Annotated in this window: 50 protein-coding genes, 3 tRNA genes, 1 pseudogene and 1 riboswitch (1 of these 55 running past the window's edge); of the genes and pseudogenes, 44 read left to right on the top strand and 10 right to left on the bottom strand. The window is 70.6% G+C overall.

Annotated elements, in window-relative coordinates:
• Positions 1–627: 627 nt before the first annotated feature.
• A complete protein-coding gene (locus BKD30_RS07760) occupies positions 628–1,149 on the top strand; it encodes a ribose-5-phosphate isomerase (protein ID WP_076703765.1) in 522 nt (173 codons plus the stop codon).
• 61 nt (positions 1,150–1,210) lie between these two features.
• A complete protein-coding gene (locus BKD30_RS07765) occupies positions 1,211–2,245 on the top strand; it encodes an Fpg/Nei family DNA glycosylase (protein ID WP_076703767.1) in 1,035 nt (344 codons plus the stop codon).
• Between the two features lie 69 nt (positions 2,246–2,314).
• Here the strand turns inward: BKD30_RS07765 and BKD30_RS07770 are convergent.
• Positions 2,315–2,385 (bottom strand) — tRNA-Gly (locus BKD30_RS07770).
• A gap of 162 nt (positions 2,386–2,547) precedes the next feature.
• On the opposite strand from BKD30_RS07770, the gene BKD30_RS07775 reads away from it, so the two are divergent.
• From BKD30_RS07775 to BKD30_RS07800, 6 genes are all read left to right on the top strand, one after another.
• Positions 2,548–2,620 (top strand) — tRNA-Pro (locus tag BKD30_RS07775).
• Positions 2,621–2,694: 74 nt separating this feature from the next.
• Positions 2,695–4,272, top strand: coding sequence for a trigger factor (tig, locus tag BKD30_RS07780; protein WP_076703768.1), 1,578 nt, complete (start codon positions 2,695–2,697; stop codon positions 4,270–4,272).
• 251 nt (positions 4,273–4,523) lie between these two features.
• Positions 4,524–5,147, top strand: coding sequence for an ATP-dependent Clp protease proteolytic subunit (locus tag BKD30_RS07785; protein WP_076703832.1), 624 nt, complete (start codon positions 4,524–4,526; stop codon positions 5,145–5,147).
• Positions 5,148–5,198: 51 nt separating this feature from the next.
• A complete protein-coding gene (locus tag BKD30_RS07790; RefSeq protein WP_076703782.1) occupies positions 5,199–5,858 on the top strand; it encodes an ATP-dependent Clp protease proteolytic subunit in 660 nt (219 codons plus the stop codon).
• 199 nt (positions 5,859–6,057) lie between these two features.
• A complete protein-coding gene (gene clpX, locus BKD30_RS07795; protein ID WP_076703784.1) occupies positions 6,058–7,326 on the top strand; it encodes an ATP-dependent Clp protease ATP-binding subunit ClpX in 1,269 nt (422 codons plus the stop codon).
• 56 nt (positions 7,327–7,382) lie between these two features.
• Positions 7,383–8,141: an RDD family protein gene (locus BKD30_RS07800; protein WP_076703786.1), complete on the top strand. Its 759-nt coding sequence runs from the start codon at positions 7,383–7,385 to the stop codon at positions 8,139–8,141.
• A 39-nt stretch (positions 8,142–8,180) separates the two neighbouring features.
• Here BKD30_RS07800 and BKD30_RS07805 read toward each other — a convergent pair whose 3' ends face one another.
• Complete coding sequence (locus BKD30_RS07805; protein ID WP_076703787.1) at positions 8,181–8,849, bottom strand: response regulator; 669 nt, start codon at positions 8,847–8,849, stop codon at positions 8,181–8,183.
• Positions 8,842–10,512, bottom strand: a complete 1,671-nt coding sequence (locus tag BKD30_RS07810; protein ID WP_076703789.1) for a sensor histidine kinase — start codon at positions 10,510–10,512, stop codon at positions 8,842–8,844. Before BKD30_RS07810 ends, BKD30_RS07805 begins: the two co-directional genes overlap by 8 nt.
• 156 nt (positions 10,513–10,668) lie before the next feature.
• On the opposite strand from BKD30_RS07810, the gene BKD30_RS07815 reads away from it, so the two are divergent.
• The 4 genes from BKD30_RS07815 to BKD30_RS07830 all read left to right on the top strand — a co-directional run bounded on the left by BKD30_RS07815 (position 10,669) and on the right by BKD30_RS07830 (position 14,481).
• Positions 10,669–11,679: a Bug family tripartite tricarboxylate transporter substrate binding protein gene (locus tag BKD30_RS07815; RefSeq protein ID WP_076703791.1), complete on the top strand. Its 1,011-nt coding sequence runs from the start codon at positions 10,669–10,671 to the stop codon at positions 11,677–11,679.
• Positions 11,676–12,182 (top strand): tripartite tricarboxylate transporter TctB family protein, encoded by a 507-nt coding sequence (locus tag BKD30_RS07820; RefSeq protein ID WP_076703793.1) that lies wholly within the window; start codon positions 11,676–11,678, stop codon positions 12,180–12,182. Before BKD30_RS07815 ends, BKD30_RS07820 begins: the two co-directional genes overlap by 4 nt.
• A 1-nt stretch (position 12,183) precedes the next feature.
• On the top strand, positions 12,184–13,797 hold the full coding sequence (locus BKD30_RS07825) for a tripartite tricarboxylate transporter permease (protein ID WP_083956127.1): 1,614 nt from the start codon (positions 12,184–12,186) through the stop codon (positions 13,795–13,797).
• 63 nt (positions 13,798–13,860) lie between these two features.
• Complete coding sequence (locus tag BKD30_RS07830) at positions 13,861–14,481, top strand: mycothiol-dependent nitroreductase Rv2466c family protein (RefSeq protein WP_076703794.1); 621 nt, start codon at positions 13,861–13,863, stop codon at positions 14,479–14,481.
• A 147-nt stretch (positions 14,482–14,628) separates the two neighbouring features.
• On the opposite strand, the gene valS is transcribed toward BKD30_RS07830, so the two are convergent.
• The gene (gene valS / locus BKD30_RS07835) at positions 14,629–17,256 is read right to left on the bottom strand and encodes a valine--tRNA ligase (RefSeq protein ID WP_076703796.1); all 2,628 of its coding nucleotides are present in this window, start codon (positions 17,254–17,256) and stop codon (positions 14,629–14,631) included.
• A 482-nt stretch (positions 17,257–17,738) separates the two neighbouring features.
• Here valS and BKD30_RS07840 point away from each other — a divergent pair, with 482 nt between their 5' ends.
• The 9 genes from BKD30_RS07840 (at position 17,739) to BKD30_RS07880 (ending at position 28,173) form a co-directional block, all read left to right on the top strand.
• Entirely contained in the window at positions 17,739–18,542 is an 804-nt protein-coding gene (locus tag BKD30_RS07840) for a type IV toxin-antitoxin system AbiEi family antitoxin domain-containing protein (RefSeq protein WP_268874373.1), read from the top strand.
• 171 nt (positions 18,543–18,713) lie between these two features.
• Complete coding sequence (locus BKD30_RS16490; RefSeq protein ID WP_218189279.1) at positions 18,714–18,881, top strand: hypothetical protein; 168 nt, start codon at positions 18,714–18,716, stop codon at positions 18,879–18,881.
• A complete protein-coding gene (locus tag BKD30_RS07850) occupies positions 18,878–19,369 on the top strand; it encodes a GNAT family N-acetyltransferase (protein ID WP_076703800.1) in 492 nt (163 codons plus the stop codon). The genes BKD30_RS16490 and BKD30_RS07850 overlap by 4 nt, the downstream gene beginning before the upstream one ends.
• Positions 19,366–19,965 carry a GNAT family N-acetyltransferase gene (locus tag BKD30_RS07855; protein WP_218189280.1) on the top strand — a complete coding sequence of 200 codons (600 nt, stop codon included), beginning with the start codon at positions 19,366–19,368 and terminating at the stop codon, positions 19,963–19,965. Before BKD30_RS07850 ends, BKD30_RS07855 begins: the two co-directional genes overlap by 4 nt.
• Positions 19,962–20,390, top strand: coding sequence for a DUF6314 family protein (locus tag BKD30_RS07860; RefSeq protein ID WP_083956128.1), 429 nt, complete (start codon positions 19,962–19,964; stop codon positions 20,388–20,390). The genes BKD30_RS07855 and BKD30_RS07860 overlap by 4 nt, the downstream gene beginning before the upstream one ends.
• 349 nt (positions 20,391–20,739) lie before the next feature.
• Positions 20,740–22,422, top strand: coding sequence for an APC family permease (locus tag BKD30_RS07865; protein ID WP_076703802.1), 1,683 nt, complete (start codon positions 20,740–20,742; stop codon positions 22,420–22,422).
• A gap of 269 nt (positions 22,423–22,691) precedes the next feature.
• Complete coding sequence (ileS, locus tag BKD30_RS07870; RefSeq protein ID WP_143588114.1) at positions 22,692–26,168, top strand: isoleucine--tRNA ligase; 3,477 nt, start codon at positions 22,692–22,694, stop codon at positions 26,166–26,168.
• On the top strand, positions 26,165–27,736 hold the full coding sequence (locus BKD30_RS07875) for a bifunctional folylpolyglutamate synthase/dihydrofolate synthase (RefSeq protein WP_162841966.1): 1,572 nt from the start codon (positions 26,165–26,167) through the stop codon (positions 27,734–27,736). The genes ileS and BKD30_RS07875 overlap by 4 nt, the downstream gene beginning before the upstream one ends.
• A complete protein-coding gene (locus tag BKD30_RS07880) occupies positions 27,733–28,173 on the top strand; it encodes a DUF4233 domain-containing protein (RefSeq protein ID WP_076703805.1) in 441 nt (146 codons plus the stop codon). Before BKD30_RS07875 ends, BKD30_RS07880 begins: the two co-directional genes overlap by 4 nt.
• Positions 28,174–28,213: 40 nt before the next feature.
• Here BKD30_RS07880 and BKD30_RS07885 read toward each other — a convergent pair whose 3' ends face one another.
• Entirely contained in the window at positions 28,214–29,740 is a 1,527-nt protein-coding gene (locus BKD30_RS07885) for an aromatic amino acid ammonia-lyase (protein ID WP_076703806.1), read from the bottom strand.
• A 69-nt stretch (positions 29,741–29,809) separates the two neighbouring features.
• Between BKD30_RS07885 and BKD30_RS17070 the strand changes: the two genes are divergently transcribed.
• The 3 genes from BKD30_RS17070 (at position 29,810) to ndk (ending at position 30,700) form a co-directional block, all read left to right on the top strand.
• Positions 29,810–30,076 (top strand): FitA-like ribbon-helix-helix domain-containing protein, encoded by a 267-nt coding sequence (locus BKD30_RS17070; protein ID WP_408033368.1) that lies wholly within the window; start codon positions 29,810–29,812, stop codon positions 30,074–30,076.
• Positions 30,057–30,185 carry a hypothetical protein gene (locus BKD30_RS16865; protein ID WP_268874372.1) on the top strand — a complete coding sequence of 43 codons (129 nt, stop codon included), beginning with the start codon at positions 30,057–30,059 and terminating at the stop codon, positions 30,183–30,185. The genes BKD30_RS17070 and BKD30_RS16865 overlap by 20 nt, the downstream gene beginning before the upstream one ends.
• Positions 30,186–30,283: 98 nt before the next feature.
• Positions 30,284–30,700, top strand: a complete 417-nt coding sequence (gene ndk / locus BKD30_RS07895) for a nucleoside-diphosphate kinase (protein ID WP_076703808.1) — start codon at positions 30,284–30,286, stop codon at positions 30,698–30,700.
• Positions 30,701–30,806: 106 nt separating this feature from the next.
• Here ndk and BKD30_RS07900 read toward each other — a convergent pair whose 3' ends face one another.
• Complete coding sequence (locus BKD30_RS07900) at positions 30,807–31,490, bottom strand: vitamin K epoxide reductase family protein (protein WP_235861562.1); 684 nt, start codon at positions 31,488–31,490, stop codon at positions 30,807–30,809.
• 493 nt (positions 31,491–31,983) lie between these two features.
• Between BKD30_RS07900 and BKD30_RS07905 the strand changes: the two genes are divergently transcribed.
• The 4 genes and pseudogenes from BKD30_RS07905 to BKD30_RS07920 form a co-directional block, all read left to right on the top strand.
• On the top strand, positions 31,984–35,877 hold the full coding sequence (locus BKD30_RS07905; protein WP_235861563.1) for an Rne/Rng family ribonuclease: 3,894 nt from the start codon (positions 31,984–31,986) through the stop codon (positions 35,875–35,877).
• Positions 35,878–35,897: 20 nt separating this feature from the next.
• A riboswitch (TPP riboswitch) is annotated at positions 35,898–35,990 on the top strand.
• The gene (gene thiM, locus BKD30_RS07910) at positions 35,981–37,021 is read left to right on the top strand and encodes a hydroxyethylthiazole kinase (protein ID WP_076703811.1); all 1,041 of its coding nucleotides are present in this window, start codon (positions 35,981–35,983) and stop codon (positions 37,019–37,021) included. Its footprint overlaps the riboswitch before it by 10 nt.
• The gene (gene thiE / locus BKD30_RS07915) at positions 37,018–37,746 is read left to right on the top strand and encodes a thiamine phosphate synthase (protein ID WP_076703812.1); all 729 of its coding nucleotides are present in this window, start codon (positions 37,018–37,020) and stop codon (positions 37,744–37,746) included. The genes thiM and thiE overlap by 4 nt, the downstream gene beginning before the upstream one ends.
• Positions 37,743–38,633: pseudogene (locus BKD30_RS07920) on the top strand (bifunctional hydroxymethylpyrimidine kinase/phosphomethylpyrimidine kinase); the annotation flags it as partial. The gene thiE and the pseudogene BKD30_RS07920, both read left to right, overlap by 4 nt.
• 55 nt (positions 38,634–38,688) lie before the next feature.
• On the opposite strand, the gene BKD30_RS07925 reads toward BKD30_RS07920, so the two are convergent.
• Positions 38,689–39,171, bottom strand: coding sequence for a DUF4870 domain-containing protein (locus tag BKD30_RS07925; RefSeq protein ID WP_083956130.1), 483 nt, complete (start codon positions 39,169–39,171; stop codon positions 38,689–38,691).
• A gap of 311 nt (positions 39,172–39,482) precedes the next feature.
• Here BKD30_RS07925 and rplU point away from each other — a divergent pair, with 311 nt between their 5' ends.
• The 5 genes from rplU (at position 39,483) to BKD30_RS07950 (ending at position 44,198) form a co-directional block, all read left to right on the top strand.
• Entirely contained in the window at positions 39,483–39,791 is a 309-nt protein-coding gene (gene rplU / locus BKD30_RS07930; RefSeq protein WP_076703815.1) for a 50S ribosomal protein L21, read from the top strand.
• Between the two features lie 30 nt (positions 39,792–39,821).
• Positions 39,822–40,088, top strand: coding sequence for a 50S ribosomal protein L27 (rpmA, locus tag BKD30_RS07935; RefSeq protein WP_076703817.1), 267 nt, complete (start codon positions 39,822–39,824; stop codon positions 40,086–40,088).
• Between the two features lie 124 nt (positions 40,089–40,212).
• Positions 40,213–41,880, top strand: coding sequence for a GTPase ObgE (obgE, locus tag BKD30_RS07940; RefSeq protein ID WP_083956131.1), 1,668 nt, complete (start codon positions 40,213–40,215; stop codon positions 41,878–41,880).
• Complete coding sequence (gene proB, locus BKD30_RS07945; RefSeq protein WP_076703818.1) at positions 41,877–43,016, top strand: glutamate 5-kinase; 1,140 nt, start codon at positions 41,877–41,879, stop codon at positions 43,014–43,016. Before obgE ends, proB begins: the two co-directional genes overlap by 4 nt.
• Positions 43,017–43,307: 291 nt before the next feature.
• Positions 43,308–44,198: an SMP-30/gluconolactonase/LRE family protein gene (locus BKD30_RS07950; RefSeq protein WP_076703820.1), complete on the top strand. Its 891-nt coding sequence runs from the start codon at positions 43,308–43,310 to the stop codon at positions 44,196–44,198.
• 311 nt (positions 44,199–44,509) lie between these two features.
• Here BKD30_RS07950 and BKD30_RS07955 read toward each other — a convergent pair whose 3' ends face one another.
• A complete protein-coding gene (locus BKD30_RS07955; RefSeq protein WP_076703821.1) occupies positions 44,510–44,884 on the bottom strand; it encodes a P-loop NTPase family protein in 375 nt (124 codons plus the stop codon).
• A 224-nt stretch (positions 44,885–45,108) separates the two neighbouring features.
• Here BKD30_RS07955 and BKD30_RS07960 point away from each other — a divergent pair, with 224 nt between their 5' ends.
• From BKD30_RS07960 to BKD30_RS07970, 3 genes are read left to right on the top strand one after another with little or no spacing between them, the layout of a single operon-like run.
• A complete protein-coding gene (locus BKD30_RS07960) occupies positions 45,109–46,269 on the top strand; it encodes an iron-containing alcohol dehydrogenase (RefSeq protein ID WP_076703823.1) in 1,161 nt (386 codons plus the stop codon).
• 23 nt (positions 46,270–46,292) lie between these two features.
• The gene (locus BKD30_RS07965; RefSeq protein WP_083956132.1) at positions 46,293–47,696 is read left to right on the top strand and encodes a glutamate-5-semialdehyde dehydrogenase; all 1,404 of its coding nucleotides are present in this window, start codon (positions 46,293–46,295) and stop codon (positions 47,694–47,696) included.
• A 25-nt stretch (positions 47,697–47,721) separates the two neighbouring features.
• Positions 47,722–49,002 carry a CynX/NimT family MFS transporter gene (locus BKD30_RS07970; protein WP_083956133.1) on the top strand — a complete coding sequence of 427 codons (1,281 nt, stop codon included), beginning with the start codon at positions 47,722–47,724 and terminating at the stop codon, positions 49,000–49,002.
• A gap of 393 nt (positions 49,003–49,395) precedes the next feature.
• On the opposite strand, the gene BKD30_RS16710 is transcribed toward BKD30_RS07970, so the two are convergent.
• Together BKD30_RS16710 and BKD30_RS16495 are read right to left on the bottom strand one after the other, a co-directional pair.
• Positions 49,396–49,896, bottom strand: coding sequence for an ATP-binding protein (locus tag BKD30_RS16710; protein WP_235861564.1), 501 nt, complete (start codon positions 49,894–49,896; stop codon positions 49,396–49,398).
• Between the two features lie 20 nt (positions 49,897–49,916).
• Entirely contained in the window at positions 49,917–50,129 is a 213-nt protein-coding gene (locus BKD30_RS16495; RefSeq protein WP_143588115.1) for a hypothetical protein, read from the bottom strand.
• A 126-nt stretch (positions 50,130–50,255) separates the two neighbouring features.
• Between BKD30_RS16495 and BKD30_RS07980 the strand changes: the two genes are divergently transcribed.
• The 8 genes from BKD30_RS07980 to BKD30_RS08015 all read left to right on the top strand — a co-directional run.
• On the top strand, positions 50,256–50,480 hold the full coding sequence (locus BKD30_RS07980) for a hypothetical protein (RefSeq protein WP_076703824.1): 225 nt from the start codon (positions 50,256–50,258) through the stop codon (positions 50,478–50,480).
• Positions 50,481–50,541: 61 nt separating this feature from the next.
• Positions 50,542–51,186: a nicotinate-nucleotide adenylyltransferase gene (gene nadD, locus BKD30_RS07985; protein WP_076703826.1), complete on the top strand. Its 645-nt coding sequence runs from the start codon at positions 50,542–50,544 to the stop codon at positions 51,184–51,186.
• The gene (locus BKD30_RS07990) at positions 51,183–52,145 is read left to right on the top strand and encodes a hypothetical protein (RefSeq protein WP_076703827.1); all 963 of its coding nucleotides are present in this window, start codon (positions 51,183–51,185) and stop codon (positions 52,143–52,145) included. The genes nadD and BKD30_RS07990 overlap by 4 nt, the downstream gene beginning before the upstream one ends.
• 54 nt (positions 52,146–52,199) lie before the next feature.
• The gene (gene rsfS / locus BKD30_RS07995; protein WP_083956134.1) at positions 52,200–52,700 is read left to right on the top strand and encodes a ribosome silencing factor; all 501 of its coding nucleotides are present in this window, start codon (positions 52,200–52,202) and stop codon (positions 52,698–52,700) included.
• Positions 52,701–52,795: 95 nt separating this feature from the next.
• Positions 52,796–53,491: a histidine phosphatase family protein gene (locus BKD30_RS08000; protein ID WP_076703829.1), complete on the top strand. Its 696-nt coding sequence runs from the start codon at positions 52,796–52,798 to the stop codon at positions 53,489–53,491.
• 88 nt (positions 53,492–53,579) lie between these two features.
• Positions 53,580–53,652: transfer RNA gene (locus BKD30_RS08005), tRNA-Ala, on the top strand.
• A gap of 374 nt (positions 53,653–54,026) precedes the next feature.
• Positions 54,027–57,470, top strand: a complete 3,444-nt coding sequence (locus BKD30_RS08010; RefSeq protein WP_235861565.1) for a helicase-related protein — start codon at positions 54,027–54,029, stop codon at positions 57,468–57,470.
• Positions 57,467–57,671, top strand: the 5' portion of a protein-coding gene (locus BKD30_RS08015; RefSeq protein WP_235861566.1) for a DUF1156 domain-containing protein. It continues 38 nt past the right edge of the window; the window shows 205 of its 243 coding nt (coding positions 1–205); it begins with the start codon at positions 57,467–57,469; its stop codon lies beyond the right edge, outside the window. Before BKD30_RS08010 ends, BKD30_RS08015 begins: the two co-directional genes overlap by 4 nt.

The following is a 57,671-nucleotide window of genomic DNA, read 5'->3' on the forward strand; positions in this document are numbered from 1 at the left end:
CGGCACCTGACCACCAGCAATCGACCACACGAGCAAGGAACTCCAGTGGAAAAGCCGGGCAGACCGGCGGCCACCACACGCCCAAACGGCCACGAAGCCAGCTCACCCGGAGCGGTCACCGTCACGAAGCTGATCGGTGGATCGAGGCTTAGCGGTTCCCGCCCGGATGCGGTGCTCCGCGTGTCTGACTTAGCGGTTCCCGCCCGGATGCGGTGCTCTTTGAGTACGTCATTCGGGCGGAACCGGCTGACTCACGCACGGGCGGGCCGCGTGCCTCGCTCGGCCGCATCGTCGCGTGTGTGACTTAGCGGTTCCCGCCCGACAGCGGTGCTCCGCGTGTGTGACTTAGCGGTTCCCGCCCGGATGCGGTGCTCTTTGAGTACGTCATTCGGGCGGAACCGGCTGACTCACGGTTCCGCGCGGTAGCGGTTCCGCACGGCGCCGAGTTCGCCGGGTTCCGACCTCCGCCGGTGTTCTGTGGCCACGGTCGCCGGGCAGAACTGGCGGACTTCCGGAGAGGAAGCCCGGCGATAGGCTGACGTGGACCCGTCGCCCTGTCGCCGACCACCCCGACGGCGGCACCGCGACGACACGAGAACGAGCCACCAGAAGACGGAGCACACCCGCATGCGCGTCCACATCGCGACCGACCACGCCGGCATGGAGCTGAGCGCCCACCTCGTCACCCGCCTGACCGAGCTCGGTCACGACGTCGTCGACCACGGCCCCCGCGATTACGACGCCCTGGACGACTACCCCGGCTTCTGCATCCGTGCGGCGCAGGGCGTGGTCGCCGATCAGGCGGCCGGTGTCGAAGCGCTCGGCATCGTCCTCGGTGGATCGGGCAACGGCGAGCAGATCGCGGCGAACAAGGTGCTCGGCGTCCGGGCGGCACTGGTCTGGAACGAGGAGACCGCCCGCCTCGCCCGGCAGCACAATGATGCGAACGTCGTTGCCGTCGGCGGTCGGCAGCACACCGTCGACGACGCCACGCGACTGGTCGAGGTCTTCCTCGCCGAACCGTTCACCGGGGAGGAGCGGCACGTGCGCCGGATCGGTCAGATCGCCGAGTTCGAGCGCACCGGCGCCGTCGTCGGTTCCGGCGCCGCGGCGGATGCCTCGCGACTGACCAACGACGAGACCGCGTGACCGTCATCCGGATTCCGAGTGCGGCGTCGGACCGCGTGACGTCGGACCGTGCGTCGCGCTGATGCCCGAGGGCCACTCCATCCATCGGCTCGCTCGGCAGCTGACCGATGTCTTCGCCGGTCAGCGCGTTCGGGTATCGAGTCCGCAGGGCCGTTTCGCCGCCGGTGCGGCGCTGCTCGACGGGCACGTCCTGACCGGGGCCGAGGCGATCGGCAAACAGTTGCTGATCCATTTCAAGAACCACGACGGCGAGGGTCCGGGCCGCGGCGAGTACGGCGACGGCGACCGGCAGGGCCCCGACGGTGACGAGAACGGCGAACACCGCGTCCTGCGGATCCATCTGGGCCTGTACGGCGCGTTCAGCTTCGGCGGCGACGCGTCGTTCCGGGGCGCCTCGAGCATCGGCGCACCCCGCCGGATCGGCGAGACCGAGAGCGGTGCGCAACCGGGCGGGGAGTACCTCGGCCCGCCCGCCCCGGTCGGCGCCGTGCGGGTCCGACTGGTCAGCGAGCACGGCTGGGCCGACCTGCGTGGTCCCTCGGCGTGTGAGGTCCTCACGTCCGACGATGTGCGCGCCCTGCGGGCCGCGGCCGGGCCGGACCCGCTCCGCAGCGGTGCACCCGCCGCTGCCGACGACGCCGGCGGTGCACCCGCCGCTGCCGACGACGCCGGGGAGTTCAGCGGGCGGTTGCGCCGACGGCACGTGGCCTGCGGTCAGCTGCTGATGGATCAAGGCGTCATCGCCGGCATCGGCAACGTCTACCGGGCCGAACTGCTCTTCCGCGCCGGGATCGACCCGTACCGCCCCGGCAAGCGCGTGACGGAGCAGGAGGCCGTGGACCTCTGGGCCGACGCGGTGTTCCTGATGCGCGACGGCGTGCGGCTCGGCCGGATCGTCACCACCCAGCGGGACCCGGCCCACGCGGTCGCGGTACAGGACCTCACGCTCGACGTCGACGCCGCGGACATTCCCGAGGAGCACGGGCGTTTCGTGTACAAGCGCACCGGGCAGCCATGCCCCCGGTGCGGCACCCCCGTCGCGTCCGCCGTCATGGCCGGCCGCAACCTCTACTGGTGCCCCGGCTGTCAGCACTGAACAAGGCCGAGGCGCCCGACCCGGAACGTGGAACGACCCCGCCCGGGTGGTCCGGACGGGGTCGAGGTGAGGGGATGACGGGAATCGAACCCGCGTAATCAGTTTGGAAGACTGAGGCTCTACCATTGAGCTACATCCCCGCGGTGCCGCGCCGCAGAGCGGAACCAACGCGAGCGCGCTACCACTACAGCATAAGGGGAAGCAGCCGGCCAAACCGCGCACGTGGGTCGGTCCTGGACCGGTTCCGGGGGTCGCCGATGTGCGCCCCGGCCGCCCTTGCCCATAGACTGGCCGATGCCTTACGGGGCGTAGCGTAGTGGCTAGCGCGCCTGCTTTGGGAGCAGGAGATCGCAGGTTCGAGTCCTGTCGCCCCGACCCGTGACAAGGGGCCTTCGGCCGCCCGGTCACGCTTCCGTACCTGCCCCAACACGTTCAGGAGTACACGTCCAGTGAAGAGTGCCGTCGAGAAACTCGACCCGACCCGCGTCAAGCTGACCGTCGAGGTCCCCGCCGAGGAGCTCAAGCCGAGCATCGACGAGGCGTACAAGACCATCTCCGGCCAGATCCAGGTCCCGGGTTTCCGCAAGGGCAAGGTCCCGAACCGGCTGATCGACCAGCGTGTCGGCCGGGGCTACGTGATCGAGACCGCGATCAACGAGGGACTCAACGGCTGGTACCAGCAGGCCGTGCAGGAGGCCGAGCTCCGGCCGCTGAGCCGTCCCGAGGTCGAGATCACCGAGGTACCGGACCCCTCCGCCGCCGCCGGTGACCTGAAGTTCCAGGTCGAGGTCGACGTCATGCCCGAGATCGAGCTGCCCGACTACGCGGGCATCGAGGTCACCGTGGACGCGACCGAGGTCGCCGACGACGACGTCGTCGCGGCCCTGGACGAGTTGCGCGGCCGCTTCGGCACCCTCGTCACCGTGGACCGGCCCGCCGCCGACGGCGATTTCGTCACCATCGATCTGACCGCGACCGTCGACGAGGAGCAGGTCGACGCCGCGCAGGGCCTGTCCTACCAGATCGGCGCCGGCACCATGCTCGACGGCATGGACGAGGCGCTCACCGGCCTGTCCGCCGGCGAGGAGACCGTGTTCGCGACGAAGCTCGCCGGTGGGGATCACGCCGGTGAGGACGCGCAGGTCACGGTCGTGCTGACCGCCGTGAAGGACCGGGAGCTGCCCGAGGCGGACGACGAGTTCGCGCAGCTGGCGAGCGAGTTCGACACCATCGACGAGCTCAGGGCGGACCTGCGGGGCAAGGCCGGCGAGGACAAGCTGGCCGAGCAGGGCGTGCAGGCCCGCGACAAGGTCCTCGAGAAGCTGATGGAACTCGTCGAGGTGCCGGTCCCGGCCAACGTCGTGCAGGAGCAGGTCGAGCAGCACTTCTCGCAGAGCGCCGAGGCCGATCACGACACCGAGGAGCACCGGACCGAGGTCGCGAAGAACACCGAGGAGGCCTTCCGCAACGAGGTCGTCCTCGACGCGATCGCCGAGAAGGAAGAGGTCGGCGTCGAGCAGGCCGAGCTGATCGAGTACATCGTGACCACGGCCGGCCAGTACGGCATGGACCCGAACCAGTTCGCCCAGATGCTGGACCAGGGCGGCCAGGTGCCGATGATGATCGGTGAGGTTCGCCGCCGCAAGGCTCTCGCCGTCGTGCTCGAGAAGGCGAAGGTCACCGACACCAACGGGGCGGCCGTCGACCTGAGCGCGTTCGTCCGGCCGACCGGAGCGGGGGAGACCATCGACGCCGGCGACGCCGCCGACCAGGCGACCGACCCCGCGGAGGGCGCGACGGTCGAGACCGACGCTGTCGAGACCGGCGCCGTGCAGACCGACGCCACGCAGGACGACGCCGACAGCACGACCGAGACGACCGTGGGTCAGGACGCCGCAGCCGCCGACGCCGGCGCGGACGAGAAGCCGGCAGCGAAGTCGACCACCCGGAAGAAGCCCGCCGCGAAGACGGCGGCACGCAAGCCCGCCGCGAAGAAGCCGGCTGCCGAGACCGACGCCGAGAGCTGACCCCGGCGACCGGTCCGGGCATCACCCGGACCCCGCACCACGCGAGCGCACTGAGCCGCCCGGCCGTCAAGGCCGGGCGGCTCGGTACGTCGAGAGGCGCCCCGGTACCGGCGTTTCCGCCAACCTGCGCCGTCAGCGAAAAGTGCGCTCCCGCGGAAGGGCGGCCCCGGCCAACGCATTAGTGTCCTGTAGAGAAACCGACCGATCTGAGAGGTGAGGCACCCGTGAGCAGTGAGAACACCAGCCCGTCGATGGCGACCCAGGACGTCGCCTCCCGGGACGACTTCATCTACAACCGGCTCCTGCGCGAGCGGATCATCTGGCTCGGCTCCGAGGTGCGCGACGACAATGCGAATCTGATCTGCTCCCAGCTGCTGCTGCTGTCGGCGGAGGACCCGGTCAAGGACATCTTCCTCTACATCAACTCCCCGGGCGGCTCGGTGACCGCGGGCATGGCCATCTACGACACGATGAAGTTCATCCCGAACGACGTCGTCACCGTCGCGACCGGCCTGGCCGCCTCGATGGGCCAGTTCCTGCTCTCCTCCGGGACCAAGGGCAAGCGCTACGCCACCCCGCACGCGCGCATCCTGATGCACCAGCCCTCCGGCGGCATCGGCGGCACCGCCTCGGACATCAAGATCCAGGCCGAGCTGATCCTGAACATGAAGCGCACGATGGCGGAGCTGACGGCCGAGCAGACCGGGCAGACCGTCGAGCAGATCCTCATCGACAACGACCGCGACAAGTGGTTCTCCGCGCAGGAGGCCCTCGACTACGGCTTCTTCGACCACATCGCCGCGCACGCGGCCACCGTCGCCGGCGGTGGAGGCACGGACCAGAACAGCGACACGGACGACGACGAGCGCGGCTGACCCGGTACCGCCCACCACCAGCCCACCGGACGCAGACCACAGGAGAGACCCATGAGCTACACCTTCGGTTCCACGGCCGGCAGCCTGCCGACCAGCCGGTACGTGCTGCCCCAGTTCGAGGAGCGCACGCCCTACGGCTTCAAGCGCCAGGATCCGTACACCAAGCTGTTCGAGGACCGCATCATCTTCCTCGGCGTGCAGGTGGACGACGCCTCGGCCGATGACATCATGGCCCAGCTGCTCGTGCTCGAGGCCACCGACCCGGAGCGGGACATCACCCTCTACATCAACTCCCCGGGTGGATCCTTCACGGCGATGACGGCGATCTACGACACCATGCAGTTCGTCCGGCCCGAGATCCAGACCGTGTGCCTGGGCCAGGCGGCCAGCGCCGCGGCCGTGCTGCTCGCCGCGGGTACACCGGGCAAGCGGCTCGCGCTGCCCAACGCTCGCGTGCTGATCCACCAGCCGGCCCTGGCCGGAGGCGAGGGTGGGCAGGCGTCGGACCTGGAGATCCAGGCCAATGAGGTGATGCGGATGCGCACCTGGCTGGAGGACACGCTGGCGCTGCACAGCAACCGGACCTCGGAGCAGGTCAACATCGACATCGAGCGGGACAAGATTCTCACCGCCGAGCAGTCCAAGGAGTACGGCCTGGTCGACGAGGTGCTCGGCTCCCGCAAGGTGCACAAGCCGAAGATCAACACCTGATCCCTCCGTGTGACCCAGGGGCGCCCGCGTCGTCGATGACGATGCGGGCGCTACCTGTTCCACGAGTGTGGGTGCCGTGCCCTAAGCTGGAAACAGCTGCCGGCGTTCCGGTCCCCGTTCCCCGTCCGTCGCCCGGACGGGTCGGCCGTGCGTAGAAACGGCAGCAGTCCATCGCACCAGGGTGAAGGGTTCGACGCACATGGCTCGCATCGGTGAGAGCACAGACCTGTTGAAGTGTTCTTTCTGTGGCAAGAGCCAGAAGCAGGTCCGCAAGCTGATCGCGGGCCCGGGCGTCTATATCTGCGACGAGTGCATCGAGCTGTGCAACGAGATCATCGAGGAGGAGCTGGCCGAGGTCGCGGACCTGGGCAGCTTCGAACTGCCGAAGCCGAAGGAGATCTTCGACTTCCTGCAGGAGTACGTGATCGGTCAGGAGCCCGCGAAGCGCTCCCTCGCCGTCGCCGTCTACAACCACTACAAGCGGATCCAGTCCGGCAGTGCCTCCCGGTTCGGTGAGGCCCCCGAGGACGTGGTCATCGCCAAGTCCAACATCCTGCTGATCGGCCCCACCGGATGCGGCAAGACGTATCTGGCGCAGACCCTCGCGAAGCGGCTGAACGTGCCGTTCGCCGCGGCGGACGCGACGGCGCTGACCGAGGCCGGGTACGTCGGCGAGGACGTCGAGAACATCCTGCTCAAGTTGATTCAGGCCGCGGACTACGACGTCAAGAAGGCCGAGCAGGGCATCATCTACATCGACGAGATCGACAAGATCTCCCGCAAGAGTGAGAACCCCTCCATCACCCGGGACGTCTCCGGTGAGGGCGTGCAGCAGGCGCTGTTGAAGATCCTGGAGGGCACCGTCGCGTCCGTACCGCCGCAGGGCGGCCGGAAGCACCCGCACCAGGAATTCATCCAGATCGACACGACCAACGTGCTGTTCATCGTCGCCGGGGCGTTCGCCGGGCTCGAGGACATCATCGGCAATCGGTCCGGCCGCAAGGGCATCGGCTTCGGCGCCCCCCTCCAGGAGATCACCGCCAAGCCGGACGCCTTCGCCGACGTGATGCCCGAGGACCTGCTCAAGTTCGGTCTGATCCCCGAGTTCATCGGACGGCTGCCCGTCATCACGACCGTGTCCAACCTGGACAAGCCGGCGCTGATCCAGATCCTCACCGAGCCGAAGAACGCCCTGATCAAGCAGTACCAGAAGATGTTCCAGCTCGACGGCGTGGAACTGGTGGTCGACGACGGGGCGATGGATGCCATCGCGGACCTGGCCCTGGACCGGGGCACCGGGGCTCGCGGGCTCCGGGCCATCATGGAGGAGATCCTGCTGCCCGTCATGTTCGACCTGCCCAGCCGGGAGGACATCGCCAGCGCCGTCATCACCGCCGAGGTCGTGCAGAAGAAGGCCGAGCCGACGCTCGTGCCGCACGCGGCGACCAAACGGCGCAAGTCCGCCTGACCGCACGCCGGTCGCGGCGTGACCCCCCGCAGAGGGGACACCACAGAGGGGGTACCGTGAGCACGCCGACCACCGGGAACGGCAACGATCCGTGGCGCAGGTCGACCGAATCGCAGGGGCCCGGGCAGCCGGGCGGCTACCCGCCGCAGCCCGGACCCTACGGCTACCCGCCGCAGCCGGGCCCGGGTTACGGCTACCCGCAGGGCGGCTACCGTCCCCGGAACCCGTATCCGGGAGTCGAAGGCGCCGAGCCGACCAGCGCCGGTCGGCAGATCCTGGCCGCGCTCGTCGACAACCTCATCATCGGTGTGGTGTTCAGCGTTCTGGGGCTGCTGGCCTTCACCCCGTTGTTCGCCACGCTGGGCAGCCTGCCCAGCAGCGCCTACACGCCCAGCTATGACCAGTACGGGGCCCCGACGACCCGGCTCAGCCCGGATCAGGCGGGTGCGCTGGCGGGCAGCATCGCGGCATCCCTCGCCATCATGGCCGTGCTGTTCCTCATCGTCGGCATCGTCCTGTGGTGGTGGCTGGCGACCCGAGGCAAGTCCATCGGCAACGCCGTCTTCGGACTGCGGCTGGTCGGTCAGGAGACGGGACGGCCGCTGGGCTGGGGACCGACCTTCCTGCGTGGCCTGCTGATGTGGGGCGCCAACGCGCTGACCGGCGGCATCATGGGTCTGCTGTTCTGGCTCTCCCCGCTGTTCGACAGCACGAGCGGCTGGTACCAGTCGTGGCAGGAGAAGCTCTTCAAGGGCGTCGTGATCGACCACAAGCAGGGCCGCGACACGTTCGGCCCCGGCCAGAACCACCGCTGACGGCGAGGGCCCGTCGGCGGCGCCGCCAGCGGCCCGACCTCACCGGGCCGTGGGCCAGGCGTAGCGGCGTTCGGGCCGGCCCGCTCCGTATCGCAGCTGCACCGTGACGGTGCCCTGCTCGACGAGGTGCTCGAGGTAGCGGCGCGCGCTGACCCGGGAGATGCCCACCCGCTCGGCCGTGCCCATGGCGGAGAGGTCGCCGTCGGCGGCCCGCAGCGCCTCCTCCACTGCGTGCAGTGTCTCGTCGCTCAATCCCTTGCGGGGCACCGATCTCGCCGCCGGGACGTGCCCGAAGAGGCGGTCCACGACGGTCTGGTCGGCGGTACCGCCGTCGGCCGCTCCGGACTGGTCGCGGTACTGCGTAAGCCGACGGCTCAGATCCTCCCGCTGGAACGGCTTCATCAGGTAGCTCGTCACGCCACCGCGGCGTGCCCTTACCACGGTCGCCTGCTCGCGGGCCGCGGTGATGACGATGGCGTCCAGGTTCGGCTGCTCACGCCGCAGCCGGTGCAGCAGGTCCAGCCCGTTACCGTCGGGCAGATGGATGTCCAGCAGCACCAGGTCGGGGGCGTGCGCCCGGGTCAGGGCCAGCGCCTCGGCCGCCGAGTGGGCGACACCGCACACCCGGAAGCCCGGGTTCTGGGCCACGAAACCCGCGTGGATGCGAGCGACCATGAAATCGTCGTCGACCACCAGGACGTCAAACATCGACCCGGTCCTTCCCCGTGCCGGAACGCCGGTCGGACTGCCCGGGCCGGCCGGTGTCGGGCGGGAGCGGCTCACGTCGCAGCGTGGCGGTGAAGACCGCGCCGTCGACGGTGGTGACGGCCACGTCGCCACCGCGCCGCCGGCACACGTACCGGGTCAGCGTCAAACCGAAACCACGCCCTCCCGCCGCCTCCGACGTCTTGGTGCTGAAACCCTGATCGAAGATCCGGTCGGGGTCGGCGGTGGCCACCCCGGGGCCGGTGTCCTGCACCGTGATCAGGACACGGACGCCGTCGTCCTGCACGTCCACGCCGACCATGGCGTCCGGGGTGCCGGAGACGGCGTCGAGGGCGTTGTCGATCAGGTTGCCCACCACCGTGATCAGGTCGCGGGACAGACCCTCGTCCACCGGCCCGAGCCCCGCGTCGAGGTCCAGGTCCAGAGCCACGCCGCGTTCCCCCGCGACCGAGGACTTGGCGATCAGCAGGGCGGCCAGCGGGGGGTCGGCGATGCGCTCGGTCACGGCGTCGACCAGCAGGGACCGGTCGGTGCTCACCCCGTTGACGAAGCGGAGCGCGCTGTCCGTCTCCCCGAGTTGGATCAGCCCGGCGACGGTGTGCAACTGGTTGGCGAACTCGTGGGTCTGGGCCCGCAACAGTCCCGTGGCGGTGCGCGTGGCGCCGAGCTGGTCCTCCAGTTCGAACAGCTCGGTCCGGTCGCGCAGGGTGGTGACCGTGCCGATCACCCGGCCGTGGGAGGTGATGGGACGCCGGTTCGCCACGAGCAGGCGGTCCCCGACGACGATGGTCCGGTCGGCGGCGTCGTCCGGTCCGAGCAGGACGTCGACGACGGCGTCGTCGGCCGTCGTCTCCCGGGCCGGGGCGCCGAGCGGCACGGCGGCCCAGCCGAGCAGCTCACGGGCGGCGTCGTTGAGCACGGTGATCCGTTCGGCCAGGTCGACGGCGACGACGCCCTCCTTGACGCCGTGCAGCAGGGCCTCTCGGTGCTCCACCAGGGCCGCGATCTCGCCCGGTTCCATGCCCAGGGTCTGGCGCTTGAGCCGGCGGGAGAGCAGCCAGGAGCCGCTCAACCCGATCACGCCGCACACGGTCAGCGCCAGCGCGAGGTCGGGAGCGGCGGCGGACAGGCGCTCGCTCCACCCCGGGTACTCACGGGCGGCGATCGCGAGCCCGGCGCGCCGGCCGGCGTCGTCGAACACCGGCACCCGCGCCACCAGCAACTGCCGGCCCGCGACGGTGGCGGTGCCGGTCCACTGCCGCCGCGCATCGCCCCGGACGAACTCGGCCGGGGCGGGGTGGCCGCGCAGGGTCGCATCGGAGGAGGCGATCACCACCCCGGCGTCGTCGACGAGCGTGGCCTCCGTCAGACCGGAGACCGACCGCACCGACTCCAGCACCGCCGGCAGGGCCGCCCCCTCACCCGGCCGGGCCTCGGGCAACCTGCTGCGCACCAGCGGCGTCGCGGCAAGGGATTCGGCGGCGGACAGCGCCCGCCGGCCCTCGAGCGCCTCGAACGACTGCAGGGACTGGCCGATCGAGAGCCACAGCACACCGGCGAGCACGCCGAGCAGGACGAGCAGCTGCAGGACGAGCAGCTGTCCGGCCAGCGAGACGCGGCGCTGACGAGAGGCGTGGTCGGCCACGGTCAGACCTTCCGGGAGGGACGATGGGGACGGGACGACGGACGGGGGTGTCGGGGACCACAACGACCACAAGATTTCTTGCGATCGCAAGCTATGAGCCGGGTCACACCGCCGTCATGCTGGTCACGTTCATCATTCCATCTCGAAGGGGAGATCATGCGATCGTCTCGATTCGTTCGCATCGCGGCCGCGGCCGTCGGTGCCGCCCTGGCGCTCTCGGCCTGCGGTGTCACGTCCAACTCCGCGACTCAGGCCACCGGCTCGGGCAACGCCGGCTCGGCCACGGACCTGCGCATCATGGTGCCGAACACGGCCGGCGGTGGCTACGACACGACCGCCCGGGTCGCCGCCAAGGTGATGGCCTCGGAGAAGGTCACGCAGAAGCAGCCGGAGGTGTACAACCTCGCCGGTGCGGGCGGCACCGTCGGGCTGGCCCGGCTGGTCAACGAGAAGGGCAACGCCGACCTGTCGATGCTGATGGGCCTCGGCGTGGTGGGCGCCAGCTACACCAACAAGTCGCAGGCCAAGCTCACCGACACCACGCCGCTGGCCAAGCTGATCGAGGAGCCCGGCGCGATCATGGTGCCGAAGAACTCCCCGTACAAGACCATCGACGACCTGGTGAAGGCGTGGAAGGCGGACCCGGCGAAGGTGTCCGTCGGCGGCGGCTCGTCCCCGGGAGGTCCCGACCACCTGCTGCCCATGCAGCTGGCCCAGACGGTGGGCATCGACCCGACCAAGGTCAACTTCGTCTCCTACGACGGCGGTGGCGACCTGCTGCCCGCCATCCTGGGCAACAAGGTCAGCTTCGCCGCCTCCGGCACCGGTGAGTACGTGAAGCAGATCGAGTCCGGTGAGGTGCGGGTGCTGGCGACCTCCGGCGCCGAGCGACTGGCCGGGATCGACGCGCCGACCCTCAAGGAGTCCGGCATCGACCTGGAGTTCACCAACTGGCGCGGCATCGTCGCCCCACCGGGGATCGACGACGCGGCCCGGACCAAGTGGATCGACGCCCTGTCCAAGATGCGCGACTCCCAGGGCTGGAAGGACGCCTTGAAGACCAACGGCTGGACCGACGCGTTCGTCAGCGGTGACGAGTTCGGCACCTTCCTGAAGAACCAGGATCAGGCGGTGGCGGACGTGCTCAAGAAGCTGGGCCTGGCGTGAGTTCTGCGCTGACCGAACGGCTGCGTGGCCGCTCCGAGCTGGGCCTGGCGGCCCTGCTCGGGGTGGTCGGCGTCGTCGTCCTCGTCGATGCCGCCGGCCTGCGATCGCTGCAGACCACCGCGGACCCGGTGGGTCCGCGCGCCATGCCGTACGCGGTGGGGGCCCTGCTGCTCGTGTGCGCGGTCGTGCTGACTGTCCAGGTGCTCCGTGGCGGGCACGCCGAACCGGACGCGGGCGAGGACATCGACCCTGCGTCGGCCTTCGACTGGAAGACCCTGGTCCTGCTGATCGGCTTCTTCCTGCTCAACGCCGCCACCATCAACGTGCTCGGCTGGGTGATCTCCGGCGCCGTCATGTTCTGGGGCTCCTGCTGGGCCCTCGGTTCCCGGCGTTGGCTGCTGAACGTCGTCATCTCGCTGGTCCTGTCGGTGGCGTCCTTCTACGGCTTCTACCTCGGCCTGGGCATCCAGCTGCCCGCCGGCCTGCTCTCGGGAGTGCTCTGACGTGGATACCCTCAACCTGTTGATGGAGGGTTTCGGCCAGGCGCTGACCCCCGTGAATCTGCTGTTCGCCCTGGTCGGGGTGATCCTCGGCACCGCCGTCGGCGTGCTGCCCGGCATCGGGCCGGCCATGGCCGTGGCGCTGCTGCTGCCGGTCACCTCGGGTCTGGGCCCGTCGACCGCGCTGATCATGTTCGCCGGCATCTATTACGGCGGCATGTACGGCGGGTCGACGACGTCGATCCTGCTGAACACCCCGGGCGAGTCGGCCACCGTGATCACCGCCATCGAGGGCCACAAGATGGCCAAGGCCGGGCGTGCCTCCCAGGCCCTGGCCACGGCGGCCATCGGCTCGTTCGTCGCCGGTTCGATCGGCACCGCGCTGCTGGTGGCGGTCGCACCCCTGGTGGTCAGTTTCGCCGTCTCCCTCGGCGCGCCGAGTTACCTGGGCATCATGCTGCTCGCCCTGGTGGCCGTCACGGCCGTCCTGGGCAGTTCCAAGGTGCGCGGTTTCGCCTCCCTCGGGCTCGGCCTGGCCGTCGGCCTGGTCGGCGCGGACATCGTCTCCGGGCAGCGGCGGCTCACCTTCGGCCAGCCGCTGCTGGCCGACGGGATCGACATCGTCGTCGTCGCGGTCGGCATCTTCGCCGTCGGCGAGGCGCTGTGGATCGCCGCGCACCTGTCCCGGGCCCGGACGACCACCATCCCGGTGGGGCGGGCGTGGATGGGCCGGCAGGACTGGAAGCGGTCGTGGAAGCCGTGGCTGCGGGGTACGGCGCTGGGCTACCCGTTCGGTGCCCTGCCGGCCGGCGGCGCGGAGATCCCGACCTTCCTCTCCTACGTCACCGAGAAGCGCCTGTCCAAGCACAAGGAGGAGTTCGGTCACGGCGCGATCGAAGGGGTGGCCGGTCCGGAGGCGGCGAACAACGCGTCCGCCGCCGGCTCGCTGACGCCGATGCTGGCGCTCGGGCTGCCGGTGAACGCCACCGCCGCCGTCATGCTCGCGGCGCTGACCAGTTACGGGATCCAGCCGGGGCCGCTGCTGTTCGAGGAGGAGCCGCAACTGGTCTGGGGTCTGATCGCGTCCCTGTTCATCGGCAACCTGCTGCTGCTGGTGATCAACCTGCCGCTGGCGCCGCTGTGGGCCCGGCTGCTGCAGATTCCGCGACCGTACCTGTACGCCGGGATCCTGTTCTTCGCCACCCTCGGCGCGTACGCCGTGAACCTGCAGGCGTTCGACCTGATCCTGCTGCTGCTGCTCGGTCTGCTCGGGCTCGTCATGCGCCGTTACGGGCTGCCGGTGCTGCCGATGATCATCGGTGTCATCCTGGCCCCGCGGGCCGAGAAGTCCCTGCGCCAGGCGCTGCAACTCTCCGCCGGCGACCCCGCTGGCCTGGTCAGCGAGCCGGTCGCAGTGGTCTGCTACGTGCTCATCATCGCCGTGCTGTGCCTGCCGCTGGTGACCTGGTGGTGGAAGCGGCGGCACCCGGCGGACGCGGACCTCGCGTTCTCCGGGGCCGATTCGACGGTCGCCCTGGCCGAGCGGATGGAGGACCACGACGAGCAGGTCTCCGGCCACGCGTCGTCGGGCTCGTCGTCGGGCTCGGACCGCCGCTGAGCGGAACAATTCGTCGGTGCTTCCGGTTGCGCCTCACGTGATTCGGAACACCGACGTAAGGAGATGACCGTGCCTGAGGAGAACACCGCGACGAACACCGCCGACTTCTGGTTCGACCCGCTGTGCCCCTTCGCCTGGGCCACCTCGCGCTGGATCGAGGAGGTGGAGAAGGTCCGGGACGTCACCGTCGACTGGCACGTGATGAGCCTGGTGATGCTGAACGAGGAGGACGCCGGCAACCAGCACTACGGGCGCAAGGACGAGCTGGCTCCGCTGCGCGTGATCACGGCCGCCAAGCACCAGCACGGTGACCGGGCGGTCAAGGCCCTGTACGACGCGATGGGCACGGAGATCCACGTCAACGCGAACCAGGACCTGCCCGACGTCGTGGTCAAGGCGATCGCCGCGGCTGGACTGCCGGCCGACCTGGCCGCCGCGGGGGAGTCGGACGAGTACGACGACGAGATCCGAGCCAGCCACGACGCCGCCATCGAGAAGGTCGGCCAGGACGTGGGCACCCCGGTGGTCGCGTTCAACGGCGCGGCGTTCTTCGGCCCCGTGATCACCCGGATCCCGCGCGGCGAGGAGGCCGGAACACTGTGGGACGCCACGGTCGCCATCGCCGGGTTCCCGTACTTCTTCGAGCTCAAGCGCTCCCGCACGGAGGCCCCGCAGGCCTCCTGACCCCCCAACCTCCTCACCCTCTCGCCGCAGCCGGTCCCTCACCGCCAGCTCGCGGAGATTGGCTGCATCGAAGCCCGAAGCGGTTCGTGATGCAGCAGAACTCCGCGAGCTGCGGGCGGGAAACACCCCGCCGCGTTCGGGCGCGGCTCAGCCGGGGATGTTCTCGCTCGGGGCGAGGACGATGTCGTCGACGGTGAGTTCGGTGCCGTTGACGCGCTCGGCCACGGTCAGCGTCAGGTCGCTGACGTTGCCGGCGGCCTTCAGGTCGCCCAGGCCCGCGCGGAGCCGCTCGATGGCGCCCGCCGTGCCGGAGATCGAGGCGGAAAGCACCTCGGTCCGCTGTTTGACCTTGGCCTCGGACTTCGCCTTTCGCACCCCCGAGAGGGCGACGCCGAGGGCCGGCAGGATACCGGTGTCGCCGTCGAACCCGGTCACCGTAGGCCACTGCGCGCGGTGCACCGAGCCGGACCGCCACCAGGACCAGACCTCCTCGGTGGCGAACGGGATGAACGGGGCGAACAGGCGCAGCAGGGCGTCGAGGGTCGTGGCCAGCGCCACGAGCACGGACGCCTGTTCGGCCTCGCCCGCGGTGCCGTACGCCCGGTCCTTGATCAACTCGACGTAGTCGTCCGTGAACGTCCAGAAGAACGTCTCCGTGATCTGCAGGGCCCGCGCATAGTCGTACGCCTCGAACGCCTCACTGGCCTGCCCGATGACGGCGTCCAGCGACGCGAGCAGCGCCGCGTCCAGCGGTTGGCTGAGCAGGTGGGCGTTGTCGTCGTCGAGCACGGACTCCTCGGTCGCTCCGAGATTGAGCACGAACTTCGACGCGTTGAGCAGTTTGATGGCCAGGCGTCGGCCGATCTTCATCTGCCCGACGTCGTACGCGGTGTCGCCGCCCAGCCGCGCCGAGGCCGCCCAGTACCGCACCGCGTCGGACCCGAACTGCTCCAGCACGTCGGTGGGGACGACGACGTTGCCCTTGGACTTGGACATCTTCTTCCGGTCCGGGTCCAGGATCCAGCCGGACAGCGCGGCGTGCTTCCACGGGGCGGTGTCGTTGAGGGCGTCGGCCCGCACCACGGAGGAGAACAGCCAGGTCCGGATGATGTCGTGCCCCTGCGGGCGGAGGTCGAACGGGAACACCGTGGCGAACAGGTCCTCGTCCCGGCTCCAGCCGCCCACGATCTGGGGCGTCAACGACGACGTCGCCCACGTGTCCAGCACGTCCGGGTCCCCGGTGAACCCGCCGGGCGTGTCCCGCGCCGACTCCTCGTACCCGGGCGCCGGCTCCGCGGCCGGGTCCACCGGCAGGGCGGCGTCGTCGGGCAGGATGGGGTGCTCGTGATCCGGCTCACCGGACTCGTCGAGGCGGTACCAGACGGGGATCGGCACCCCGAAGTAGCGTTGCCGGGAGACCAGCCAGTCCCCGTTCAGACCGTCGATCCAGTTCTCGTAACGCGCCCGCATGAACGCCGGGTGCCAGGCCAGCTGCCGGCCGCGTTCGATCAGCCGCTCTCGCCGGTCGGCGTCCCGGCCACCGTTGCGCAGGTACCACTGTCGGCTGGTGACGACCTCGAGCGGCTTGTCGCCCTTCTCGTAGAAGTTCACCGGATGCGTGATCGTCCGCGGTTCGCCGTCCAGGTCACCGGACTCGGCCAGCTGGGCCGCGACCAGTTCCCGGGCGCTGAACGTCGTCTTGCCGGCCAGTTGCGCGTACGCCTCGGCGCCCGCCGTCTCGGTGATCCACGCCGGGGTCTCGGCGATGATCCGGCCGTCGCGGCCCACGATCGGGCGGGTCGGCAGGTCCAGCTCGCGCCACCAGGTGACGTCCGTCAGGTCGCCGAACGTGCAGATCATGGCGATGCCCGAGCCCTTGTCCGGCTTGGCCAACTCGTGCGCGACGATCGGCACCTCGACGCCGAACAGGGGAGAGGTGACCGTGGTCCCGAAGAGGGGCTGATACCGCTCGTCGTCGGGATGGGCGACGAGGGCCACGCACGCCGGGATCAGCTCCGGACGCGTCGACTCGATGTACACCGGGCCGGAGCCGTCCGTGCGGTGGAACGCGATCCGGTGGTAGGCGCCGGGCCGCTCGCGGTCCTCGAGTTCGGCCTGGGCGACGGCGGTGCGGAACGTGACGTCCCAGAGGGTCGGCGCCTCGGCCAGGTAGGCGTCGTCGTTGGCGAGGTTGCGCAGGAACGCGCGCTGCGAGACTGCGCGGGAGGCGTCATCGATGGTGCGGTACGTGCGGGTCCAGTCCACCGACAGGCCGAGCCGGGTGAACAGGTCCTCGAACACCTTCTCGTCCTCGACGGCGAGGCGCTCGCACAGTTCGATGAACGTGCGGCGGGAGACCGCGACGAAGTCCCGCTCGTTCTTCGGCGGGGTGGCCGACGGCTCGAAGCCGGGGTCATACGGCAGGCTCGGGTCGCACCGGACACCGAAGTAGTTTTGCACCCGGCGCTCGGTCGGCAGGCCGTTGTCGTCCCAGCCCATCGGGTAGAAGACGTTCTTCCCGCGCATCCGCTGATACCGGGCCAGCACGTCGGTCTGCGTGTACGAGAACATGTGGCCCACGTGCAGGGAGCCGGAGGCCGTCGGCGGCGGGGTGTCGATGGAGTACACCTGTTCCCGGGTGCTGCCCTCGGCGAACCGGTAGGTGCCGTGCCGGCGCCACCGGGCGGCGTGCTTCTCCTCGAGTCCTTCCAGGGCCGGTTTGTCGGGGACGGAAACGGTCGCGGGCGCGTCTATGCCCTCACGGAGTTCAGCCATGGTGCCGATTGTTTCACGGCCACCGGCCCCGTCCGGGCCGGGCTCCTGATCCCGGCGGTTGGCCGGGATGGCGAGGTCTCCGACGATGGCGCCACTGGGTGTGGCGGCTGGGGCTGCTGTGACGACGTCGGTGGCACACGCATCACTTCTGCAACACTCGGTGGCGCCGTTGTCGTCGCTGGAGCGCTCGAGGATGAGTCGCCGGTCTGTCTGTCGCCGGGCTCTGTTCCGTGGCGGTTGGCCGGGTTGGCGAGGTCTCCGACGATGGCGCCACTGGGTGTGGCGGCTGGGGCTGGTGTGGCGCCGTTGGTGGCACACGCATCACTTCTGCAACACTCGGTGGCGCCGCTGTCGGTGCAGCGCCCGACACGTCAGCGTCGGCTTCGTCCTCCACGGGTGCCACTCGCGCTCCAGTCATCCACAGCAGCTTCTCAACGCCTGCGTCGTCCACCGAGGAGTGAGACGGTCACACCGTGCAGGACGTGGAACGAGCGCTTCGGTGGGGTGTCTGCCGGGCGCGAGACCTTCGAGCAGCCGGCTTGTCCCCCGACGGCATCGACCGCCTCGTGCGCGAGGGGTGGCTCGTGCGGGAAGCGCGTGGTGTGTACGCCCGTCCGGACGCCGACGCGGAACTGGTGCACGCGGCGCGACGTCACATGGTGCTGACCTGCCTCTCGGCGTGCCACGCGCATGGCCTCTGGGTCTGGCACCGTCCACATCCGCCGCACGTCGCCCGGTCGGACTCGACCCGAACGCCGGGCGTCATCATTCATCGGGTTCGCTGCGTTCCGCGTCAGCCGGTTGCGCCGGTTCTCGATGCGCTCGTGACGGCCTTCCGTTGTGCGCCGCCGCGGGAGGCGATCGCTGCAGCCGAGAGCGCCGTCAAATACGGTCGCATCACACACGACGAGCTCCTCGCCGCCTTCACCGGTCAGCGCGACCGCCGCATCCGGGCGTCGATCGGCCGCATCCGCACTGGCTCGGCGTCACTACCGGAGACGCTTGCCCGGCTCGCACTGGAAGACGCCGGCTTCGAGGTGCGCATGCAGGTGGAGATCGAGGGCGTCGGCCACGTGGACGGGATGGTCGACGGGGTCGCCTATGAGGTCGACGGGCGTGCGTTCCACTCGGGGCCGGTGGAGTTCGAGGAAGACCGTCGGCGATGGAACGCGTTGATGGCGCTCGGCATCCCGTCCGTGCGCATCCCGGCGCGGTGGGTCCTGGCGAATCCGGACGCCGCAATCACTGTCGTCCGCCGGGTCCTGGACGGGTGGCGGGCGTCCTGACGTCGACGACGAAGACGACGAGCGGCCTTCGGTGCTGGACGCCGCGAACGACGCCGGGCAGACTGCAGACGAGAGTCGAGGTGAATGATGTCGCGAGCAATGACGTGGGGTAGTGGCGTCACTCCCGGACGCCGGTCCCGTCTCGCTGCCCGACAACCCGTGGTGGCTCCGGTGAGGGCCGTCCGTGGTGCCGACGCGATGCCGGGCGCCGACAACCCGTTCCGGGCCAAGAGCCCAGCCAATCGGCGCGTCGCGGCACAGGTCTACATCATCGCTCGTGAGAAGGCCGGGCGGCCGGTGTCACCGTCCGTCCGCGCCATCGCGGAGAGTCGCGCTTGATCCAGCGCGCCGGGGCGTTGCAGGTACGCCTTCGCGTCGCCGCACCGATCGACGCGCACCCGATCACCGCGGTCTTCGGCGCCCCGACCGTCGGCGCCGCAATCGACGATCCTGATCGTCTGGTGATCCTTGCCGAGGACGACAGCGGCCGTCCCATTGGCTGGGCGAAGATTCACCGCTGTCCGCACGACGACGAGCAAGCTCCCGCCGGCCATTATCTCGGCGGCCTCGGTGTGATCGGTGCATGGCGCAGACGGGGCATCGGGACCGCCCTCACCGTGCCCCGGATGGCGTGGATACGTAAGCGCACCGACGAGATCTGGTGTGTCATCAACCCCCGGAACGAGGCTTCGCTCGCGTTGCACACCGGCCTAGGGTTCCGTGAAGTGGGTCGTGGCCCGCGGTTCCACACCACGACCTTCGACGGCGGCGTCGGCGTCCTGCTGTGCGCTCGCGAGGTCCCGCCGGTCGATACGCTGACGCCGTGACTACCGACACCACTAGTGCATGGACGACCACCGACGACGCCGTCGGTTACGACGACCGTCTCCTGCGCGGAGCGGGTCTCCGCCTCCGTGCGACGACCGATGCGGATTTGCCCGTCCTCGGCGCATGGAACACGGCGGACCACGCGGCGATGCAGCAGGACCGCGTGAAGCCCCGCCCCGGCGCCTCGGTCGAGGACATGTTCCGCACCTGGAGCAGCAACAGCGCGTCGTCGACGGACACCGGGTTCAGCATCGTCACCCTCGACTCCGACGAGCTGATCGGTCACACGAACCTGTACGCCACCGCGCCGCATACGAGGTCGGCGACCTTCACCATCATGCTCGGCCCGGGTCATGTCGGGCGCGGCCATGGCGTCGAGGCGACGCGGCTGATGCTCGGCTATGCCTTCGCCGAGCTCGGGCTGCACCCCGTCGAGCTGCAGACCACGGCGTTCAACGACCGCGCCATCCGTGCGTACGAGAAGGCCGGCTTCACGGTCGAGGGCCGGCGCCGCGAGGTGGTCTTCCATGCGGGCCGCTTCCACGATCACGTGCTCATGGGCGTCCTCGCCCGAGAGTTCTCGGCTGCCCCGTGACCGAACCGCTGACCTGGTTCGCCGGCCGCTGGGCGATGGAGCGCCGGCTCGACGACCGGCGCGCCGGCCGCGCCTGCACCGTGACCGGCACGGCCGACTTCACGGCCACGGACGACGACGACGTCCTCGCCTACGCCGAGGTCGGCACCCTCACCGGGGACGGCCAGCCCTCGGCCGCCGTCGAACGCCATCTGACGTTGCACGACGACGGCGCCCCTGGCGTGCTCGTGCGTTTCGCCGACGGACGCGAGTACGTCCGGCTCGAGCTGAGCGGTGGGTACGCCGAGGGCGTCCATCATTGCGCGCCGGACACCTATCGGATCACGGTCAGGGTCGACGACGACGACGCCTGGACCGAGACGTGGCACGTGACCGGTCCCGCCAAGGACTACACCGCCGTCACGCGCTACCGTCGGCGGACCTGAGCGGCCGAACGGATCAGGCGGTCGAGCCGCCCCCGCACGCGCCGCGCCACCGGCAGGGAACAGGGGGCGACGCCCCACGCCCCGCGCCACGCCGTAACCCTCCGCGCGACGCACAGGGAACTCGTTGACTATTGAATTTTGGGGCTCTGGACCCAAGCCGGAGCCCCAAAATTCAATAGTCGACGGCGGGCGTGGGCGGGGGTCGACGGCGGGCGTGGCCCGGGGGTCAACGGCGGGCGTGGCCCGGGGGTCGACGAGGACGCCAGTGGCCGGAGCCCCTTGTCATCCGTCCGCGAGAGGAGAAAGCTGCGGAGGAGGCCCTGCACGGAGCATCTCGCGAGGAGGAACGATGTCGACCACCGACGACCAGGCCAGCCCCACAGAACACAAGCTCAAGAGACACGTCGGACCCATCGGTCTGCTGTTCGCCGGCATCGGCTCCATCATCGGCTCCGGCTGGCTGTTCGGAGCGTTCAACGCGTCGGTCATCGCCGGGCCGGCGGGCATCTTCTCCTGGCTGGTGGCCGGCCTGATGATCATGCTGATCGGTCTGTGCTACGCCGAGCTGGGACCGATGTTCCCCATCTCCGGTGGCGTGGTCCGCTACCCCCACCTCGTCTGGGGCTCCTTCGGCAGCTACTCGCTGGGCTTCATCACGTGGATCTCCTCCGCCGCGGTGCCGGCCATCGAAGTGGAGGGCGCGCTGACCTACGCCACCGCCTACGGCCCGTTCACCACCCCGCACACGGTCAACGGGGACAAGGTCTACACGCTGACCGGGGTGGGTCTGGTGGTCGCGATCATCCTGATGGCCATCTTCGTGGTCATCAACTACTACGGCGTCAGACTGTTCGCGCAGATCAACAACGTGCTGGTCTGGTGGAAGCTGGCCATCATCATCCTGGTCATCGTGGTCTTCCTGGTCACCGCCTTCGCCACCACCACCATGGGATCGCCGGCGAACTTCACCTCCCGTGGTTTCGCCCCGGCCGGTCCTGCGGCCATCTTCACGGCCATCTCGACGGCGGGGATCACCTTCTCCTACTTGGGTTTCCGGCAGGGCATCGAACTGGCCGGTGAGACGTCGAACCCGAAGCGCAACATCCCGCTGGCCATCATCGGTTCCGTCGGGATCACGGCCATCATCTACGCGCTGCTGCAGGTGGCCTTCACCATGGCCGTGCCGGAGGATCTGCTGGCCCAGTCGGGCAGCTGGGCGAACCTGAGCTTCGCCGACGACTTCGGTCCGCTGGCGGCGTTGTCCACCCTGGCAGGGTTGACCTGGTTGGCCTACCTGCTCTACGCCGACGCGATCATCTCCCCGGCGGACACGGGTCTGGTGTACACCACCATCGCCTCCCGGGTGTCCTACGCGATGGGCCGGAACGGCAACTCCCCGCGCTGGCTGGCGAAGAACAACAAGCGCGGCGTCCCGTACTGGTCGCTGGTCGTGACGTTCGTGGTGGGTCTGATCCTGTTCCTGCCCTTCCCCAGCTGGCAGCAACTGGTCGGCTTCATCACCAGCGCCACGGTCATCTCCTTCGGATCCGGCCCGCTGGTGATGGCCACCATGCGCCGCGAGATGCCCGACCGCGAACGCCCCTTCCGGCTGCCGTTCGGCGATGCCATCCCGCTGCTGGCGTTCTACAGCGCGAACATGATCGTGTACTGGGGCGGCTGGACCACCAACGCGAAGCTCTTCATCACCATCGCGCTCGGCTACATCCTGCTGGTGATCTTCCAGTTCGTCGGCGACCGGAAGCGCAAGCCGCCGCTCGATTTCCGGGCCGGCGCCATCTGGGTGATCCCGTGGTTCGCGCTGATGGCACTGGTCAGCTGGCTATTCGACCCGAAGTCCCGCCCCGACATGTTCGGCTGGATGTTCCTCATCAACGCCGTGATCAGCGTCGTCATCTTCTACCTGGCCCTCTACGCGGCGCTGCCCGTGTACAAGGTCAAGCACTACATTGCCGAGGCCGAGCACGAGTCGGAGGAGGAAGAAGAGGTGCTGGCCGGCGGCCACGTCGGTTGAGCACGGGAACGACGACGACGACGTCGACCTCGCGTAGACTGGCCGCACCAGCGACGACCCGGCCATCACCGGTGAGCTTCCGGAAGAACAGCCCGACCACGCGGGCCCAGTAGAACCGGACGGGTGCGCCCGTCACAGCGACACACGAGAGGCCGACGGCCCCGGGCCACCGGGGCGGCCGGCAAGTGAGGTGGTACCGCGCTCGCGGCACCGGCGACGAGCCGGCACGGGCGTCCTCGCACGCAGAGACGACAGACGTGCGAGCGCAGATGAGGATGTCACCCGTGTACCCCAAGGCCTCCGTCCGCGGCAACAGCGGCACCAGCGGCGAGAACGCCGGCCCCAGCTTCCCGGCCATCGAGGAGCTGGTCCTGCAGTACTGGGAGGCGGACGGCACCTTCGCCGCGTCCATCGAGAACCGGCCCGCCGGCGACGACGGGGAGAACGAGTTCGTCTTCTACGACGGGCCGCCTTTCGCCAACGGCCTGCCGCACTACGGGCACCTGCTCACCGGCTACGTCAAGGACCTGGTCGGGCGCTACCAGACGCAGCGCGGCAAGCGGGTGGAGCGCCGGTTCGGCTGGGACACCCACGGTCTGCCCGCCGAGCTGGAGGCGATGAAGCAGCTCGGCATGACGGACAAGGCCGAGATCGAGGCCATGGGCATCGACCGGTTCAACGACGCCTGCCGCGCCTCGGTGCTCAAGTACACCCGGGAGTGGCGCGACTACGTCACCCGGCAGGCCCGCTGGGTCGACTTCGACCACGACTACAAGACCCTCAACGTCGAGTACATGGAGTCGGTCCTGTGGGCGTTCAAGACGCTGCACGAGCGGGGCCTGACCTACTCCGGTTTCCGTGTGCTGCCCTACTGCTGGCATGACGAGACGCCCCTGTCCAATCACGAGCTGCGGATGGACGACGACGTCTACCAGATGCGTCAGGACCCGTCCGTCACGGTCGCGTTCCCCGTCGTCCCGTCGGGCCACGCGCTCGACGACGCGCTCGCCGGGGTGCGGCTGCTCGCCTGGACGACGACGCCGTGGACCCTGCCCACCAACTTCTCCATCGCCGTCGGGCCGCAGATCCGCTACGCCGTCGTCACCTCCCCGGAGGGGACAGCGCAGGAGGGGACAGCGCAGGAGGGGACAGCGCAGGAGGGGACAGCGCAGGCGGGGACAGCGCAGGCGAGGACGCGCAGCCTGCTGGCCGAGTCCCTCGTCGGCGCCTACGCGAAGGACCTGGGGTTCGCCGACGCCGACGCCGCGACCGCCGCGATCGAGGCCACCTTCGACGGTCCCGAGCTGGCCGGACTGCGCTACGCGCCGCTCTGGGACTACTACACCGACGTCGAGACCTGGGGCACGCAGCACGCCTGGCAGGTGCTCGTCGAGGAGTACGTGACGACGACGGACGGCACCGGGCTCGTCCACCAGGCCTCCGCCTACGGTGAAGAGGACCAGCGCTCCAGCGAGGAGGCCGGCATCCCGGTGATCCTCTCCGTCGACGAGGGCGCGAAGTTCCTGCCCATGTTCGGGGACGCGCGATATGCGGAGGGCGACGACGCCGAGGCGCCGCTGGCCGCGATCGCCGGCCTGCAGGTGTTCGAAGCGAACCGGCCGATCATCCGCAATCTGGCCGCGTCCGGCCGGCTGGTCCGCGAGGCCAGCTACGAGCACTCCTACCCGCACTGCTGGCGGTGCCGAAACCCGCTGATCTACAAGGCCGTCTCCTCCTGGTTCGTGGAGGTGACGAAGATCAAGCAGCGGATGGTCGAGCTGAACCAGCAGATCACCTGGATCCCGGAGAACGTCAAGGACGGCCAGTTCGGCACGTGGCTGGCCAACGCCCGGGACTGGTCGATCTCCCGGAACCGGTACTGGGGCAGCCCGATCCCGGTGTGGCAGTCGACCGACCCGGCGTACCCGCGCACCGACGTATACGGCTCCCTCGCCGAGCTGGAGGCCGACTTCGGCGTCCTGCCCCGCAACCACGACGGCGAGGTGGACCTGCACCGCCCGTTCATCGACGAGCTGACCCGGCCCAACCCGGACGACCCGCGCACCCCGGAGCAGGGCCAGTCGGTGATGCGGCGGGTCGAGGACGTGCTCGACGTGTGGTTCGACTCCGGGTCCATGCCGTACGCCCAGGTGCACTACCCGTTCGAGAACGAGGACTGGTTCGAGCACCACAACCCGGCCGACTTCATCGTCGAGTACATCGGGCAGACCCGCGGCTGGTTCTACACGCTGCACATCCTCGCCACCGCCCTGTTCGACCGGCCGACGTTCCGCAACGTGATCAGCCACGGCATCGTGCTCGGCTCGGACGGGCAGAAGATGTCCAAGTCGCTGCGGAACTACCCGGACGTCTCCGAGGTGCTGGACCGGGACGGCTCCGACGCGATGCGCTGGTTCCTGATGTCCTCGCCGATCCTGCGTGGCGGCAACTTGGTCGTCACCGAGCAGGGCATCCGCGACGGCGTCCGGGCCGTGCTGCTGCCGCTGTGGAACGCGTGGCACTTCTTCGCCCTGTACGCCAACGCGGCTGGAAAAGGTGCGGGCTACGACGCGGTCCGTCGCACCGAGGCCACTGACGTGCTGGACCGGTACCTGCTGGCCACCACCGGCACCCTGGTCCGGGACATGACCACGGCGCTGGACGCGTACGAGGTCTCCGACGCGTGCGACGCGCTGCGGGACTACCTGGACGTGCTGACCAACTGGTACATCCGCCGGTCCCGGGAGCGGTTCTTCGCGGAGGACACCGACGCGTTCGACGTGCTGTACACCTGCCTGGAGACGGTGACCCGGGTCGCCGCCCCGCTGCTGCCCCTGGTCGGCGAGGAGATCTGGCGCGGCCTGACCGGCGGCCGGTCCGTGCACCTGACGGACTGGCCCGACGCCGGTCAGTTCCCCGCCGACGAGGCGCTGCTCGCCGCGATGGACGCCACCCGGCGGATCTGCTCCACCGGCTCCAGCCTGCGCAAGGCCAACAACCTGCGGGTGCGGCTGCCGCTGGCGTCGATGACCGTCGTCACCCCGCACGCGGCCGCGCTGGAGGGCACCTTCGCCCGGATCATCGCCGACGAACTGAACCTCAAGGACGTGCGCCTGGTCGACGCCGGCACCGCCGACGCGGCCCAGTTCGGGGTCAGCCAGCAGCTGTCCGTCAACGCCCGCGCCGCCGGGCCGCGCCTGGGCAAGGGCGTGCAGGCGGTGATCAAGGCCGCCAAGGCCGGCGACTGGTCGGTGACCGACGCGGCCGGTGCGGGTGACGCGGCCGGTGCGGGTGACGCGGACGGAGCGGGCGACGGCGAGCCGACGGTGGTGGCCGGCGGCGTCGAACTGCGGCCCGGCGAGTACACGCTGCAGACGGTGGTGGCCGACGACGGCGACGGTGCCGGCGGCGGCAGGAGCGCCGCGGTCGCGGTGCTGCCCGGCGGCGGCTTCGTCGTCCTGGACACGGCGCTGACCCCGGAGCTGGAGGCCGAGGGCGTCGCCCGCGACACCGTCCGCACGGTCCAGCAGGCCCGCCGCGAGGCCGGCCTGGACATCAGCGACCGGATCCGCACCCGCATCACCGGCCCGGCCGCGCTGCTGGCCGCCCTGAGGGACAACGAGGAACTGGTCACGGGGGAGACGCTGATGGCGGAGCTGACGCTGGTCGAGGGCGCGGACACCGGCGTCACGGTCGAAAAGATCGACGTGGAGAAGACGGAGCAGGTTCAGGAGGCCCAGCGATGAGCGATCACGACGACCGCAACCGCGGCCGCGACGAGAACGACGCGAGCGACGACATGGGCGACGACGAGCTGACGCCCGAGGAGCGGGACGCCGGTCAGATGCGGGACCTGCTGGGATTGGAGGACGCCGACGTCGTCGGGGACCCCTTCGCCGTGGACGACTCGGACACCGGGTCGGCGCTGCCGACCGATCAGGACACCACGGCCGCGGACGAGTTCTCCGTGGCCAGCGTCTACGCCGAGCTGCTCGCCCGGGCGCCGGAGAACAAAATGGAGCCGCGGCTGGACCCGCTGCGTCGGGCCGTCGAGATCCTGGGCGACCCGCACCGCGTGGCCCCGGTCATCCACGTCACCGGCACCAACGGCAAGACGTCGACCGCCCGGATCATCGAGTCGGTGCTGCTGGCGCACGACCTGCGCACCGGCCGGTACACCAGCCCCCACCTGACCTCGGTCACCGAGCGGATCAGTATCGACGGGGCGCCCGTCTCCGATGAGACGTTCGTGCGGGTCTGGGACGAGGTGCGGCCGTACCTGCAGATCGTCGACGGGGAGCTGACCGACGCCGGCCAGCCCCGGCTGACGTACTTCGAGTGTCTGACGATCCTGGCGTTCGCGGTGTTCGCCGACACGCCGGTCGACGTCGTCGTGCTCGAGGTCGGCATCGGCGGCAGCTGGGACGCGACGAACGTGGCCGACGGCGTGGTCAGCGTCATCACCCCCATCTCCCTGGACCACACCGACGTCCTCGGCGACACGATCGAGGAGATCGCGGACACGAAGGCGGGCATCATCAAACGCGGTGGCTTCCTGGTCAGCGCGGCCCAGCCGGTCGAGGCGGCCGAGATCCTGCTGGCCCGGGCGCAGGACGTCGGCGCCCAGTACCGGTTCGAGGGCATCGAGTTCGGCGTCGAGTCCCGGAACGTGGCCGTCGGCGGCCAGCAGCTGACCATCAACGGCCTGGCGGCACGGTACGAGGATCTCGTCCTGCCGCTGCACGGCGAGCACCAGGCGGAGAACGCGGCGGTCGCCGTCGCCGCCGTCGAGGCGTTCCTCGGCGCGGGGGAGAAGGAACTGAACGTCGAGCTCGTGCGGGAGGGCTTCGCCGCCGTCCGCTCCCCGGGCCGACTGGAGACCGTCCGCACCGACCCGCCCGTCGTCGTCGACGCCGCCCACAACCCGGCCGGCATCGCCGCGACCGTCACGGCCCTGCGGGAGGCGTTCGCGTTCTCCCGCGCCGTCGTCGTGCTCGGGGTGCTGGTGGAGAAGGACGCCGAGGGTATCCTGGCCGCGCTGCGGGACGCGTTCGCGGACATGCCGGTCACCGTGGTGGTGACCCGGTCGTCCTCGCCGCGCGCCATCGAACCGACCGAGCTGGCCGAGCTGGCGCAGACCTGGTTCGCGGAGGAAGCGGTAGTGGTCGAGGAGTCCCTGGACAACGCGCTCGCCACGGGCATCCAGCTCGCCGACGACCCGCAGCAGTTCGACGGGCTGGTCCTGGTCACCGGGTCCATCACCCTGATCGCCGAGGCCCGCATCCTGCTGGGCGCCCGAGGAGACGAGAGATGAGCACCGCGTCGCAGCCCGGCGAGCCCCGGCCCGGATCGGCGGGGCGGTCGACGAAGGAACGCTCCACGAAGGTGATGTTCGCTTCCGTCGTGCTGGTCACCGAGGCGTTCATCGTGTTCTTCGCGACCCTGGTCGGATACGGCCTGCTCCGGAACCTGCCGACCGCCGCGGTGCTGGGCGTCGGCGTCGTGCTCGCCGTCCTGCTGCTGGCCACCTGCGCGGTGCTCACCCGCCGTGGCGGCTTCGCCGTGGGCTGGGTGCTGCAGGTGCTCGTGCTCGCCACCGGGTTCTTCGTGCCGATGATGTTCGTCGTCGGTGTCCTGTGTGTGGCCGCGTGGTGGTACGGGCTGCGGGCCGGCGGTCGGGTGGACCGGGAGAACCGGCAGCGAGCGCGGGAGCAACAGGAGTGGGAACGGCAGCACCCGCTGCCGGAGTGAGGACGCGAACGGCGGCGTTCCCGCTCCCGATGAAGCCTCCTCAGGCCGGGAAGCGCCGCCGAAGGGCCGCATGCACCGCGCCCGGCGTGGGGCCGGCACTACTCGACACGGCACCGGCGTCGTCCGCTGAAACACCGCTTGCCTCCCCCCTGCCCGCGGCGGCGACGGCGTCGTCCGCCAGGTGCAGGATCGCGCGGGCGCCCGCACCGATCCGGGGGAGCGGCCCGGTGAGGGTCAGCACGTCCCGGGCGAGGAGCACCTCGATGGCGAGGAGGTCGTCGAGCAGGCTCAGGGCGTCCTCGGTCTTGTCCACGGACAGCGGCGCCGACGTCGCGTGGTCCTCCACGCCGAGGTCGAGGGGCGGGGAATCGAGGGTGGCCGGGGCGGCGAGCAGCTTGAGCTCAGCGAGGGCCGCGGCCGCCGCGTAACGCAACTGCAGGCCGGGCGCGGGCTCGTCCGACGGCGGGCCGCCGGAAGCCACGGCCGTCATGGCCGCCTCCCACAGGTGACTCATCCGCCGGTCGCTGAGCTGCCCCACGTGGGCGATGGCGATCCGCAGCGCGTCCAGCCCGATCGCCATCACCATCGGGTGGAAGTTGCCGGTGCTGATCATCGTCCGGCTCTGCAGATCGACCAGCGGATTGTCGCTGGCGGCGTTCAGCTCCACCTCCACCGCGGCCGCAACCACCGCGAGCTGGTCCCGCAGCGCTCCGTGCACCTGGGGCACGACCCGGAAGGACAGCGCGTCCTGGACGGAGTGCGGCCCGTCCGGATCGAGCAACCGGCTGCCGGTCAGCTCGGTGCGCAGGTGATCGGCCGCCGCGATCTGCCCGGGGTAGGGCTTGGCCGCGGCCACGACGGGCAAGGTGATGGAGGGGTTGGCGTCGGTGGCCTCCATGGACAGCGCGACGGCGGTGTCAGCCGCCGGGACGGTGCGCTCGGCGTGCTCGATCACGAGGGCGGCGGCGCCCACGGACACGGCGTTGGAAGAGATCAGCGCGAGCCCGTCCTTGCCCTCGAGCCGGAGCGGGGCGATGCCGGCTCGGCGCAGCGCCTCTGCGCCGGGCAGCTCGACGCCGTCGTGCTCGGCGCGTCCGCTCCCGACGGCGACCTGCGCCACCCAGGCGAGCTGACCCAGGTCGCCGGCGCCGACGGAGGCGATGCGGGGCAGCACCGGGTGGACCCCGGCGTTGAGCATGGCGGTCAGCGTGTCCGCGACCGCCGGGCTCGCACCGGACCCGCCGCGGGCGATGCCGTTGAGCCGGACGGCGAGCGCGGCCCGGACATGGCTGGTGCTCAGCGGAGGACCGAAGCCGCCGGCGTGGGAGCGGATCAACCACTCCTGCTGCCGGGTGACCTGCTCGGCCGAGACGCGGGTGTCCTTGCCGTGGCCGACCTGGGTGGTCAGCCCGTACACCGCCTCCCCGGTGTCGAGCACGTGGTCCACCACCGCGCGGGCGGCGGCGATCCGCCCACGTGCGTCGGGAGCAAGGTGCACCCGCTCGCCGTGCACCACGGCCAGGAGCTCGCGCAGGGACATCGGTGCGGCCGAGATGGTGACTGCCATGGCTTCTCTCCCGGAACTGGGGTGAACAGGAGAAGACTGATGCTGGTGTCAGCATCTCACGCTGCAGCGATGGCGTTCCGGCTTCGATGGCGCCAGAATGGCGTTGTGCCTAGCGTGCAGATCAAGGACGTTCCCGAGGCGACTCACGCGGTTCTCCGCCAACGAGCCGCGGCCGCGCATCAGTCCCTCCAGGAATACCTCCGGTCGCGGCTGATCGACGAGGCCAGTCGACCAACCCTGGAGGATGTTCTGGCTCGGGCCGGGGGCCGCGCCGGTGGTTCAGCTCCGTTCTCCGACACGGTCCGCGCTGTGCGGGATGACCGTGATCGTCGTTGACGCCAGTGTGCTCGCACCGCGCTCGCCGATGACGATACGGACGGCGATCGCGCACGTGCCAGGTTGGTCGGGCCCGCGCTGCGGGATCGAGACCATCGGCGCCGTGTGATCGCGCTCGCATTCCGGCCGCCGTCGGCCCACGTAGAGTTAGGGCCGGAATTCCACCGGGCACGTGTCCGGTGGCACGCGGCACGGAATGGAGTGAATGTGGCTGTCGAACGCACCCTCGTCCTGGTCAAGCCCGACGGCGTCTCGCGCGGTCTGAGCGGGGCCATCCTGGCCCGGGTGGAGGCGAAGGGCTACACGCTCACCGACCTCAGGCTCGTGACCGCCGACCGGGCGATGCTCGAGCAGCACTACGAGGAACACGTCGGCAAGCCGTTCTACGAGCCGCTGGTCGAGTTCATGCTCTCCGGCCCGATCGTCGCCGCGGTCTTCGAGGGGCAGGGCGTCATCGCCGGCTTCCGGTCGCTGGCCGGGACCACGGACCCGACGACGGCGGCACCGGGCACCATCCGCGGCGACCTCGGGCGCGACTGGGGCCTGAAGGTGCAGCAGAACCTGGTGCACGGCTCCGACTCGCCCGAGTCCGCCGAACGCGAACTCGGCATCTGGTTCGGCTGAGCCGCCGCAGCCGCCGTCGCTGAGCCGCCGCACCCGCCGTCGCTGAGCCGCCGTCGCTGAGCCGCCGGGCCAGCGGTCTGTCGCGTGAGTCTGGGCCCGGCGCCCGTCAGCGGACGAACAGTCCCGCGAAGCGCAGGAAGATCGAGGCGATCACCCCGATGGCGAGCAGAACGGCGATCGGCCACGCGGCGTCCTGCGCGATCGCCGCGACGCGCGGGGAGGCCGGGATGACCCCGTGACTGAGGTTGCGCACCGTCGTGTGCACGAACAGCACGATCATCACGGCCCACACGATCATGCAGTAGATACACAGGGCGCCGATCACGTAGACCGCCTGGAACCACAGCCACACGCAGAAGATGAAACCGAGCGCGACCGCGGCGTTCAGCGTCAACCAGTACCAGCGGGCGAACCGGGCGCCGGAGAGCAGCGACGCGCCGACCGTGATGATGATCGCGAACGAGACGATCCCGATCAGCGGGTTCGGGAACCCGAACAGTTGGGCCTGCCAGGACTTCATCACGGTGCCGCAGGAGATCAGCGGGTTGATGTCGCAGCTGGTGACGCGGTTCGGGTCCTTCAGGAGAGCGAACTCCTCGAGCACCAACTCGCCCGCCGCGAGGAACCCGATGACGCCGCCGACGATGTACATCCAGCCGAACTGGACCCGCCGGCAGAGCCGGGGCATCGCCCGGTCGACGTCGTCGCGCACACCGTCGTCGCGCTCGTCGTCGTGCGCGCCGTTGCGATCGCTGCCGGCGGAGTGCCGCGTGTGAGAGTCTGACTTCACGGAAGGGATCCTGACTGATCGGTGACGGCCGGCGGGCTGCTGCCGGTGCGTCCGCGCTCGTGCACGGCGGTGCGGTGCTGATTCTAGCGAAGGCGTCTGTTCACCGCCCGACGGGCGTCGCGCGTGCCGCCGGTCCCGCCCGGACCGGATGTGAGAGAATGACCGGGATCGGCTCGCGGTCCACAACGGCGGGTCGGTCCGGCAACAATCGGTGTGGAGGCCGACGCTGGTGTCCTGGACACCGGCGTCGACGTCGCCAGAACGCGACCGACCCGACGGCGAGGCGAGCGGTACCCGCCCTTCGCCCGTCGGGTACACGCGCCGCCACCCGGACGTTGACGGCCTGAGCGTGCGGCAGCGCCCCTTTCGCGGCGCCACCGCTCAGGTGAGCAACTCAAGTTTCCGGCCGCCGGGGAACCGCCCGGTGAGGCCGGTCAAGTCGCCTCGGGGCGCCGGTTGTGGACGGAGTGCCGGGGCTGGAGTACAGCTGAATATGACTATGGACAACACTGGTTCCGTCACGGAACCGGAGCAGACGCCCGAATCGTCGACCACCGCCGCCGGTGAGACCACCGACGACACCTCGACCGGATCCGTCGCCGAGGAGCCGGCCACGAAGCCCGCCCGCCGGCGCAGCAGTCGGCGCACCACGCCGACCACCGCCACGGACGGCGCGACGGCGGAGGAGGTCACCACCGCGGAGACGGCGAGTCCGGCGCAGACCACGGTCGACGGGCCCGTTCCCTCCACCGCTGAGGATCGGGCCGAGGCCGCCACGAGCACCGCCGAGGGCGGGGACGTTTCCGCGGCCGCGGAGGACACGGACGACCACGTCGCGCAGAAGGCGGCCTCCCGGAGCACGGGTGCCCGTGCCCGCACCACTGGCACCCGGACTACTGGCAGCCGGACGAGCAGCACCCGAACGAGCAGCCGGAAGAAGGCGGCCGAGGCAGGCGAGGCTCCCGCCGAGGCGGCTGCGCCGAACGAGGCCGACGCGGCTGCAGCTCCGGCCGGGGACGAGACGCCCACGGTCGGCGAACAGAGTGCCGTCGAGGCCCCCGCGGAGACCGCCGAGGATCGGGCGGAGGCCGCATCGGCGGCAGCCGAAACCCCCGCGGCCGCCGAGCCGGAGGCTGTGGAGGAGACCCCGACCGAGGACGCCGCTACCGCCGCGGAGGCCGTCGAGCCCGATGCCGCGGCACAGACCCCGACCGGGAACGGCGCGTCTGAGGACACCGGCCCCGAAGCCGCCGAGCCCGCGCCGTCGCCGATGTCGCTGCTGTTCCAGGCGCCGGACCTGGACCAGCTGCAGGAACAGGTGCGGGCCCGGGCGCAGAGCCGCAAGGCCCAGACCGCCGAGGCCCACGAGATCGAGGAAACCGAGGACACCGACGACGACGGCGAGGGCGATGACGGCGACGGCCGCGGTCGGAGCCGTCGGGGTGGTCGCCGGGGCCGCGGTCGCGGCCGCAGCAGCTCTGGCGGGTCCGACTCGACGGACGAGGCGAGCACGGCCGCCGACGCGGACAGCACGACCGAGAACGAGACCGGGGCCGAGACCGCCGAGCGGACCGGCGACCGGAGCGCCGCGAAGGACGAGGACACCGGCGAGACGTCGTCGAGGCGTCGTCGTCGTCGCCGTCGTGGCGACGCCGACCTCGAGCTGACCGGTGGCGAGGACGACGACCCGCCGAACACCGTCACCCGCGTCCGCGCGCCGCGGTCCCGGGCGGAGGCACCCAGCAACAAGGTCACCTCCGTCAAGGGATCGACCCGGCTGGAGGCCAAGCGGCAGCGTCGCCGGGAGTCCCGCGAGACCGGGCGCCGTCGGCACGGCATCACCGAGGCGGAGTTCCTGGCCCGCCGGGAGTCGGTCGACCGGCAGATGATCGTCCGGCAGGTCGAGGAGCGGATCCAGATCGGCGTGCTGGAGGACGGCGTGCTGGCCGAGCACTTCGTGTCCAAGACGCAGCAGGACTCCCTGATCGGCAACGTCTACCTCGGCAAGGTGCAGAACGTGCTGCCCTCGATGGAGGCGGCGTTCATCGACATCGGGCGCGGCCGCAACGCCGTGCTGTACGCCGGCGAGGTCAACTGGAACGCGCCCGGGCTGGAGGGCCAGCCGCGCCGCATCGAGGTGGCCCTGAAGTCCGGCGACCCGGTGCTCGTGCAGGTCACGAAGGACCCGATCGGCCACAAGGGCGCCCGGCTGACCAGCCAGATCTCCCTGCCCGGCCGGTTCCTGGTCTACGTGCCGGGCGGGTCGATGACCGGCATCTCCCGCAAGCTGCCGGACAACGAGCGCCAGCGGCTGAAGAAGATCCTCAAGGACCGGCTGCCCGAAGGTGCCGGCGTCATCGTGCGCACCGCGGCGGAAGGGGCCAGCGAGGAGGAGCTGACCAACGACATCAACCGGCTGCGCGCCCAGTGGGAAGGCATCCAGCAGACCGCGCAGGCGCCGAAGACCCTCGCCCCCCAGATGCTCTACGCGGAGCCGGACCTGACCATCAAGGTGGTCCGGGACGTGTTCAACGAGGATTTCTCCAAGCTGATCGTCTCCGGCGAGCACGCCTGGGACACCATCGAGGCCTACGTCACCTACGTCGCGCCGGACCTGCTCTCCCGGCTGGAGAAGTGGGAGAAGGACGAGGACCTGTTCACCGCGTCGCGCATCGACGAGCAGATCGCCAAGGCGCTGGACCGCAAGGTCTTCCTGCCCTCCGGCGGCTCCCTGGTGATCGACCGCACCGAGGCGATGACCGTCGTCGACGTCAACACCGGCCGGTTCACCGGTTCGGGGGGCAACCTCGAGGAGACCGTCACCAAGAACAACCTCGAGGCGGCCGAGGAGATCGTCCGGCAGCTGCGGCTGCGCGACATCGGCGGGATCATCGTCATCGACTTCATCGACATGGTGCTCGAGGCGAACCGGGACCTCGTGCTGCGCCGGCTGGTCGAATGCCTCGGCCGGGACCGGACGAAGCACCAGGTCGCCGAGGTCACCTCGCTCGGACTCGTGCAGATGACCCGGAAGCGGATGGGTACCGGCCTGCTCGAGGTGTTCTCCGAGAGTTGCGAGGCCTGTGGCGGACGCGGCATCATCACGCACGGCGAGCCGGTCGAGCACCGTCGACACGCCGGCGGCGGCAATGGCGGCGGTGGCAACGGAAACGGCGGGTCCGGCAACGGCTCGGGTAACGGGCCCGGCAGGAGCGAGAAGAAGCGGAACCGCCGGTCCTCCTCCGAGGGGGCGGCCGAGCCGGCCGCGCCGGCGCCGACGCAGGACCCTGAGGCCGCCGAGCGAGCGGCCAAGGCCCGCGCCGCGATGGGGAACATCGCCAAGGCGCTGCACCCGACGGACGAGCACGGTGAGCACGGTGAGACGGCGGAGGCCGCTCCGGCGGCGTCCGCCGAGATGATCCCGGCCGAGGCGTCAACCGCGGGACCGTCGGCCGGGCCTGGGGAGCACGTCTCCGGGGCCGAGGGGGAAGCGCGACCGAGCCGCCGGGACCGCCGTCGTCGTGGCCGGGGCCGGAAGCGGCGCGAGATCGCGGAGAACGCCCCGGCGGAGACTCCGTCGGACGACGGGAGCGCCGCAGGTCACGCAGAGCCCGGCGGCGACGTCGAGTTGACCCTCAACGGTGAGCGGGTGACCGTCCCGCACGGACACCGGGCTTCCAGTGGTGACGGCGATCTCACGCTCGATTCGCTCAGTCGCGCGTTCGACGCGGCCGGGTCCGGCCGGGGAGCACGGCAGCCGGATGACGCCGTCGCCTCGGCCGTGCGGAACGCCCTGCTCGCCGCCGACGCCGCCGACGACGGTGAGGTCGGCGACGACGTCGTCGCCGTCGAGGATGTCGCGGTCCGGGCGATCGACGCGGCCGCTGCCGGCGCCGACGCGACCGACCCCGGTGCCGACGTCGACCCGGCCGGTACCGGTCGAGCCGACGCCGTGGCCGCCGCGGCCTTCCCCGCCGAGACGCCCACCGGTGCCCCGGCCGAGGAGCCCGCCCGGCCGCGCCGACGGTCGCGGCGCGCCGCGAGCAGCGGGGTGGGGGACGCGTCGACCATCACGGTCGTGGACACCGCCACCCGCGCCGACACCGAGCCGGCCGCCGTGTTCTCCTCCGCAGACGCCGCGACCCGGGGCCGTGCCGACCAGCACGGACAGGAGCCGAGCCGCGAACCGGCGGCCGCGCCCACCGTGCTCGGCGTCGGTGTCTCCGCGGCGGACCTCGCACGGCCGGACGAGGAACCGGCCAGCGGCGCGGGCGAATCCAGCGGCCAGAACAAGTCCCATGGTGAGGACGGGTCGAACGGCGCGGACGGAACGGAACAGACGCACGGCCCGGCGACGGACGGCGGGGAGGTCGCCAGCGTCGAGTGAGCCGGCGCTGATACGCTGCCACCAGTGACACGGGGTGCCCCCAGCGGGCTGAGATGACACCCGTCGAACCTGATCTAGTTAGAACTAGCGAAGGGATGTCGCCGTGAACGACGTCGAACCGTCCTCTACCGGTCTGCCCTCTGACCTGCCCGCGCACGCCGCTCGGCTGCTGCACGCCGTCCGGCAGGAGCAGCCGCTGATCCAGTGCCTGACCAACAGCGTGGTCACCAACTACACGGCCAACGTGCTGCTCGCGGTCGGCGCATCCCCGGCGATGACCGACATCGGCGGCGAAGCGGGTCCGTTCGCGCGGATCGCGTCCGGACTGTTGGTCAACCTCGGCACCCCGACCCCCGAGCAGCGCCTGGCGATGCGGGAGGCGGTCGCGGCCCGCCGGTCCGTCGGCGGGCGCTGGGTGCTGGACCCGGTCGCGGTCGGAGCCCTGCCGGTCCGCACCGCGCTGGCCGCCGACCTGCTCGACGTCGGGCCCACCGTCATCCGCGGCAACGCCTCCGAGATCCGCGCGCTGGCCGGGCAGGCCGGCGGCGGCCGCGGTGTCGACAGCACCGACAGTGCCGCCGACGCCGTTCCCGCCGCGATCGACCTCGCCGCGCGGACCGGGGGAGCGGTCGCCGTCTCCGGCGCCGTCGACGAGGTCGTCGGGGCTCCGGCGCGGGTTGGGGGGGATACCGGCGGCGCCGTCGAGCGGTACCGGAACCACCACGACGCCGCCCTGTTGACCAAGGTCACCGGCGGCGGCTGCGCGCTCGGCGCCGTGATCGCGGCGTTCCTGGCCGTCGGGCCGGACGACAGCCCCGCGATCTGCGCGGCGCTGGCCACCGGCTACTACACGCTCGCTGCCCGGCAGGCCACGGAGGTCAGCACCGGGCCGGGATCGTTCGCCGTCGCCCTCCTGGACCGGCTCGCCGCGATCAGTCCCGACGAGTTCGCCGCCGACACCGGGCTGAGCGTCGTCCCCGCGACCGCCACCGACGACGACGCAAACGCGTCCGCCGCGACCGCCGCGACCGCCGTCGACACCGCCGCGACCGCCGTCGCCGCGTCCGCCGCGACCGTCGAGACCGCCGTCGACACCGCCGCGACCACCGAATCCGCCGCCGTCCGGACCGGGGCGACCCGATGAGGCCCGACGCCCTGACGCTGTACCTGGTCACCGACTCCCGGCTCTCCGGTCCGCGGGGTGTGCTCGACGTCGTCACCGCCGCGGTCGCCGGAGGGGTCACCTGCGTGCAGGTCCGCGACAAGAACGCCTCCGGGCGTGCCCTGCTCGAGCTGGTCACGGCGGTCGCCGACCGGGTCGGTGACCGGGTTCCGGTGCTCGTCAACGACCGGGTCGACGTCTACCTCGCCGCGCGCGACGTCGGGGTCGCCGTCGCCGGCGTCCACGTCGGTCAGCAGGACCTGCCGGTCACGGCGGTCCGCCGGCTGATCGGCCCGGACGCGGTCCTCGGCCTGAGCGCGGCCACGACGGACGAGCTCGACGCGGTCGCGGCGCAGCCGGACGGCACCGTCGACTACCTCGGCATCGGCGCCGTGCACGCCACCGCGACCAAGCCCGACGCCCCCGCACCGCTGGGCGTCGACGGGTTCGCCCGGGCCGTCGCGCACGCGCTCGACGGCAGCGGCCTGCCCGCCGTGGCGATCGGTGGGGTCGGCCCGGAGGACGCCGCGGCCCTGCGCGGAGCCGGCGCCACCGGCATCGCCGTCGTCTCCGCGATCTGCGCCGCCCCCGACCCGCGGACCGCGGCGTGGACGCTGCGCACGGCGTTCGGACCGGTCCCGACCGACGCCGGGGTGTCCGACGACGGGGTGCCCGACGACGGTGCCGCCCCCGGTGGTGACTGGTGACCGTCCGGGTGCTGAGCATCGCCGGCACCGATCCCACGGGCGGGGCGGGCGTGCAGGCGGACCTGAAGTCCATCGCCGCGCTCGGCGGCTACGGCATGGCCGTCGTCACCTGCCTCGTCGCACAGAACACTCACGGCGTGCGCAGCGTGCACACTCCACCTGTCGCGTTCCTGCGCGAGCAGTTGGACGCGGTCTCGGACGACGTCACCATCGACGCCGTCAAGATCGGCATGCTCGGAACCGCCGACGTCGCCGCCACCGTGCACGCCTGGCTGAGCGACCAGCGCGCGGCCGGTCACCGGTTCCCCGTCGTCCTCGACCCCGTGATGGTCGCCAGCAGCGGGGACCGGCTGCTCGACCCGACCGCCGAGGACGCCGTCCGGGCGCTCGCCTGCGCCCACGCGGACCTGCTCACCCCCAACCTGGCCGAGCTGGCCGTCCTCGACGGCGCCGCGGACGAACTCGGCGAGCGGGCCTCCGAGCTGTCGGGCTCCAGCCCGTCCGGCGGACCAGGGCGAGATCGGTCCGAGTCCGGCGAGCAGCTGTCCACCTGGGATGCCGCCCTGGCGGCGGGCCGCCGGGTGGCCTCGGCGACCGACAGCATCGTCCTGGTCAAGGGTGGTCACCTGTCGGGGAATCGGACACCGGACGCCCTCGTCGCCCCTGACGGCGATGTGCTCGCGGAGGTCGCCGAGCCCCGGGTGCCCACCCGGAACACCCACGGCACCGGCTGCTCGCTGTCCTCGGCGATGGCCACCCTGTACGCCCGCACCGGCGCGTGGCCGGCGTCGCTCGCGGCGGCGAAGCGGTGGCTGACCGGTGCGCTGGCCGCGGCGGACGGGCTCGACGTCGGATCCGGCAACGGACCGGTCCACCACGGCCACCATCTGGATGCTGCCGTCGACGACTACCTGGCGGAGCCGGTCCCGTTCACGGACCCAGTCAGCGCAGGATCGGGAACTGCATCGGGTAGACGTAGAGTTCGCCGCGGTTGGCCTTGATGGCGCCGGAGATGTGGAAGATGATCGCGAGGACGAAGGCGGCGATCCAGAGCAGGATGGCCAGCGGGATCAGGATGATCGTGAACAGGCTGATCCACGCCGCGAGGTTCACCAGCCACACCGTCACGGAGAAGTTGAAGGCGCCTGCGGCGGTCCGACGCACGAACGGGCTGCCCTGCCGGTAGATGAACCAGATGACGAGCGGACCGACGAAGCCGAGCCAGCCGACGCTGATGAACATCGCCACCAGCGGGATGACGTGCGTGACGACGGCCATCGTGCGGTCCTGCGGTGCGGCACCGTAACCCTGCAGGCCCGGACCGTGACCGCCGTCCGGCGAAGGACCGCCGTCGGGGGAGGGACCGCTCTGCGAAGGCCGCGACCCTTCCGGCGGCGTGGAAGGGAACGGAGGCGTGCTGCTCATCTCCCCAGTATCCCGGTGAACGGGCCGCCAGGCGAGAGGACCTGGCGCCCGATGGGGCGGCGCGTGCTCGTTCCCGTGAGTTGGTGACTTCCGCCCGCCCGTCCTCACCGACCCACGCCCTGCTGCATTTGCAGGCGTCACTGCCGGTGACGTATCCTGAGGAGTCGGTGCCGGGCCTGAAGTCGGTGCACTGCGATCTCGAGCGATGAACCCGGGTCGTGGTCCGCTCGCCCCACCGCACACCGGCCGACCCGTTGAGGGAAACGCCGCAAGACTTTTGTCCGAGACTGTCGAGAGAAGTGAGTTCCCAAGTGGTGTACGCGATTGTCCGCGCTGGCGGCCGCCAGGAGAAGGTCGCGGTCGGCGACCTCGTCACCCTCGATCGCCTGCCCGGGGACGCCGGCAGCACCATCGAGCTGCCCGCGCTCCTTCTGGTCGACGGCGACAAGGTGACCTCGGCCGCCCAGGAGCTGGCCAACGTCACGGTCACCGCCGAGGTGCTCGGCGACCTCCGTGGCCCGAAGATCTCCATCCAGAAGTTCAAGAACAAGACCGGCTACAAGAAGCGGCAGGGCTTCCGTGCGGATCTCACGCGCGTGAAGATCACCTCGATCGCCTGAGTCACCGACACCTGAAGGCAGGCACAAGCTATGGCACACAAGAAGGGCGCAAGCTCCACTCGCAACGGTCGTGACTCGAACGCCCAGTACCTGGGCGTGAAGCGCTTCGGCGGCCAGACCGTCAACGCCGGCGAGATCCTGGTCCGCCAGCGCGGCACCCACTTCCACCCGGGCCTGAACGTCGGCCGCGGCAAGGACGACACCCTGTTCGCCCTCTCCGCCGGCGCCGTCGCGTTCGGCAGCCGGCGCGGTCGCCGGGTCGTGGACATCGTCACCGCCGACACCGTCGCGGTCTAAGTCACCACGCAACTGACGTCAGGGCAGGCCGCTCGCGGCCTGCCCTGACGCGTATCCGGGTACACGTCTGCGAAGACGACAGCACGGACCCTCACACCAGCACCACCCCACGAAAGGAACACGCGTGGCCAGCTTCGTCGACCGTGTCGTCCTGCACGTCTCCGGCGGCGACGGCGGCCACGGCTGCGTCTCCATCCACCGGGAGAAGTTCAAGCCCCTCGGCGGTCCCGACGGCGGCGACGGCGGCAACGGCGGCGACGTCGTCCTGCGCGTCGACCCGCAGACGACGACGTTGCTCGGCTACCACCGGGCCCCGCACCAGCACGCCGGCAACGGCGGCCCCGGCAAAGGCGATCACCGTGACGGCACCGCCGGGCAGAGCCTGGTGCTCTCCGTGCCGGACGGCACCGTGGTCAAGTCGCTCGACGGCGAGGTCCTCGCCGACCTCGTCGGGGAGGGCTCCGAGTACGTCGCCGCGTCCGGCGGCCAGGGCGGCCTCGGCAACGCGGCGCTCTCCTCCCCGAAGCGCAGGGCCCCCGGCTTCGCGCTGCTGGGCATCGAGGGACAGGCCCGCGACCTCGTGCTCGAGGTCAAGTCCATCGCCGACATCGCCTTCGTCGGCTTTCCCTCGGCCGGCAAGTCCAGCCTGATCGCCGCGCTCTCGGCCGCCCGCCCCAAGATCGCCGACTACCCGTTCACCACCCTGGTCCCGAACCTCGGCGTCGTGCAGGCCGGCTCGACCCGGTACACCGTCGCCGACGTGCCCGGGTTGATCCCCGGGGCGAGCGAGGGCCGGGGCCTGGGCCTGGAGTTCCTGCGCCACGTCGAACGCTGCGCCGCGCTCGTGCACGTGCTCGACTGCGCGACCCTCGAACCCGGCCGGGACCCGATCAGCGACCTCGAGGCGCTCGAGACCGAGCTGGACGCCTACGCCGTCGACGCCAGCTTCGCCGGGCCCGGCGGCGACGTCGTCCCGCTGAACGAGCGGCCCCGGCTGGTGGCGCTGAACAAGATCGACGTCCCCGAGGCCCGGGAGCTCGCCGACTTCATCCGGCCCGACCTCGAGGCCCGCGGCTACCGCGTGTTCGAGATCTCCACCGCCAGCCACGAGGGACTGCGCGAGCTCTCCTTCGCGATGGCGCAAATCGTCGAGGACGCCCGCGCCGCGCGCGCCGAGACGCCGGCCGCCCCGCGCATCGTGCTCCGGCCGCGGCCCGTCGACCGCGGCGGCCGGGGCGGCCGGGGCGACTACGTCATCACCCGCGAGGAGCGCAGCCTCAAGCCGCTGTTCCGCATCCGCGGCGACAAGCCCGAGCGCTGGGTCGCGCAGACCGACTTCGCCAACGAGGAGGCCATCGGCTACCTCGCGGACCGGCTCGCCAAGCTCGGCGTCGAGGACGGGCTTTTCAAGTCCGGCGCCAAGCCGGGCGACACCGTCGTGATCGGCGGCGAGGACGGCGTGATCTTCGACTGGGAGCCGACCATGGTCGCCGGCGCGGAGCTGCTGGCAGGCCCGCGCGGCACCGACCTGCGCCTGCTCGAGGCGGAGTCCCGACCCACCCGCAGCCAGAAGCGGCAGGACTTCCACGACCGGATGGACGCCAAACAGGCCGCGCGCGACGAGCTGGAGGCGGAGCGCCGGGCCGGGATCTGGACGAGCGGCGCCGGCGCTGAGTCGTCGAGTACCCCGCCGCCGGGTAGGGCGTCGAAGGTCACCGAGTCGAAGGCCACCGAGTCGAAGGCCACCGAGCGGACGGGTACGGAGGACACCGGCGACGAGGACGGCGCGTGAGCGTCAGCCGGCGTCGCAGCCCGATCACCGCCCGCACCGAGGTCCCCACCGCCGGCCGCGTCGTCGTCAAGGTCGGATCGTCGTCGTTGACGTCCCTCGGCGGCGGGCTGGACGAGGATGCCCTCAGCCGGCTGTCCGAGGTGCTGGCCGCCACCCGGCTGAGCGGGCAGGAGATCATTTTGGTCAGCTCGGGGGCCATCGCCGCCGGGTTGGCCCCGCTCGGGCTGACCCGCCGCCCCAAGGATCTGGCCAGCCAGCAGGCCGCCGCCGGCGTCGGGCAGGGCCTGCTGATGGCCCGCTACACCCGCGCTTTCGGCGAGCACGGCATCGTCACCGGCCAGGTGCTGCTGACCGCGGACGACCTGATCCGCCGCACCCAGTACCAGAACGCGCACCGTGCCCTCACCCGGCTGCTCGCCCTCGGGGTGCTGCCCATCGTGAACGAGAACGACGCCGTCGCCACCCACGAGATCCGGTTCGGCGACAACGACCGGCTCGCCTCCCTCGTCGCGCACCTCGCTCACGCCGACCTGATGATCCTGCTCTCCGACGTCGACGCCCTCTACGACGGACCGCCCGCGCACGGGGCGCAGCGGATCGCCGAGGTGAGCGGTCCGGAGGATCTCGCGGCGCTGACCATCGGCAGCACCGGTCGCGCCGGCGTCGGCACCGGCGGGATGGCCACCAAGGTGGAGGCGGCGACCATGGCCGCCGCCAACGGCATCCCGGCCCTGGTCACCTCGACCGGGTACGCGGCCGCGGCCCTCGGCGGGGACCCCGTCGGCACCTGGTTCCACACCACCGGCAACCGGCACCCGATCCGGCTGATGTGGCTGGCGCACCTGGCCACCATCCGGGGCCGGCTCGTGCTCGACGACGGCGCCGTCAAGGCCGTCCGCGACCGGCGCCGCTCGCTGCTGCCCGCCGGCATCGTCGCCGTCACCGGCAGCTTCGCCGCGGGCGACCCCGTCGAGCTGGCCGACCGCAGCGGCGAGGTGATCGCCCGCGGGCTGGTCAACTACGGCTCCGACGAACTGCCGCAGATGCTCGGCCGCACCACGTACGACCTGGGGGAGCAGCTGGGCCAGGACTACGAGCGGGAGGTCGTGCACGTCAACGACCTCGTCCTCGCCTGACCGCCCCACTCTCCGCCCCCGCTCTTCCGTCGCCGTCGCCCTCCGCCACCCCCGCCCTCCTCCTTCGATCGACTGGTCAATAGGTGGCCGTTTGGTCGCGCCGACAGCGGAGAAACGCGCGTCCATTGACCAGTCGATGAGGGGGACCCGCCAACGCCTCCGGCCGCCACCCCGCTCTTTGATCGACTGGTCACTTGTTGGGTGTTAGATCGCCGCGGCGGCGTGAAAACCCGCATCTATCGACCAGTCGACGAGGGGGCCGGCGGCCGGGGACCCGTGGTTCGATGGGGTATGAGCGAACTGCGGAACATCACCGGCCCGATCGCCTTCCACGCCGAGGGGCCCGTCTGGTCACCGGTCTGGGGCGGGCTGCGGTACGTCGACATGTTCGCCGGCGACCTGCTGACCCTGACCGGCGACGGTGACGGCGGCGTCACCCGCCGGCACGTCGGCAAGCTCGCGGCGTTCGTCCGGCCCCGGCGCAGCGGTGGCTTCGTCGTCGGGCTGTGGAACCAGTTGGCGCTGACCGACACCGACGACGACGGCACCGACGAGTACACCGGTGACCTGCGGCTCCTGCCACCGGTGTGGGAGGACCCCGACATCCGGTTCAACGAGTGCGGCGTCTCCCCGGCGGGCACGCTGTACGCGGGGTCGATGCACGTGGACCAGGTGAAGGGCGCGGGCACCCTGTACCGGTTCGGCGCGGACGGCAGCATCGAGGTCACGGCCGACCACGTCACCGTCTCCAACGGCCTCGGCTTCACCCCCAACGGCGCCCTGGCCTACTACGCCGACACGCCGACCGGCCGGATCGACGTGTTCGACAACGTGGATGACCGGCTGGTCAACCGGCGGCCCTTCGTCGAGGTCGACGGCGGCGACGGGCCCGGCAGCGGCCGCCCGGACGGGCTGTGCGTCGACGCCGAGGGGGCGGTCTGGACCGCCGTCAACGGCAGCGGGGTGGTGCACCGGTACGACGCCGACGGCGTCCTGACCGACCGGGTCGAGGTGCCGCCCAGCCAGCCCACCGCGTGCCGGCTCGGCGGGGACGACCTGCGCACCCTCTACATCACGACGTCGCGGGAGAACCTGCCCGACGACGCCGAGCCCGAGGCGGGCAGCGTGTTCGCCATCCGGGTCGCCGTCCCCGGCCTGCCGGTCGAGCCCGTCGCCCACTGAGGGCCGTTGTTGCGAGGACGGCGCGGCGAGCCCGCGCGGCTGCCTCACGCGGCGTCGTCGTGAACCGACTGCGCCAGCGGCCCCGCCTCACGGGTCGGCCTCCACCCCGTTGACTATGCGATTTCTGGGGTTCTGACGCCGTCGACACCCCAGAAATCGCATATTCAACGAGGGCAGGTCAGGCCTGGGCCCCGCCATCCACCGCCTCACCTGTCGCCGGGACCGAAGCCGGACGACGGTCAGGTGCGGGTACGCCGCTTCCAGTGCGGGCACCCGATCGCGGTACTTCCGCCGCGTGGAGATCGCCCACCTCACGACATGCTCACGGTCGGTGAAGAAGGTGCGCAGCGGGGGCTCGACATTGCCGTTCCACAGCACCTCACGCCGGAGTCGACGTCGGAGGGTGCGCCGGCGCGAGGCAGCACCGTCGTCCAGAACGGCAGGTCGAGCCACACCACCAGGTCGGCGCGCTCGGCCAGGAGGGGCCGAGCGATCCGGTACCGCAACTCGGTGGTCCAGGAGTCGCCTGCCACCAGCTCGCGGACGTCGTCGACGAACGACGCGCGGGGCGTCCAGTCGGCGCCGTGGTAGAGGCCATCGATCTCCACGTGTCGGCCCCGAACGACGTCGGCCACGCGGCCAGCGAGGGTCGTCTTGCCGGCGCCGGACACGCCCGCGACGGCCACGCGGCGCGGTCGGTGGGGCAGTGGGTGGTCGTACGGCAACACCAGGTCTGCCCCCGGTCGGACTCGTCGTCCACGGCCCGATCTTCTCAGCGAGCGACTACGCTGCGAGCGCCGTCTCTTTCCCGTGGCATGCTCCACTGGTGTGGGACGACAGGCATGACGGCCGTTCCCGAGCACCCGCGATTCTTCCAGTCCGCCGATCCCCGACAGAAGGAGCCCCCACCATGGTCGCCTCGATCGCCCTCCCACGCGTCATGCGCATCGGCGCCGGTGCCATCGAAGAGCTGGGCACCGTCGTCGCCGACCTGGGCCTGCACCGGCCGCTGATCGTCACCGATGCCTTCATGACGAGCACCGGTGCGGCCGAGCGGATGAGCGGCATCCTCACCAGGGCCGGCCTCACCCCGGGCCTGTTCTCCGGGGCCGTGCCGGACCCCACCACGGACAGCCTCCACGCCGGGCTCGAGGCCCTTCGCGAGCACGACGCCGACGTCGTCGTCGGCTTCGGCGGCGGCAGCCCCATGGACACCGCCAAGGCCCTGGGTCTGCTCGGTCGCCAGGGCGGCAGCATGGGCGACTACAAGGCGCCCCACAACAACACCGGGCCGGCCCTTCCGGTGGTCGTCGTGCCCACCACCGCAGGAAGCGGCTCCGAGGCCACCCAGTTCGCGATCATCACGGACAGCGCCACCGACGAGAAGATGCTCTGTCCCGGCATCGCCTTCCTCCCCACCGCCGCCATCATCGACTACGAGCTCACGCTCTCCATGCCGCAACGGCTGACCGCGGACACCGGGGTGGACGCCCTCACTCACGCCATCGAGGCCTACGTCAGCCGCAGGGCGAACCCCTTTGCCGACAGCATGGCGCTCACGGCGATCACGACCATCAGCACCGCGCTGCCCCGCGCCTACGCCGACGGCACCGACGCCCGAGCGCGGGAGCAGATGATGCTCGCCGCGACCCAGGCCGGTATCGCCTTCTCCAACTCCAGCGTCGCGCTCGTCCACGGCATGAGCCGGCCCATCGGGGCGCACTTCCACATCGCCCACGGCCTCTCGAACGCCATGCTGCTGCCGGCCGTGACCGCGTTCTCCCTTTCCGCGGCGGAGTCCCGCTACGCGGACTGCGCCCGGGCTTACGGCGCGGCTGCCGAGGCCGACGACGACGCCACCGCGGCCCGCAAGCTGCTCGACGCCTTGACCGGGCTGTGCCGCGACGTCGACGTGCCTACGCCCGAGTCGTACGGGATCGACCGCGAACGCTGGCAGAATCTTGTTCCGCTGATGGCCGAGCAGGCCGTGGCCTCCGGTTCCCCGGCCAACAATCCCAGGGTCCCCACCGAGGCCGAGATCCAGGACCTCTACGCGCAGATCTACCCCTGACGGGCGCTCGATAGACTTGCCCGATGACGACAGTCACCCAGCATTCCGGCAAACCCGCGGACGGTCGGCGTGGGGACATCGGGACCACCACCGGCGGCCGCCAGGACGCGGCCGGCAACGCCCCGGCCGAGAGTGCCGACAACGAGAACGCCGGCGCCGTCGTCGACGACGCCACCGCAACCGCCGTCGAGCGTATCGCCGACGCCGCGAAGGCCGCCGCGAAGGTCCTCGCCCGCGCCAACCGGGCCACCAAGGACGCCGCCCTGCGCGCCATCGGGACCGCGCTGGTCGAGCACCAGGACCGCATCCTCGCCGCCAACCAGCGCGACCTCGCCGACGCGGACGTCAACGGGGTGACCGCGAGCCTCAAGGACCGGCTGCGGTTGACTCCCGAGCGGATCGCCGGCCTCGCCGCGGCGCTGGAGAACCTCGCGTCCCAACCCGACCCGGTCGGCACCGTCGTGCGCGGCCAGACCCTGCCCAACGGGTTGCGACTGCGGCAGGTGCACGTGCCCCTCGGTGTCGTCGGCGCCATCTACGAGGCGCGGCCCAACGTCACCGTCGACATCGCCGGCTTGGCGCTGAAGAGCGGCAACGCCGTCATCCTGCGGGGTGGGACCGCCGCGGCACACTCCAACGCCGCCTTGGTCGAGCTGATCGGCGAGGCGCTGACCGGGCAGGGCCTGCCCGCCACCGCCGTGCAGACCATCGACGCGTACGGCCGGGCCGGAGCGAACGCGCTGATGCGTGCCCGCGGCCGGGTCGACGTCCTGATCCCGCGCGGCGGGCGGTCCCTGATCCAGACCGTGGTCCGCAACGCCCAGGTCCCCGTGATCGAGACCGGGGAGGGCAACGTGCACATCTACGTGGACGCCTCCGCGGACCCGGAGACGGTCACCCCCATCGTCCTGAACGCCAAGACGCAGCGGCCCAGTGTCTGCAACACCGTGGAGACGCTGCTCGTGCACCGCGACTTCGCCGGTCTGGAGTCGGTGCTGCGGGCCGCCGCCGATGCCGGGGTGCGGCTGCACGTCGACGAGCGGATCGCCGCCGCACTGCCCGCCGACGTGCCCACCCAGGCGGCCACCGCGGAGGACTGGGCCACCGAGTACATGGACCTGGACCTCGCCGTCGCAGCCGTCGACTCGATGGACGCCGCGATCGAGCACATCGACCGGTACACCACCCGGCACACCGAGGCGATACTGACCAACGACCTGGCCAACGCCGAGCGGTTCATCGCCGAGGTCGACGCCGCGGCGGTCCTGGTGAACGCGTCCACCCGGTTCACCGACGGCGGCGAGTTCGGCCTCGGCGCCGAGGTGGGCATCTCGACGCAGAAGATGCATGCCCGCGGTCCGATGGGCCTGACCGAGCTCACGACCACCAAGTGGATCGTGCAGGGCGACGGACAGGTCCGCGCATGACGGCGACCGCCTCGCCCGGCGCGGCATGAGCGCCCCGCCCCAGCGAGCGCATCGTTCCACGCAGCCCGCCGGCCACCCGCGGCCCCGGCCGGCCACCTGGCTGCTGCTCGCGGGCATCCTTGCCGTCGCCGCGAATCTGCGGCCCATTTTCACCTCTCTCGGCCCGCTGATCGACCAGGTCGGCGCGTCCACGGGCCTGGGTCCGTCCGCGCTCGGCCTGCTCGCCGCGATGCCGTTGCTGGCGTTCGCGCTGATCTCGCCGGTCGCGGCGGCGGTGGGCAATCGGTTCGGGGCGGTGCCGACTCTGCTCGGCGCCCTCGTCGTCCTGCTGATCGGGGCGCTGCTGCGGATCATCCCGGGGACGCCGATCGGGCTGTGGGTCGGCTCCTTCACCGTGGGCGCGGCGATCGCGGTGGGCAACGTCCTGCTGCCGTCCGTCGTCAAGGCTGAGTTCCCGCAGCGGGTGGCGCTGATGACCGGCGTCTACACCGCGGTGCTCGGTGCGTCCGCCTCGGCCGGCGTCGGGCTGGCGGTGCCGCTGTCCCACCTTGACGTCGGCGGCGGCCCGCTGGGGTGGCCGTTCGCCCTGACCGTCTGGGCGCTGCTGGTACTGCCGGCCATCGCCCTGTGGCTGCCGCAACTGCGCTATGCGAGAGCCGAACGCCGGGAACAGCGGCCTTCCGCGCCGGTCCCTTCCACGCCACGTGCCCGGGGCCGGAGCCGTTCGACGGTGTGGACGTCGGCGTTGGCGTGGCAGGTCACCGCGTACATGGGGCTGCAGTCGGCCGTGTTCTACATCCTCATCACGTGGTTGCCGACCATCGAACGGTCCCAGGGGATCGGCGATGTCGAGTCCGGCTGGCACCTGTTCGCGTTCCAGTTCGTCGGGGTGGCCGCCAGCTTCACGACGTCGTTCCTGCTGCGCGGACCGCGGCAACGCCTGGTCGCCGCGGTCGCTCCCGCGGTGACCGTGGTCGGCGTCGTCGGCATGCTGACCGCGCCGACGGTGGCCCTGCTGTGGGCGCTGGTGGCCGGCGTCGGCTCCGGCGCGTCCCTGGTGACCGCACTGAGCCTGATCGCCCTGCGCACTCGTGACCACGTCGATGCCTCATCCCTGTCGGGGATGTCCCAGTCGCTCGGTTACCTGTTCGCGGCGATCGGCCCGCCGGTGCTGGGCGCCCTGTTCGCTGCGACCGGCTCCTGGGTGGCACCGCTGGTCGTGATCGGCGCCGTCGCGTTCGCCCAGCTGGTGGCCGGGCTGCTGGCCGGCCGGGACCGCGTCGTCGGCGGCCCGACCGGTCTATGAATGCGAGCGGAGGTATTCGCGGAGCCCGGGGATGGCGAAGTCGACCTTTCCGTATCCCGTGGGATCGATGAGCCCGGCTGCGAGGAGTCTGGCGCGGTAGTTTCCGACCAGATTGGTCCGGGCTCCGATCCGGCGGCCGATGTCGGCAGCGGACGAGGGCCGCCGTCTTCCGCCATGGCTCGGAGGAATGCCATGTCCTTGCGTGACGCGCTGGCCAGGGCTGCTTCGATGACGGTGCGGGCATGGCGCCGCCGCGCTGCATCGACGGCCCGCCGCACGTGGTCTGCCGTCACGATTCCCTGGCTGAGCTCGGCCTCCCTCCAGAGGAAGTAGCCGACGAGCTGGATGAGGAACGGGTAGCCTTTGGTGGCTTCCGCTGCCGCTCGAACGTGGTCAGGGGAGATGCTGAAACCTGCTGCGGTGAACGTAGTGGTGAAGGATTCCTCCACTTCCCGGACCGCGGCGGCGTGGAGGTCGACCTTGTCGGCGCGCCGCAGGAAGGTGGCTACTCCCTCGTTGATCGCCACGCGACCTGCCGCTCGGGCGGCAGTTGAGTCGGATGCCGAAGCCCGCCGCCGCCACCGCCGTGATTCGCCTGCCATGACGGCCGCTGCCGAGTTCTTCGGCCAGTTGGTGCATCGACTCCCCGATGCGTCCCATGAATCCGCCCGTGGCTGTCTCGGAGATCACGGCCCAGCCGTGCTCGCGCGCGACATCATGGGCCGCGCCGAGCATGACGGTCTTGCCGATGCCTCTGGCGCCAGTGAAGATGGTCAGAAGTCCCGGCGCACCGGAGCCTATGCGCGGGCCGTAGTCGAATTCGTCCAGCAGCCCGGCACGTCCGAGGATCTCGGGCGGCGTTGCGCCAGCGGACGGCCGGAACGGATTCTCCAACTGAAGCTCCTTGTGAGGACCTATGTATCTTGTGAGTCTTGTGTAATTGCGCGAGTTCCGTAGGTTCGGCGGCTTTGCCGGAGCGTGCGACGTTGTGGCTCCCAGCTGATCAGTGCAGACACTGTCTGCACGACGACGTGCTGAGCCCCGTGCTGCGCATCGCGCACCTGACCCTTCAGGGTGGCGAGGGCGTCGGTGTAGCCAGCGGGAAGATCACGGTCGAGGTCGCTCATGGTCGCAGGCTCTGCGCCGCCACCGACGGAACTGCCGCCCGCCACCGGCCGAACCGCACCACCTGACCGATCCCCACGTCGTAGGATGAAGTCAGTCCAGACCGCCGACCCGAAGCAGGGGAGAAGATGCTCACCCAGATGGCCGCCGCCGTCCTGTCCGCCGCAGAGGATAAGGCTCCGGTGATCGCGCCGCCCGCCGTCGTCATGCTGGTGATCTTCGGCGTCTTCCTCGTGCTGCTCTTCGTGACCGTCTCGTTCACCAACGTGGGCATGCGGCACGAGGCGCACGACGAGCACGTGGACCCGCAACGCACCCTGCCGGCGGAGCACCACCGGGAGCAGGGCCATTAACTCCCCGGTCCCCACACCGGGTCACATCGCCCTGCCGGGGCGACGCACCCGGGTCGGCGTCATGGGCGGCACGTTCGACCCGATCCACCACGGGCACCTCGTGGCCGCGTCCGAGGTGGCCTCGGTGTTCGGGCTGGACGAGGTGGTCTTCGTCCCCACCGGCCAGCCCTGGCAGAAGGCCAAGCAGGAGGTCTCGCCCGCCGAGCACCGCTACCTGATGACGGTGATCGCGACGGCGTCCAACCCGCGGTTCAGCGTCTCCCGCGTGGACGTGGACCGGCCCGGCCGCACCTACACGATCGACACCCTCCGCGAGCTGCACGCGCTGCGCCCGGACGCCGACCTGTTCTTCATCACCGGGGCGGACGCGCTGGCGCAGATCCTGTCCTGGAAGGACGTCGACGAGCTGTGGTCGCTCGCCCACTTCGTCGGGGTGACCCGGCCCGGGCACGAACTGAGCAACATCGGCCGCGACGACATCTCCCTGATGGAGATCCCCGCGATGGCGATCTCCTCCACCGACTGCCGCGAGCGGGTGCACGCCGGCCACCCCGTCTGGTACCTCGTGCCCGACGGCGTCGTCCAGTACATCGCCAAGTACGGGTTGTACACGCCCGACGTGGCGGCGGTCGAGTCCGGCGTCGGCCGGCCCGTCGCCGCAACCGACGCCGCGAGCCGTACCGCGACCGCCCTGGTGACCCCATGAGCGACCGGTTCCCCGCCGAGAATCCCGGGCCGTCGGACCAGCCCGGTCCCGTCCAGTACGCGACCCGCCGGGAGCGGCGTGCGGCCGAGCGTGCCGCCGAGGAAGCGGCCCGCCAGGATGGTCCGGATCAGGACGCTCTCGAGGCCGACGACGACGGCGTCGCGTTCGGTGCCGGGGCGGCGCTGACCCGCGAGGAGTACGAAGCCCGGATGGCCGAGCTCACCGAGCAGGCGGGTGAGCACGCCGTCAGCCTGTCCCGGCACGGCTCCAGCGCCGTCGACTCCGGCGGTCCGCACGGGCCCGCGCATGGGGAACACCTGGGCGCCGAGCACGCGGGGCCCGAGCATGTCGACCCGGCGATCCGCGCCGAGCAGGAGGCCCTGGCGGCCCGCGCCGCGGCGCTGAACGCCGCCCAGCGGGGGACGCCGGCCGGCCCGGCCATCACCGACTCCCCGGTCAGCTTCGTGCCCGGGCCCGCGGTTCCGGTGGCCGAGCCGCACGAGGCGCACAACCTCGGTGCCGTCACCCCGCTGCGCTACGAGCACGACCCCGCCTTCGACTTCCCGGTGATCGCCCCGCCGACCACCAGCCAGGTGTTCCTCACGTGGGACCCGGCGACCGGAACCGTGCAGCCGCTGCAGGGCACGCGGCTGGAGGACGGCGCATCGGCCGGCGACATCGGCGCCTCGACCGAGCCCGGACCCGCGACCGGCTGGGTGCCGACCGCGGCCCTGCTCGAGGCCGGTGCAACGTCGACGACAACGACCCCCGGTGCTGCCGCTGCCGAGCCCGCGCCTGTTCCGGTCGGCGCGGCCGACGCCGCGGGCCTGGACCCACTCGACGCGCGGACCGCCCGGAAGGGACGGCGTTCCTGGGTGGGGGTCCTGATCGGTGCCGCCGTCGTCGTGGTCGTCGGCCTGGCCGTGCTCGCCGTGCTGCTGCTCGCCGTGCCCCGCTGATTCCCCATCCAATCCGCTGAGTTCTTCTCCCACCCGTCCCCGTCAAGGAGTTCCGTGACCGCAACCGACACGTCCATCGCCCTCGTCCGGGCCGCCGCCCGGGCCGCCGCCGACAAGCAGGCGCACGACGTCGTCGCGCTCGACGTCAGCGAGCGGCTCGCCATCACCGACGCCTTCCTGATCGCGTCCGCGACCAGCGAGCGGCAGGTGAACGCCGTCGTCGACGCGATCGAGGAGGCCCTCGCCGAGCTGGGGGAGAAGCCCGTCCGGCGCGAGGGCCGGTCCCAGGGCCGGTGGGTGCTGCTGGACTACGCGCAGGTGATCGTGCACGTGCAGCACCAGGAGGACCGGGTGTTCTACGCGCTGGAGCGGCTGTGGAACGACAGCCCCGTCATCGACATCACCGCCGAACTGAACGCACCGGCGAACGTGCCGGCAGGTGAGGAGCGGGCCGCTACGCCCGACCAAGGGCAGGGCGATGCGCTCGACGGGTCCGACGCCGCCGCGGAGGACGTGACAGCGCCCGCGAGCGACGTCGACGAGCCGCGCACGTGATTGCAGCCGGTCCTACGGAGTCTGGCGACACCGCGGCTTCCGATACCCCGCCTGCCGACACCGCTTTTGTCACCCACGCGTCTCCCGGTCCGGCGGTGGCGGGGCTTGCCGGTGCGCCGGCCGACGGCGTCGCCCAGTACCGTCGGGTGGTCGTGTGGCGGCACGGCCAGACGTCGTGGAACGCGGCCGGCCGATTCCAGGGGCAGACCGACATCGAGCTCGACGAGGTCGGTCGGGCGCAGGCCGAGGCGTCGGCGCGGCTGCTGGCGGCGCTGAGCCCGGGCCGGGTCGTCGCCTCGGACCTGACACGGGCCCGGGACACCGGGGAGGCCCTCGGCCGACTGGCCGGTCTGCCGGTGACGGTGGACCTTCGGCTGCGGGAGACCTACGCGGGCCGCTGGCAGGGGCTGACGTTCGCGCAGATCGACGAGCAGTTCCCCGAGGAGGCGGCCGGCTGGGCGACCGGTGACGTGACGGTCGTACCCGGGGGAGGGGAGTGCCGGCTGGACGTGGCGGCCCGCGTGTGCGCCGCCGTCGAGGAACACCTGCGGGGGCTGCCCGAGAACGGTCTGCTGGTGCTGGCCACGCACGGCGGGGCGGCCCGGGTGGCGATCGCGTCGTTGCTCGGACTGCCGCACGACCGGTGGGCGGTGATGTCCGGCCTGGCCAACTGCAACTGGTCGATGCTGGAGGAGATGGGTCCCGAGAAGGCGACCCGGGGGCTGCGCTGGCGGTTGGCCGCGCACAACGCCGGGAGCCTCCCGGAGCCGGTCACCGTGCAGGAGGGGTGATTTGGTTTCCTCGGCGACCCTTGGCTAGACTCTAGGGGTTGCCGCGGCACGGATAAAGGTCTCGACCGGTGCTGTGTACGGCGACAACGGGGCTGTGGCGCAGCTGGTAGCGCACCTGCATGGCATGCAGGGGGTCAGGGGTTCGAGTCCCCTCAGCTCCACAAATATTAGAAAGCCCGCTCGTATTTGAGCGGGCTTTCGTGTTGCTGAAAGGTGAACACCGTCTATCGCTGCCTCTCCGTTGATGAGCATGTATGTCGCGCTCCAGAATTGCCTGTACTCGCCAGTATGGTGAGATTGGGTCTGACACCTACGGCAAGCGCTGTGAAGGCGAGTCCGGCGGCGAGGCAATTGCTTCGGCTACACGATGTTTGGGGGTGACAATGCGGTGGAGCTAGGTCACATCCAGCTCGCTGACTTGCGTGTGGGTCAGCGACTTACCGGCATCCTGCCTCAGCAGACTGTCACGCTCATCGCGGTAGATGCAATCGATACCGGACTGTATGAGGTCGTCTATCGAGACGGTCGCGGGAGCATGTCGGCTCGCACACTAGCCGATCACGACGCAGTTCGGCTCGCAATAGCGAGTGATGCCGAGTCGGCGCCGGCCTACGATGCGGACCCGAACGAGTTCCGGCTTGCTGCCGAGGCGCTGCGGATCAAGTACGCGGCGCTGTATGACCCGATGGTCGCGGTCAACAGTTCGGACGTTGACCCGCTGCCACACCAGATTCGCGCCGTCTACGAGGAACTGCTGCCGCGCATCCCGCTGCGGTTCCTGCTGGCCGACGACCCCGGCGCGGGCAAGACGATCATGGCCGGGCTATATCTGAAGGAGCTGATTTTGCGCTCGGACTGCGAGCGCGCAATCATCGTCGCCCCGGGTGGGCTCGTGGAGCAGTGGCGCGAGGAACTCAGCCAGAAGTTCGACCTGCGGTTCGAAATCTTCAGCCGCCAGATGGTCGATGACGCCCAGGGCCGCAACGTCTTCGCCGAGCACCCATTCCTGATCGCCCGCATGGACCAGCTCTCCCGCAGCGAAGACCTGACCGAGCAGCTCGGCGAGGTCACCTGGGATGTCGCCGTCGTTGACGAGGCCCACCGCATGTCGGCCCACTACTCGTCCTGGGCGGGCGAGGTCGATGAGACCAAGCGCTTCAAGCTCGGACGCCTGCTGTCGGAAACCGCGCACAACTTCCTGCTGATGACAGCGACCCCGCACGCGGGCAAGGAAGAGGACTTCCAGCTCTTCATGTCGCTGCTGGATCGCGACCGCTTCGAGGGCCAGTACCGGCAAGGCGTGCACCGCACCGACACCGACGGTCTGATGCGCCGCATGGTGAAGGAAGACCTGCTCACCTTCGAGGGCAAGCCGCTGTTCCCCGAACGCAAGGCCTACACCGTCGAGTACGAGCTGAGCCCGGCCGAGCGAGACCTCTACGAACAGGTCACCGACTACGTCCGCACCGAGATGGGACGGGCCGAGCGGATCGCCCAGGCCGGGGACAAGAAGCGCGGCAACAACGTCGGGTTCGCGCTCACCGTGCTGCAACGCCGCCTGGCCTCCAGCCCCGAAGCGATCCTGCGATCTCTGGAACGACGCCAGCAGCGGCTCGACACGAAACTGCGCGACATGCAGCGCATCACCGACGACGCCCGCTTCAGCACCTCCATCTCCTCACACATCGACGAATGGACCACCGGCAAGACCACGCTCGACTTCGGGAGCGACGCAGTGCCCGCGTTCTCAGTCGAGGACTTCGAGGACTTCGACGAAGAGACAACCGACGAGGAACGCGCCCAGTTCGAGGAACAGGCAGACCAGGTTGTCGATCTCGCCACGGCCGCGCAGACGATCCCCGAGCTGCGGGCTGAGATCGCGATCCTCGAAGACCTCATCAAGGTCGCCCGGCGCGTCAGGCTGCAAGACGATGACAAGAAGTGGGTGCAGCTGCGCACCATCCTCGACGAGCAGCTCCTGACCCACGATGGCTCGGGCGATGCCCGCAAGATCATCATCTTCACCGAGCACCGCGACACCCTCGACTACCTGCAAGCCAAGATCACCGCCCAGTTCGGCCGCGCCGATTCGGTCATCACGATCCACGGCGGAACCCGCCGCGAAGACCGCAAGCTCGCCCGCGAACGCTTCACCCACAACCCCGACACCGTGGTCCTCCTCGCCACCGATGCCGCCGGGGAAGGTCTGAACCTTCAGCGTGCGCACCTGATGGTGAACTACGACCTGCCGTGGAACCCGAACCGCATCGAGCAGCGATTCGGCCGCATCCACCGCATCGGCCAACGCGAGGTCTGCCACCTGTGGAACATGGTCGCCCGCGACACCCGCGAGGGCGACGTGTTCACGCGGCTGCTGGCGAAGATCGACCAGATGTCGATCGCCTACAACGGCAACCTGTTCAACGTGCTCGGCGACGCCGACGCCTTCCAAGAGCGGTCACTGCGTGACCTGCTGATTGAGGCCATCCGCTACGGTGACCAGCCCGAGGTCAAGGCCAAACTCGACCGCATCATTGACGCCGGCGTCTCCCACGGCCTCGACGAAGTGCTCGCCGAACGCGCCCTCCACCCCGAGATGTTCTCCGCCCTCAACCTCGACGAAGTCCGGGCACGCATGGAGAAGGCCCGCGAACGCCGACTCCAGCCCGGCTACATCGCCGCCTTCTTCCTCCCCGCGCTCACACGGCTCGGCGGACGCATCCGCAAACGAGAGAACGGACGCTACGAGATCACCCGCGTCCCCGCCCGGGTGATCGACACTGCGCGTCGCCTCAACCGGTGGGCACCCGTCGCCGAGCAGTACGAGCGCATCACCTTCAAACTCTCACGCATGCACCCCGACGGCCTCGCCGACGCCTCCCTCATCGCACCGGGCCACCCCCTACTGCATGCCGTGATCGAGGCAACCATCGACGACCTCGGCCCCACACTCAAGCAAGGCACCGTGCTGGTCGATCGCCGCTCCAAGCAGACAGACGCGCCGATGCTGATGTTCAGCGTCGAGCAGCACATCGAGAACACCGCAGCCGACGCCGACACCGTCTCTCACCACTTCGACTACCCGCTCCTCGAACAAGACGGCACCGTCACCGTTTCCGCAGCACCTCCGTACCTCGACTACGACCGACCCGACTCGACCGAGGCCGAAGCCATCGCCGAGATCACCGGCAGCGACTGGGCGCGACAGAACCACGAGAAGCTCGTGCGCGCCTGGGCCTACCGTGAAGGGCTCCAGCCCCGCATGGACGAGATCAAGACCCGCCTCGACATCGAGACCGCGCGGACCCGCGCACAGGTGAAGGATCGCCTGCTGGCCGAGATCAACCACTGGGATCGAGAACACAACCGCCTCGAAGCACTCGAACGAGGAGGCACCGTCTGCCGGCTCCGCGCCGAGACCGCACTCGTTCGTGCCCGGCAGCTCGATGAACGGCTGAGCCACCGGCTCGAACAGCTCGACGAGGCCACCAACCTTGTTGCCGTACCTGCCGTCATCCGCGGCGTTGCTCTCGTCGTCCCCAGCGCACTCCTCGCCACCGATGCTGAGCCTGAAGCGCAGACCTTCGCACGCCAGACCGAGGAAGTCGAACGTCGAGCAGTCGAAGCCGTGCTCGCCGCCGAACGAGCACTCGGACGCGAACCCGTCGAGATGCCGCGCAACAACCCCGGCTACGACATCCAGTCCACCGACCAGAACGGCTTCGTCCACTACATCGAGGTCAAGGGCCGCATCGAAGGCTCCGACACCTTCACCATCACCACCAACGAGATCACCTTCGCCCAGACCCAAGGCGACCGTCACCGGCTCGCCCTCGTCGAGGTCTCGACCAGGGGTGCCGCCAACGACCAGTTGCGCTACGTCAGCGACGCCTTCACCCACCTGGAACCATCCGCGACCACCCGTTCCTACAACGAGGTCTGGCGCGACTACTGGGAACGCGGAGAACCACCGCGATGACCCACCCCACCGACACCAATCAGCCCGACACCAGCGAGAGAAGCCCCGTGACCACCGCACCCAAAAAGAAGCTCATCGAAGTCTCGCTGCCACTCGAAGCAATCAACGCGGAGGCGGGGCGAGAGAAGAACATCCGCCACGGACACCCGTCGACACTCCACCTCTACTGGGCTCGGCGCCCCCTCGCGGCTGCTCGTGCTG

Source organism: Tersicoccus phoenicis, assembly GCF_001968835.1.
In the GTDB taxonomy this organism is placed as follows: Bacteria; Actinomycetota; Actinomycetes; order Actinomycetales; family Micrococcaceae; genus Tersicoccus; species Tersicoccus phoenicis.

What these genes read in the sequence shown, in the direction of transcription:
- BKD30_RS07880 (WP_076703805.1), top strand. Translation starts at nt 27,733, where the DNA reads ATGAGCACCGCGTCGCAGCCCGGCGAGCCCCGGCCCGGATCGGCGGGG.
- ileS (WP_143588114.1), top strand. Translation starts at nt 22,692, where the DNA reads ATGAGGATGTCACCCGTGTACCCCAAGGCCTCCGTCCGCGGCAACAGC.
- BKD30_RS07875 (WP_162841966.1), top strand. Translation starts at nt 26,165, where the DNA reads ATGAGCGATCACGACGACCGCAACCGCGGCCGCGACGAGAACGACGCG.
- BKD30_RS07950 (WP_076703820.1), top strand. Translation starts at nt 43,308, where the DNA reads ATGAGCGAACTGCGGAACATCACCGGCCCGATCGCCTTCCACGCCGAG.
- BKD30_RS07785 (WP_076703832.1), top strand. Translation starts at nt 4,524, where the DNA reads ATGGCGACCCAGGACGTCGCCTCCCGGGACGACTTCATCTACAACCGG.
- clpX (WP_076703784.1), top strand. Translation starts at nt 6,058, where the DNA reads ATGGCTCGCATCGGTGAGAGCACAGACCTGTTGAAGTGTTCTTTCTGT.
- BKD30_RS07990 (WP_076703827.1), top strand. Translation starts at nt 51,183, where the DNA reads ATGAGCGACCGGTTCCCCGCCGAGAATCCCGGGCCGTCGGACCAGCCC.
- BKD30_RS07760 (WP_076703765.1), top strand. Translation starts at nt 628, where the DNA reads ATGCGCGTCCACATCGCGACCGACCACGCCGGCATGGAGCTGAGCGCC.
- BKD30_RS07965 (WP_083956132.1), top strand. Translation starts at nt 46,293, where the DNA reads ATGACGACAGTCACCCAGCATTCCGGCAAACCCGCGGACGGTCGGCGT.
- BKD30_RS07960 (WP_076703823.1), top strand. Translation starts at nt 45,109, where the DNA reads ATGGTCGCCTCGATCGCCCTCCCACGCGTCATGCGCATCGGCGCCGGT.
- BKD30_RS07925 (WP_083956130.1), bottom strand. Translation starts at nt 39,171, where the DNA reads ATGAGCAGCACGCCTCCGTTCCCTTCCACGCCGCCGGAAGGGTCGCGG.
- BKD30_RS07905 (WP_235861563.1), top strand. Translation starts at nt 31,984, where the DNA reads ATGACTATGGACAACACTGGTTCCGTCACGGAACCGGAGCAGACGCCC.
- BKD30_RS07980 (WP_076703824.1), top strand. Translation starts at nt 50,256, where the DNA reads ATGCTCACCCAGATGGCCGCCGCCGTCCTGTCCGCCGCAGAGGATAAG.
- BKD30_RS07830 (WP_076703794.1), top strand. Translation starts at nt 13,861, where the DNA reads ATGACCGTGCCTGAGGAGAACACCGCGACGAACACCGCCGACTTCTGG.
- valS (WP_076703796.1), bottom strand. Translation starts at nt 17,256, where the DNA reads ATGGCTGAACTCCGTGAGGGCATAGACGCGCCCGCGACCGTTTCCGTC.
- BKD30_RS07815 (WP_076703791.1), top strand. Translation starts at nt 10,669, where the DNA reads ATGCGATCGTCTCGATTCGTTCGCATCGCGGCCGCGGCCGTCGGTGCC.
- BKD30_RS07865 (WP_076703802.1), top strand. Translation starts at nt 20,740, where the DNA reads ATGTCGACCACCGACGACCAGGCCAGCCCCACAGAACACAAGCTCAAG.
- BKD30_RS08010 (WP_235861565.1), top strand. Translation starts at nt 54,027, where the DNA reads ATGTCGGCTCGCACACTAGCCGATCACGACGCAGTTCGGCTCGCAATA.
- BKD30_RS07805 (WP_076703787.1), bottom strand. Translation starts at nt 8,849, where the DNA reads ATGTTTGACGTCCTGGTGGTCGACGACGATTTCATGGTCGCTCGCATC.
- BKD30_RS16865 (WP_268874372.1), top strand. Translation starts at nt 30,057, where the DNA reads ATGACCGTGATCGTCGTTGACGCCAGTGTGCTCGCACCGCGCTCGCCG.
- nadD (WP_076703826.1), top strand. Translation starts at nt 50,542, where the DNA reads ATGGGCGGCACGTTCGACCCGATCCACCACGGGCACCTCGTGGCCGCG.
- BKD30_RS17070 (WP_408033368.1), top strand. Translation starts at nt 29,810, where the DNA reads ATGGCGTTCCGGCTTCGATGGCGCCAGAATGGCGTTGTGCCTAGCGTG.
- BKD30_RS07790 (WP_076703782.1), top strand. Translation starts at nt 5,199, where the DNA reads ATGAGCTACACCTTCGGTTCCACGGCCGGCAGCCTGCCGACCAGCCGG.
- BKD30_RS07765 (WP_076703767.1), top strand. Translation starts at nt 1,211, where the DNA reads ATGCCCGAGGGCCACTCCATCCATCGGCTCGCTCGGCAGCTGACCGAT.
- thiE (WP_076703812.1), top strand. Translation starts at nt 37,018, where the DNA reads ATGAGGCCCGACGCCCTGACGCTGTACCTGGTCACCGACTCCCGGCTC.
- rpmA (WP_076703817.1), top strand. Translation starts at nt 39,822, where the DNA reads ATGGCACACAAGAAGGGCGCAAGCTCCACTCGCAACGGTCGTGACTCG.
- BKD30_RS07970 (WP_083956133.1), top strand. Translation starts at nt 47,722, where the DNA reads ATGAGCGCCCCGCCCCAGCGAGCGCATCGTTCCACGCAGCCCGCCGGC.
- BKD30_RS07885 (WP_076703806.1), bottom strand. Translation starts at nt 29,740, where the DNA reads ATGGCAGTCACCATCTCGGCCGCACCGATGTCCCTGCGCGAGCTCCTG.
- BKD30_RS16495 (WP_143588115.1), bottom strand. Translation starts at nt 50,129, where the DNA reads ATGAGCGACCTCGACCGTGATCTTCCCGCTGGCTACACCGACGCCCTC.